The 55278-nt window shown below is 69.9% G+C and carries 57 protein-coding genes (2 of these 57 only partly in view); 37 read left to right on the top strand and 20 right to left on the bottom strand.

The features are described from left to right. The 5 genes from ACLJQZ_RS03295 to ACLJQZ_RS03275 form a co-directional block, all read left to right on the top strand. Positions 1–126 carry the 3' end of an ROK family protein gene (locus tag ACLJQZ_RS03295; RefSeq protein WP_410618472.1) on the top strand. The gene continues 1110 nt to the left of window position 1, outside the view, so only the last 126 of its 1236 coding nucleotides appear in the window; its start codon lies off the left edge, out of view; it ends in the stop codon at positions 124–126. A 923-nt stretch (positions 127–1049) separates the two neighbouring features. Then, positions 1050–2282: a family 16 glycosylhydrolase gene (locus tag ACLJQZ_RS03290; protein WP_410618471.1), complete on the top strand. Its 1233-nt coding sequence runs from the start codon at positions 1050–1052 to the stop codon at positions 2280–2282. Between the two features lie 81 nt (positions 2283–2363). Continuing rightward, positions 2364–3431 carry a ricin-type beta-trefoil lectin domain protein gene (locus ACLJQZ_RS03285; RefSeq protein WP_410618469.1) on the top strand — a complete coding sequence of 356 codons (1068 nt, stop codon included), beginning with the start codon at positions 2364–2366 and terminating at the stop codon, positions 3429–3431. After that, a complete protein-coding gene (locus tag ACLJQZ_RS03280; protein WP_410618468.1) occupies positions 3428–5293 on the top strand; it encodes a ricin-type beta-trefoil lectin domain protein in 1866 nt (621 codons plus the stop codon). The genes ACLJQZ_RS03285 and ACLJQZ_RS03280 overlap by 4 nt, the downstream gene beginning before the upstream one ends. Next, on the top strand, positions 5290–6654 hold the full coding sequence (locus ACLJQZ_RS03275; RefSeq protein ID WP_410618467.1) for a ricin-type beta-trefoil lectin domain protein: 1365 nt from the start codon (positions 5290–5292) through the stop codon (positions 6652–6654). The genes ACLJQZ_RS03280 and ACLJQZ_RS03275 overlap by 4 nt, the downstream gene beginning before the upstream one ends. Positions 6655–6889: 235 nt before the next feature. Here the strand turns inward: ACLJQZ_RS03275 and ACLJQZ_RS03270 are convergent, their stop codons facing one another. Then, positions 6890–7621, bottom strand: coding sequence for a GntR family transcriptional regulator (locus ACLJQZ_RS03270; RefSeq protein ID WP_410618466.1), 732 nt, complete (start codon positions 7619–7621; stop codon positions 6890–6892). Between the two features lie 117 nt (positions 7622–7738). On the opposite strand from ACLJQZ_RS03270, the gene ACLJQZ_RS03265 reads away from it, so the two are divergent. From ACLJQZ_RS03265 to ACLJQZ_RS03245, 5 genes are all read left to right on the top strand, one after another. Beyond that, complete coding sequence (locus ACLJQZ_RS03265; RefSeq protein WP_247058259.1) at positions 7739–8980, top strand: MFS transporter; 1242 nt, start codon at positions 7739–7741, stop codon at positions 8978–8980. A 76-nt stretch (positions 8981–9056) separates the two neighbouring features. Beyond that, a complete protein-coding gene (locus ACLJQZ_RS03260) occupies positions 9057–9851 on the top strand; it encodes a putative hydro-lyase (protein WP_410618465.1) in 795 nt (264 codons plus the stop codon). A 1-nt stretch (position 9852) separates the two neighbouring features. Then, entirely contained in the window at positions 9853–10605 is a 753-nt protein-coding gene (locus tag ACLJQZ_RS03255) for a LamB/YcsF family protein (protein ID WP_410618464.1), read from the top strand. Then, on the top strand, positions 10602–11210 hold the full coding sequence (locus ACLJQZ_RS03250; protein WP_410618463.1) for a 5-oxoprolinase subunit B family protein: 609 nt from the start codon (positions 10602–10604) through the stop codon (positions 11208–11210). Before ACLJQZ_RS03255 ends, ACLJQZ_RS03250 begins: the two co-directional genes overlap by 4 nt. Further along, complete coding sequence (locus ACLJQZ_RS03245) at positions 11207–12052, top strand: biotin-dependent carboxyltransferase family protein (RefSeq protein ID WP_410618462.1); 846 nt, start codon at positions 11207–11209, stop codon at positions 12050–12052. Before ACLJQZ_RS03250 ends, ACLJQZ_RS03245 begins: the two co-directional genes overlap by 4 nt. Positions 12053–12084: 32 nt before the next feature. Here ACLJQZ_RS03245 and ACLJQZ_RS03240 read toward each other — a convergent pair whose 3' ends face one another. Together ACLJQZ_RS03240 and ACLJQZ_RS03235 are read right to left on the bottom strand one after the other, a co-directional pair. Next, positions 12085–12315: a hypothetical protein gene (locus ACLJQZ_RS03240; protein ID WP_410618461.1), complete on the bottom strand. Its 231-nt coding sequence runs from the start codon at positions 12313–12315 to the stop codon at positions 12085–12087. Then, complete coding sequence (locus ACLJQZ_RS03235) at positions 12308–12664, bottom strand: hypothetical protein (protein ID WP_410618460.1); 357 nt, start codon at positions 12662–12664, stop codon at positions 12308–12310. The genes ACLJQZ_RS03240 and ACLJQZ_RS03235 overlap by 8 nt, the downstream gene beginning before the upstream one ends. Positions 12665–12752: 88 nt before the next feature. Between ACLJQZ_RS03235 and ACLJQZ_RS03230 the strand changes: the two genes are divergently transcribed. After that, positions 12753–13325 (top strand): ArsR/SmtB family transcription factor, encoded by a 573-nt coding sequence (locus ACLJQZ_RS03230; protein ID WP_410618459.1) that lies wholly within the window; start codon positions 12753–12755, stop codon positions 13323–13325. Between the two features lie 38 nt (positions 13326–13363). Here ACLJQZ_RS03230 and ACLJQZ_RS03225 read toward each other — a convergent pair whose 3' ends face one another. From ACLJQZ_RS03225 to ACLJQZ_RS03195, 7 genes are all read right to left on the bottom strand, one after another. Further along, positions 13364–14323 carry a hypothetical protein gene (locus ACLJQZ_RS03225; protein WP_410618458.1) on the bottom strand — a complete coding sequence of 320 codons (960 nt, stop codon included), beginning with the start codon at positions 14321–14323 and terminating at the stop codon, positions 13364–13366. 818 nt (positions 14324–15141) lie between these two features. Next, a complete protein-coding gene (locus ACLJQZ_RS03220) occupies positions 15142–15771 on the bottom strand; it encodes an alpha-ketoglutarate-dependent dioxygenase AlkB family protein (protein ID WP_410618456.1) in 630 nt (209 codons plus the stop codon). Positions 15772–15825: 54 nt separating this feature from the next. Then, positions 15826–16884 (bottom strand): zinc-binding dehydrogenase, encoded by a 1059-nt coding sequence (locus tag ACLJQZ_RS03215; protein ID WP_410618455.1) that lies wholly within the window; start codon positions 16882–16884, stop codon positions 15826–15828. A 51-nt stretch (positions 16885–16935) separates the two neighbouring features. Continuing rightward, a complete protein-coding gene (locus ACLJQZ_RS03210; RefSeq protein ID WP_326944623.1) occupies positions 16936–17280 on the bottom strand; it encodes a transcriptional regulator in 345 nt (114 codons plus the stop codon). A gap of 72 nt (positions 17281–17352) precedes the next feature. Next, positions 17353–18186 (bottom strand): LLM class flavin-dependent oxidoreductase, encoded by an 834-nt coding sequence (locus ACLJQZ_RS03205; protein ID WP_410618454.1) that lies wholly within the window; start codon positions 18184–18186, stop codon positions 17353–17355. 68 nt (positions 18187–18254) lie between these two features. Further along, positions 18255–18938, bottom strand: coding sequence for a metal-dependent transcriptional regulator (locus ACLJQZ_RS03200; RefSeq protein ID WP_247058286.1), 684 nt, complete (start codon positions 18936–18938; stop codon positions 18255–18257). Positions 18939–18977: 39 nt separating this feature from the next. Further along, on the bottom strand, positions 18978–19418 hold the full coding sequence (locus ACLJQZ_RS03195) for a GNAT family N-acetyltransferase (RefSeq protein ID WP_410618453.1): 441 nt from the start codon (positions 19416–19418) through the stop codon (positions 18978–18980). Positions 19419–19476: 58 nt separating this feature from the next. Here ACLJQZ_RS03195 and ACLJQZ_RS03190 point away from each other — a divergent pair, with 58 nt between their 5' ends. After that, positions 19477–19812, top strand: a complete 336-nt coding sequence (locus ACLJQZ_RS03190) for a hypothetical protein (RefSeq protein WP_410618452.1) — start codon at positions 19477–19479, stop codon at positions 19810–19812. A gap of 4 nt (positions 19813–19816) precedes the next feature. On the opposite strand, the gene ACLJQZ_RS03185 is transcribed toward ACLJQZ_RS03190, so the two are convergent. Continuing rightward, positions 19817–21400 carry an amidohydrolase gene (locus ACLJQZ_RS03185; RefSeq protein WP_410618451.1) on the bottom strand — a complete coding sequence of 528 codons (1584 nt, stop codon included), beginning with the start codon at positions 21398–21400 and terminating at the stop codon, positions 19817–19819. Positions 21401–21502: 102 nt separating this feature from the next. On the opposite strand from ACLJQZ_RS03185, the gene ACLJQZ_RS03180 reads away from it, so the two are divergent. The 4 genes from ACLJQZ_RS03180 to ACLJQZ_RS03165 are packed head-to-tail and all read left to right on the top strand — an operon-like array spanning position 21503 to position 24789. Continuing rightward, positions 21503–22240, top strand: a complete 738-nt coding sequence (locus ACLJQZ_RS03180; RefSeq protein WP_410618450.1) for an enoyl-CoA hydratase/isomerase family protein — start codon at positions 21503–21505, stop codon at positions 22238–22240. Further along, complete coding sequence (locus ACLJQZ_RS03175; protein WP_410618449.1) at positions 22237–23778, top strand: ATP-dependent acyl-CoA ligase; 1542 nt, start codon at positions 22237–22239, stop codon at positions 23776–23778. The genes ACLJQZ_RS03180 and ACLJQZ_RS03175 overlap by 4 nt, the downstream gene beginning before the upstream one ends. Beyond that, positions 23775–24410, top strand: coding sequence for a TetR/AcrR family transcriptional regulator (locus ACLJQZ_RS03170; RefSeq protein WP_328448452.1), 636 nt, complete (start codon positions 23775–23777; stop codon positions 24408–24410). The genes ACLJQZ_RS03175 and ACLJQZ_RS03170 overlap by 4 nt, the downstream gene beginning before the upstream one ends. A gap of 58 nt (positions 24411–24468) precedes the next feature. Further along, complete coding sequence (locus tag ACLJQZ_RS03165; RefSeq protein WP_247058300.1) at positions 24469–24789, top strand: hypothetical protein; 321 nt, start codon at positions 24469–24471, stop codon at positions 24787–24789. A 68-nt stretch (positions 24790–24857) separates the two neighbouring features. Here ACLJQZ_RS03165 and ACLJQZ_RS03160 read toward each other — a convergent pair whose 3' ends face one another. After that, entirely contained in the window at positions 24858–26027 is a 1170-nt protein-coding gene (locus ACLJQZ_RS03160; RefSeq protein ID WP_326957413.1) for an acyl-CoA dehydrogenase family protein, read from the bottom strand. 130 nt (positions 26028–26157) lie between these two features. Between ACLJQZ_RS03160 and ACLJQZ_RS03155 the strand changes: the two genes are divergently transcribed. Then, positions 26158–26844: a 4'-phosphopantetheinyl transferase family protein gene (locus ACLJQZ_RS03155; RefSeq protein WP_410618592.1), complete on the top strand. Its 687-nt coding sequence runs from the start codon at positions 26158–26160 to the stop codon at positions 26842–26844. Positions 26845–26955: 111 nt separating this feature from the next. On the opposite strand, the gene ACLJQZ_RS03150 is transcribed toward ACLJQZ_RS03155, so the two are convergent. Both ACLJQZ_RS03150 and mihF read right to left on the bottom strand, forming a co-directional pair. Beyond that, positions 26956–28095: an isochorismate synthase MenF gene (locus ACLJQZ_RS03150; RefSeq protein ID WP_410618448.1), complete on the bottom strand. Its 1140-nt coding sequence runs from the start codon at positions 28093–28095 to the stop codon at positions 26956–26958. 83 nt (positions 28096–28178) lie between these two features. Then, positions 28179–28490, bottom strand: a complete 312-nt coding sequence (gene mihF / locus ACLJQZ_RS03145; protein ID WP_026468624.1) for an integration host factor, actinobacterial type — start codon at positions 28488–28490, stop codon at positions 28179–28181. 444 nt (positions 28491–28934) lie between these two features. Here mihF and ACLJQZ_RS03140 point away from each other — a divergent pair, with 444 nt between their 5' ends. The 11 genes from ACLJQZ_RS03140 to ACLJQZ_RS03090 all read left to right on the top strand — a co-directional run bounded on the left by ACLJQZ_RS03140 (position 28935) and on the right by ACLJQZ_RS03090 (position 40414). After that, complete coding sequence (locus tag ACLJQZ_RS03140) at positions 28935–30563, top strand: long-chain fatty acid--CoA ligase (protein WP_410618446.1); 1629 nt, start codon at positions 28935–28937, stop codon at positions 30561–30563. Positions 30564–30665: 102 nt separating this feature from the next. Beyond that, positions 30666–31964, top strand: a complete 1299-nt coding sequence (locus tag ACLJQZ_RS03135) for an ABC transporter substrate-binding protein (RefSeq protein ID WP_410618445.1) — start codon at positions 30666–30668, stop codon at positions 31962–31964. Further along, on the top strand, positions 31961–32857 hold the full coding sequence (locus ACLJQZ_RS03130; protein WP_410618444.1) for a carbohydrate ABC transporter permease: 897 nt from the start codon (positions 31961–31963) through the stop codon (positions 32855–32857). Before ACLJQZ_RS03135 ends, ACLJQZ_RS03130 begins: the two co-directional genes overlap by 4 nt. Continuing rightward, positions 32854–33669, top strand: a complete 816-nt coding sequence (locus tag ACLJQZ_RS03125; protein ID WP_326944637.1) for a carbohydrate ABC transporter permease — start codon at positions 32854–32856, stop codon at positions 33667–33669. Before ACLJQZ_RS03130 ends, ACLJQZ_RS03125 begins: the two co-directional genes overlap by 4 nt. 55 nt (positions 33670–33724) lie before the next feature. Then, complete coding sequence (locus tag ACLJQZ_RS03120) at positions 33725–34207, top strand: DUF4190 domain-containing protein (RefSeq protein ID WP_410618443.1); 483 nt, start codon at positions 33725–33727, stop codon at positions 34205–34207. 169 nt (positions 34208–34376) lie between these two features. After that, positions 34377–36101, top strand: coding sequence for a TIGR03767 family metallophosphoesterase (locus ACLJQZ_RS03115; RefSeq protein WP_410618442.1), 1725 nt, complete (start codon positions 34377–34379; stop codon positions 36099–36101). 58 nt (positions 36102–36159) lie between these two features. Then, entirely contained in the window at positions 36160–36561 is a 402-nt protein-coding gene (locus ACLJQZ_RS03110; RefSeq protein WP_328612665.1) for a PaaI family thioesterase, read from the top strand. Positions 36562–36632: 71 nt separating this feature from the next. After that, complete coding sequence (locus tag ACLJQZ_RS03105) at positions 36633–37886, top strand: peptidase C39 family protein (RefSeq protein WP_410618441.1); 1254 nt, start codon at positions 36633–36635, stop codon at positions 37884–37886. Between the two features lie 228 nt (positions 37887–38114). Then, on the top strand, positions 38115–39212 hold the full coding sequence (locus tag ACLJQZ_RS03100; RefSeq protein WP_410618440.1) for an S-(hydroxymethyl)mycothiol dehydrogenase: 1098 nt from the start codon (positions 38115–38117) through the stop codon (positions 39210–39212). Positions 39213–39277: 65 nt separating this feature from the next. Beyond that, a complete protein-coding gene (locus ACLJQZ_RS03095) occupies positions 39278–39841 on the top strand; it encodes a gamma-glutamylcyclotransferase family protein (RefSeq protein ID WP_410618438.1) in 564 nt (187 codons plus the stop codon). A gap of 126 nt (positions 39842–39967) precedes the next feature. After that, positions 39968–40414 carry a hypothetical protein gene (locus ACLJQZ_RS03090; protein WP_410618437.1) on the top strand — a complete coding sequence of 149 codons (447 nt, stop codon included), beginning with the start codon at positions 39968–39970 and terminating at the stop codon, positions 40412–40414. A 39-nt stretch (positions 40415–40453) separates the two neighbouring features. Here ACLJQZ_RS03090 and ACLJQZ_RS03085 read toward each other — a convergent pair whose 3' ends face one another. Beyond that, on the bottom strand, positions 40454–42073 hold the full coding sequence (locus tag ACLJQZ_RS03085; RefSeq protein ID WP_410618435.1) for an FAD-binding oxidoreductase: 1620 nt from the start codon (positions 42071–42073) through the stop codon (positions 40454–40456). Between the two features lie 97 nt (positions 42074–42170). Here ACLJQZ_RS03085 and ACLJQZ_RS03080 point away from each other — a divergent pair, with 97 nt between their 5' ends. From ACLJQZ_RS03080 to ACLJQZ_RS03055, 6 genes are all read left to right on the top strand, one after another. Then, entirely contained in the window at positions 42171–42734 is a 564-nt protein-coding gene (locus ACLJQZ_RS03080) for a TetR/AcrR family transcriptional regulator (RefSeq protein WP_247063704.1), read from the top strand. Further along, entirely contained in the window at positions 42731–44272 is a 1542-nt protein-coding gene (locus tag ACLJQZ_RS03075) for a glycerol-3-phosphate dehydrogenase/oxidase (RefSeq protein WP_410618433.1), read from the top strand. The genes ACLJQZ_RS03080 and ACLJQZ_RS03075 overlap by 4 nt, the downstream gene beginning before the upstream one ends. A gap of 561 nt (positions 44273–44833) precedes the next feature. Next, positions 44834–45103 carry a helix-turn-helix transcriptional regulator gene (locus ACLJQZ_RS03070; RefSeq protein ID WP_247058337.1) on the top strand — a complete coding sequence of 90 codons (270 nt, stop codon included), beginning with the start codon at positions 44834–44836 and terminating at the stop codon, positions 45101–45103. After that, entirely contained in the window at positions 45100–45654 is a 555-nt protein-coding gene (locus ACLJQZ_RS03065; RefSeq protein ID WP_410618431.1) for a hypothetical protein, read from the top strand. Before ACLJQZ_RS03070 ends, ACLJQZ_RS03065 begins: the two co-directional genes overlap by 4 nt. Beyond that, entirely contained in the window at positions 45647–46576 is a 930-nt protein-coding gene (locus ACLJQZ_RS03060) for an ABC transporter ATP-binding protein (RefSeq protein ID WP_410618429.1), read from the top strand. Before ACLJQZ_RS03065 ends, ACLJQZ_RS03060 begins: the two co-directional genes overlap by 8 nt. Next, entirely contained in the window at positions 46573–47763 is a 1191-nt protein-coding gene (locus ACLJQZ_RS03055) for an ABC transporter permease (RefSeq protein WP_410618427.1), read from the top strand. Before ACLJQZ_RS03060 ends, ACLJQZ_RS03055 begins: the two co-directional genes overlap by 4 nt. Positions 47764–47805: 42 nt before the next feature. On the opposite strand, the gene ACLJQZ_RS03050 is transcribed toward ACLJQZ_RS03055, so the two are convergent. From ACLJQZ_RS03050 to ACLJQZ_RS03035, 4 genes are all read right to left on the bottom strand, one after another. Beyond that, a complete protein-coding gene (locus ACLJQZ_RS03050) occupies positions 47806–49152 on the bottom strand; it encodes a cryptochrome/photolyase family protein (RefSeq protein ID WP_410618426.1) in 1347 nt (448 codons plus the stop codon). A 65-nt stretch (positions 49153–49217) separates the two neighbouring features. Next, a complete protein-coding gene (locus ACLJQZ_RS03045) occupies positions 49218–50534 on the bottom strand; it encodes a citrate synthase (RefSeq protein WP_410618425.1) in 1317 nt (438 codons plus the stop codon). A gap of 197 nt (positions 50535–50731) precedes the next feature. After that, complete coding sequence (locus tag ACLJQZ_RS03040) at positions 50732–51673, bottom strand: carbohydrate kinase (protein ID WP_326957375.1); 942 nt, start codon at positions 51671–51673, stop codon at positions 50732–50734. Positions 51674–51714: 41 nt separating this feature from the next. Further along, positions 51715–52290 carry a TetR/AcrR family transcriptional regulator gene (locus tag ACLJQZ_RS03035; protein ID WP_247058349.1) on the bottom strand — a complete coding sequence of 192 codons (576 nt, stop codon included), beginning with the start codon at positions 52288–52290 and terminating at the stop codon, positions 51715–51717. Positions 52291–52455: 165 nt separating this feature from the next. On the opposite strand from ACLJQZ_RS03035, the gene ACLJQZ_RS03030 reads away from it, so the two are divergent. The 3 genes from ACLJQZ_RS03030 to ACLJQZ_RS03020 all read left to right on the top strand — a co-directional run bounded on the left by ACLJQZ_RS03030 (position 52456) and on the right by ACLJQZ_RS03020 (position 54895). Beyond that, the gene (locus ACLJQZ_RS03030; protein WP_410618423.1) at positions 52456–53595 is read left to right on the top strand and encodes an acyl-CoA dehydrogenase family protein; all 1140 of its coding nucleotides are present in this window, start codon (positions 52456–52458) and stop codon (positions 53593–53595) included. Between the two features lie 49 nt (positions 53596–53644). After that, positions 53645–54184 (top strand): Uma2 family endonuclease, encoded by a 540-nt coding sequence (locus ACLJQZ_RS03025; RefSeq protein ID WP_410618422.1) that lies wholly within the window; start codon positions 53645–53647, stop codon positions 54182–54184. Between the two features lie 105 nt (positions 54185–54289). Next, positions 54290–54895 carry a Uma2 family endonuclease gene (locus tag ACLJQZ_RS03020; RefSeq protein WP_410618421.1) on the top strand — a complete coding sequence of 202 codons (606 nt, stop codon included), beginning with the start codon at positions 54290–54292 and terminating at the stop codon, positions 54893–54895. Between the two features lie 71 nt (positions 54896–54966). On the opposite strand, the gene ACLJQZ_RS03015 is transcribed toward ACLJQZ_RS03020, so the two are convergent. Next, on the bottom strand, positions 54967–55278 hold the end of the coding sequence (locus ACLJQZ_RS03015; protein ID WP_410618420.1) for an amidohydrolase. The gene runs 906 nt beyond the window's last position; 312 of the gene's 1218 nt are visible here — the last part of the coding sequence; the start codon falls outside the window, past its right edge; its stop codon occupies positions 54967–54969.

The raw sequence follows: 55278 nt of genomic DNA, 5'->3' as shown, positions 1-55278 counted from the left end.
CTGGGGTCCCTGGGTCTGGACGCGGTCGCGACGGGCGCGGCGACGCTGCCGGTGGCGGACCTGCTGGAGCAGGGGGCGACGTCCCGGATAGCCAAGCCGGGAGCATCGAACTCCGACGCGGCCTGACCCGGACTCCCGCTCTCACCCTCACCGGAACGGCCAACACACCGCCCGGAGGGGCCAACACACTCACCGGAGCGGCCAACACGCCGGGCACCCCCGGTGCGCCGACCGCGCCGGGCACCGTGTTGGCCACTCCCGCCTGCGTGTTGGACCTTCGCGGCAGCGTGTTGGCAACTCCGGGCGCAGTGTTGGCCGCTCCCGTCGGCGTGTTGGCCGCGCCGGGCACCGTGTTGGCCACTCCCGTCAGCGTGTCGGCCACTCCCGCCGGCGTGTTGGCCACTCCCGTCACCGTGTTGGCCGCGCCGAGCACCGTGTTGGCCACTCCCGTCGGCGTGTTGGCCGCGCCGACCGCCGCGTTGGCCACTCCAGGCGCCATGTTGGCCACTCCGGGACCCGTGTTGGCCATTCCGGGCGCCGTGTCGGCCCTTCCCGGCAGCGTGTCGGCAACGTGGTGAGCCCTCGTGGCCCCAGAGCGGCGCCCACCCTCCCCAGGGGGTCCATCCCCGCTCCAGCGTATCGAGCCCACCCGACAAGTCCCGGGAAACGCCACCGCAGGAGCACCCCTCATCCACAACCCGGCGAGCCTGTGGACAACCGCGTGCCCCGCTGAGCGGGAACCCGGCTCCCGCAGGTCAGCGGTACCTCGAGCCATCCGGACCCGTCAGCAACCCACCCTTAATTCGGGTTGAAAAAAAATGACGGTCCGACTGTTGCCCGACTTGTCTGGACCATGCATACTTTGTTGCCAGGCACAACAAAGCCCTGTAGAACCCTTCGTCGCCCGCGATCCACCCGCCCCGGACCGCGGACGGCACCGCGATGCCCGGTCACGCCTGCCGCCGCCCCGGCATGCACGGCCACCTCCCCTCCCCGCGTTCCGTGCTGCGCGCGGAACGCCGGTCCCCACGGTGAGAGAGGCGACAAAGATGTCCACCTCGAAATTCCGCAAGTTGCGAAGAGCAGCGGCACTACTGGCCGTCGGCTCGCTGCTCGTCCTCGGGCAGCAGGCACTGACCGCACCCGCCGCCGAAGCCGCGGCCACCTTCACCGACGACTTCAACGGCCCCGCCGGGTCCGCCGTCGACGGCTCCAAGTGGCAGCTCGAAACCGGCGACAACGTCAACAACCACGAACGCCAGTACTACACCTCCGGCACGAACAACGCCCAGCTCGACGGCCAGGGCCACCTCGTGATCACGGCCAAGAAGGAAAACCCCGGCAACTACAACTGCTGGTACGGCCGCTGCGAGTACACCTCCGCGCGGATGAACACGTCCGGCAAGTTCAGCCAGGCCTACGGCCACTTCGAGACGCGCATGAAGCTGCCGCGCGGGCAGGGCATGTGGCCGGCGTTCTGGATGCTCGGCGGCGGCAACTGGCCGACCGACGGCGAGATCGACGTCATGGAGAACGTCGGCTTCGAGCCGAACACCGTGCACGGCACCATCCACGGCCCGGGTTACTCCGGCTCCGGCGGCATCGGCGCGGCCTACAACGGCCCCAACTTCTCCGACGACTTCCACACCTACGCCGTCGACTGGTCGCCCAACCAGATCAAGTGGTACGTCGACGGCAACCTGTACCAGACGCGCACGCCGTCCGACCTGAACGGCAACCGCTGGGTCTACGACCACAACTTCTTCATCATCCTCAACCTCGCCGTCGGCGGGTACTGGCCGGGTGACCCCAACAGCAGCACGACGTTCCCGCAGCAGCTGGTCGTCGACTACGTCCACGTCACCAACGACACCGGCGGCGGCACCACCCCGCCGTCCGGGCGCACCGGGCGGATCACCGGCATCGGCGGCAAGTGCGTCGACGTCGCGGGCGCCAGCACCGCCAACCTCACGCCGATCCAGATCACCGACTGCAACGGCAACGCCGCGCAGAACTGGACCATCGGCACCGACGGCACGATCCGCGCCCTCGGCAAGTGCATGGACGTCAACGCCGCCGGCACCGCCGACGGGACAGCGGTGCAGCTCTACGACTGCAACGGCACCGCCGCCCAGAAGTGGGCGATCAGCGGGGCCAAGGACATCGTGAACCCCAACGCGAACAAGTGCCTCGACGCCACCGGCAACAGCTCCGCGAACGGCACCCGCCTGCAGATCTGGACCTGCGGCGGCGGCGCGAACCAGAAGTGGACCACTCCCTGACCTCGGTCCCCGTCGTGAGTGCGTAACAGTGTTCTAACACTGTTACGCACTCACGACCCCTTATCCCACAGGAGAATCCAAGTGCGGCGATTCCTCGTCGCGCTAATGGGGTGTGCCCTGTTAGCGCTTTCTTTCCTGACGTCCACCTCCGCCCAAGCGGCGGTCGAGGCGGGTCCGTCCGCGAGCCAGCTGCTCGCGAAGACGACGTCCTGCCAGCAGATCTCGAACGGCAAGTACTCCTTCGACGAAGGCGGCGCGGCGACCGTGCCCGTCTGCCAGGCCAACGGCGCGGTGTTCTTCAAGGCCGACATGGACATCGACTGCGACGGCGTCCGTACCACGCAGTGCAACGAGCAGACCGACTGCTGCTTCTACCCGGACACCGCGTTCCACACCTCGACCGACCAGCCGCTCAACGCGGCCCAGCTGCCCTACATCGTACTGCCGCAGCCGACGTCCACATGGGACTACCGCAACTACGGCATCGACGGCGGTTCGGTCGTGGCGGTGATCTACAACAACCAGGTCACCTACGCCGTGGTCGGCGACACCGGGCCGACGAGCATCATCGGTGAGGCGTCCTACGCCACCGCCGTCAACCTCGGCATCAACCCCGACCCGAGCAACGGGGGCACAGAAGGTCCGGTGACGTACATCGTGTTCCCGAACACGCACGTCAACCCGATCGAGAACCACAACAACGCCACCAGTCTCGGCGAGCAGGTCGCGACGCAGTTCGCCGGCGGCACCACCACTCCGCCGCCCGCCGGTGGCGGGCAGATCACCGGCGTCGGCGGCAAGTGCGTCGACGTCAACGCGGCGAGCAGCGCCAACGGCACCGCCGTCCAGCTCTACGACTGCAACGGCACCACCGCGCAACAGTGGACAGTCGGTTCCGACGGCACGATCCGCGCGCTCGGCAAGTGCCTCGACGTCACCAGCGCGGGCACGGCGAACGGCACCACCGTCCAGCTGTGGGACTGCAACGGCAGCAACGCCCAGAAGTGGTCGGCGAACGGCTCGCAGAACCTCGTCAACGCGGGCTCCGGCAAGTGTCTCGACGCCACCGGCAACAGTTCGGCCAACGGCACCCGGCTCCAGATCTGGACCTGCGGGTCCGGTGCGAACCAGAAATGGACGCTCCCATGAGAAAACGCTCTCTCCTCTCCCTGCTGGGCGTGACCGCGCTCGCCGCGGCCACCTTCGCCGTGCCCGCGCAGGCCGCGGGCGAAGCCGTGAACGTCTGGCTCACCACGACCGACGACGCCAAGGGCGTCAACGTCACCCGCGGCCTGCAGCAGCAGACGCCGATCAGCTTCACCGCGGGCACCGGCACCGGCGGCCAGACCATCAACGTCAACGAGAACACCACCTACCAGCAGTTCGAGGGCGCCGGCGCGTCGTTCACCGACTCCGCCGCGTGGCTGCTCAACTCGAGCAACCTGCTCAGCGCCGGCACCCGAAACTCGGTGATGCAGAAGCTGTTCGACCCCAACGCGGGCATCGGCATCAGCTTCCTGCGCAACCCGATCGGCGCGTCGGACATCGCGCGCAACAGCTACACGTTCGACGATGTGCCCGCCGGGCAGACCGACCCGAACCTGGCGAAGTTCTCCATCGCGCACGACCAGGCGGACGTGCTGCCGCTGACCAAGCAGGCGCTGCAGCTCAACCCGCAGATCAAGGTCATGGCCTCGCCGTGGAGCGCGCCGCCGTGGATGAAGGACAACGACAGCTACCTGCTCGGCTGGGTCGAGTCGCAGTTCTACCCGGCCTACGCGCAGTACTTCGTCAAGTACGTCCAGGCCTACCAGGCCGCGGGCGTGCCGATCAACTACCTGACCGTCCAAAACGAACCGACGTGCTGCGCGAGTTACCCGTCGACCAACTGGAACGGCGCGGGTCTGGCGTACTTCACCAAGACCAACCTGCTTCCCGCACTGCACAGCGCCGGACTGTCCACAAAGGTCCTTGCGCTGGACTGGAACTGGGACCAGTACCAGTCCTTCGCGGCGCCCACAATGGACGACGCGGCCATCCGCAACGACCCGAACTTCGGCGGCATGGCGTGGCATGGCTACGGCGGCAACGTCTCGCAGCAGACGACCGTGCACAACCAGTACCCGAGCGTCAACGCGTACTCGACCGAGCACTCGGGCGGCACCTGGGTGTCGAACCAGCAGGCCGAGGACATGACGAACATCGTCGACTACACGCGCAACTGGAGCCGCACGGTCACCAAGTGGAGCCTGGCGATGGACCAGGCGCACAACCCGCACAACGGCGGCTGTGACACCTGCACCGGCCTGGTTACCGTCCACAATGGAGACGGCCGCAACGGCCAGGTCGACTACACCGTCGAGTACTACACGATGGGTCACCTGACGAAGTTCGTGAAACCCGGCGCGGTCCGGATCGACTCGAACGACAACTCGACCGTCCGCAACGTCGCCTGGAAGAACCCGGACGGCTCGAAGGCGCTGATCGCGTACAACACCAGCACCGGCACCCAGAGCGTCCGGGTGAACTGGGGCAACTCGTCGTTCACCTACAACCTGCCCGGCCACACGTCGGCGACGTTCACCTGGGCGGGCAACCAGGGCACCGGCGGCGGGGGCGGCACCGGCAAGACCGGGCCGATCACCGGCCTCGGCGGCAAGTGCCTGGACGTCGCGAGCGGCAGCAGCGCGAACGGCGCGGCCGTGCAGCTCTACGACTGCAACGGCTCGGCCGCGCAGCAGTGGACGGTCGGCACCGACGGCACGCTCCGCGCGCTGGGCAAGTGCCTCGACGTGACCGGACAGTCCACAGCGGACGGTGCGCAGCTGCAGCTATGGGACTGCGGTGGGACGGCCAACCAGAGATGGGCGGCGACGGCGGCGAAGGACCTCGTCGGGGCGGCGTCGAACAAGTGCGTCGACGCGACCGGCAATTCGAGTGCGAACGGCACCCGGCTGCAGATCTGGACGTGCACCGGCGCCGCCAACCAGAAGTGGAACGTGCCCGCATGAAGAAACTGGCAGCATTCGGCGCTCTAGTAGCAGCAGCGTCGGCGCTGGTGCTCACGCCGGGTGTCGCGCAGGCGGCGACCGGGCCGATCACCGGCATCGCCGGCAAGTGCGTCGACGTCAACGCGGCGAGCACCGCCAACGGCACGGCGATCCAGCTCTACGACTGCAACGGCTCGAACGCGCAACAGTGGACGGTCGGGTCCGACGGTTCCCTGCAGGCGCTGGGCAAGTGCCTCGACGTGACCAGCGCGGGCACGGCGAACGGCGCGTTGATCCAGCTGTGGGACTGCAACGGCTCCAACGCCCAGAAGTGGACGGCCAACGCGGCGAAGAACCTCGTCAACACCGGGTCGGGCAAGTGCCTCGACGCCACCGGCAACAGCTCGGCGAACGGCACCCGCCTGCAGATCTGGACCTGCGCGAGCAGCGCCAACCAGCAGTGGACGCTCCCGAGCGGCGGCACGACCCCGCCGCCGACCGGGCCGGGCGTGATGGCCGTCGCGCCGTACCTCTACAACGGCTGGGGCAACCCGCCGAGCCCGGCGACGATCCAGAACGCCACCGGCGTCAAGTGGTTCACGCTGGCGTTCGTGCTGTCCAACGGCTACTGCAACCCGCAGTGGGACGGCGGGCGCGCGCTGACCGGCGGCGTCGACCAGAACACCATCAACACCGTGCGGGCGGGCGGCGGCGACGTCATCCCGTCGTTCGGCGGCTACTCCGGCAACAAGCTGGAGTCGTCGTGCGGCAGCGCGGGTGAGCTGGCGGCGGCGTACCAGAAGGTGATCAGCGCCTACGGTCTCAAGGCGATCGACATCGACATCGAGGCCGACGCCTACAGCAACCCGACCGTGCAGCAGCGCACGGTCGACGCGCTGAAGACGATCCGGGCGAACAACGCGGGCATCAAGCTGTACGTCACGTTCGGCACCGGGCAGTCGGGGCCGGACAACAGCCTGGTCAACCGCGCGGCCCAGTCCGGGCTGACGGTCGACGGCTGGGTCATCATGCCGTTCGACTTCGGCGGCGCCGGCCAGAACATGGGCACCCTCACGCAGCGGGCGGCGGAGGGCCTCAAGAACGTCGTCAAGTCGGCTTACGGCTACGACGACGACACGGCCTACCGGCACATGGGCATCTCGTCGATGAACGGCATCACGGACAACAGCGAGACGGTCACCCTGGCCGACTTCACCACCATCCTGGCCTACGCGAACACGCACCACCTGGCCCGGTTGACGTTCTGGTCCGCGAACCGCGACCGCCCCTGCCCGGGCGCCTACCCGAACGACGACACGTGTTCGGGCGTTTCCCAGCAGGCGTGGGACTTCATGAGGATCTTCGCCCGCTACGCCGGCTGACGCACCTCCCCTGAAGTACGTGAAGGCCTCCTTACCGGCTCTTAGCGCCGGTAAGGAGGCCTTCACGGCGTTTCGGAACTGCCGGGGGTGACCCTGGGGGTAGTCACGCCCCGGCAGCCGGGTTTCGCGGGCCGCTGGGGGTATCCGGCGGCGAAACCGCGCTGAGGTTATCCAGTCCGCGGCCCGGAAAAGCCGGGCTCGGCCCGTCCGGACCGCAAGCGTGCCCGAAGACGCACTACTCGACGGCGATCGCCGCCCGGGCGGCGGCCGCGCGGTCGGCGTACGCCTCGACCAGCTGCTCCTCCGCGTCCTCCAGGTACTTCATCAGCAGCTGCTCCGCGCCCGCGCCGTAGCCCGCCTCGACGCGGTCCAGGATCTCGTGGTTGCGCGGCAGGTAGCGCTCGTGGAAGCGGCGTGGCTCGGCCATGATGTGGAAGACCAGCCGCAGCTCGGCGATGAGCCTGCTGACCAGCTCGTTGACGCGCTCGCTGCCCGACAGCGCGGCCAGCTCCTGGTGGAACCAGACGTTCGCGGTGCCGAGGTCCTTCCAGTTCCCGTTGCGGGCGGCCTCGTCGCCGATGTCGACCTTCTCCTTGATCCGCGGGAACGACGCCGGCTTCGCCGTCACGCCCCGGACCGCGGCGCATTCGATGATCTTGCGCACGCGGTAGATGTCGACGACGTCCTCGATGCTCGGGATCCGCACGAACACCCCGCGGTTGAGCTCGTGGGCGAGCAGCCGCTCGTGCGTGAGCAGCCGGAACGCCTCCCGCAGCGTGTTGCGCGAGACGCCGAGCGCGTTGCCGATGTCCTGCTCCGACAGCCGCCCGCCGGGCAGGAAGAAGCCCTCCGCGATGCGCTTGCGGAGGACGCCCGCCACCCGCTCGGCGGTGCTCTTGCGGCTGACCAGGCCGCGATCGGCCTCCAGGCCGGGCAGGTCCGGGACCACACTGTCTTCGATGACCACGGGGACGATGGTACCCGTCACACTGAGGACGATCCAATTGCAGTCTTGTGGAATTGTTGAACAATCCTTACTGTGTGAGGCACGCCACGATGAGACACTGGCCTGGAGGTGCCCGACATGACTGCCACAGCAACCGAGGCCCGGCCGTTCGACTGGTTCCGCACACTGGGGAAACGCGGCCGGCTCGCCTTCGCCGGCGCGTTCGGCGGGTACGGCCTGGACTCGTTCGACTACCAGACCCTGCCCCTCGGGCTCGCCGCGATCACCGCGTACTTCGGCATTTCGAGCGGCGAAGCCGGCCTGCTCGGCACGACGACGCTGGTCGTGTCGGCCGTCGGCGGCATCGGCGCCGGCATGCTGGCCGACCGCATCGGCCGCGTCCGCACGCTCCAGATCACCATCGCGATGTACACGGTGTTCACCGTGCTCTGCGGGTTCGCGCCCAACTTCGAGACGCTGCTGATCTTCCGCGCGCTGCAGGGCCTGGGCTTCGGCGGTGAGTGGGCGGCCGGCGCGGCGCTGGTCGCGGAGTACTCCTCGGCGCGCTACCGCGGCCGGACCGTGGCGTTCGTGCAGAGCGCGTGGGCGGTCGGCTGGGGCCTGTCGGTGATCGTCTACACCGTCGTGTTCAGCCTCGCGAGCCCCGACCTGGCCTGGCGCATCATGTTCTGGACCGGCGTCATCCCGGCGCTGCTCGTGCTCTGGGTCCGCAAGAGCGTCAAGGACGCGCCCCGCGCGGAGGAACGCCTCAAGGGCGAGCGCGTCAAGGGCACGCTGGTCAAGATCTTCCACCGCGACCTCCTGCGCACGACGTTCTTCGCCGCGCTGCTCGCGACCGGCGTCCAGGGCGGGTACTACACGATCTCGACGTGGCTGCCGTCGTACCTGAAGAAGACGCGCGAGCTGACCGTGATCGGCACCGGCGGCTACCTTGCCTTCCTGATCACCGGCGCGTTCGTCGGGTACGTCTGCGGCGGCTACCTGACGGACCTGATGGGGCGCAAGAAAACCTTCCTGACCTTCGCGATCCTGTCGGCCGGGCTGATCGTCGCGTACACCCAGATCCCCAAGGGCGCCAACGGGCTCGTGCTGGTGCTCGGCTTCCCGCTCGGCTTTTCGATGTCCGCGATCTTCAGCGGCTTCGGCGCGTACCTGGCCGAGCTGTACCCGACGACGGTGCGCGGCACCGGCCAGGGCTTCACGTACAACTTCGGCCGCGCGGTCGGCGCGATCTTCCCGACCGTCGTCGGCTTCCTCGGCGCGGGCGGCGCGATCGTGTTCGGCGCGATCGGCTACGCCATCGCCGCGCTCGCCCTGCTGGGGCTACCCGAAACCCGAGGGATCGAACTCGTTGACTGAATCTTGTGGGGGTGCGACCCCCACACCCCGCCCGGGGGCCCGCCCCCGGACCCGGAAGTTTCCGAAGGGGGAACTCATGACGACCTTCGACCAACCGGCCACCTTCACGCCGGAGCAAGCCCGCCAGGCGTTCCGGCGTGGCACGGCCCGCCCCACCACGGGCTGGGCCGGCGGCTTCACCCAGACGAACCTGATCGCCGTGCCGCAGGACTGGGCCTACGACGTCCTGCTGTTCTGCACCCGCAACCCGCAGGCGTGCCCGCTGCTCGACGTCACCGACCCCGGCGACCCGGCCACGCGCCTGGCCGACGGCGCGGACCTGCGCACCGACCTGCCGCGCTACCGGATCTGGCAGAACGGCGTGCTCGCCGGCGAGGTCTCCGACGCGACCGGGCTGTGGCGCAGCGACATGGTCGCCTTCTCGATCGGCTGCAGCTTCACGTTCGAGACGGCGCTGGCCGCGGAGGGCATCCCGCTGCGGCACGGCGAGCAGGGCCGCAACGTCTCGATGTACCTGACGAACCGGCCGTGCGAGCCGGCCGGGCGGCTCTTCGGCCCGATGGTCGTGTCGATGCGGTACCTCCCCGAGGACCGCGTCGACGACGCCATCCGGATCACCCGCGCGATGCCGGCCGTCCACGGCGCGCCGGTGCACATCGGCGACCCGCGTACCCTGGGCGTCGAAGATCTTTCGCGGCCGGACTTCGGTGATCCGGTGGACGCGGCCGACGGTGACGTCCCGGTGTTCTGGGCCTGCGGGGTCACCCCGCAGGCGGCGCTGATGGCGTCGCGGCCGCCGTACGCGATCACCCACGCGCCGGGGTACATGTTCATCACCGACCGCCACGACAGCGAATACCGGGTGGGCTGAAATGGACCTGAACAGCGACCTCGGCGAGGGTTTCGGCGCCTGGAAGATGGGCGACGACGAAGCCGTCCTCGACATCGTGACCAGTGCGAACGTCGCGTGCGGCTTCCACGCCGGCGACCCGTCGGTGATGCGGCACGTGTGCGAGCTGGCGGCCGATCGCGACGTCGCGATCGGCGCGCACGTCGGCTACCACGACCTGGCCGGGTTCGGCAGGCGCGCACTCGACATCGGCCCGGAGGACCTGGCCAACGAGGTGCTCTACCAGATCGGCGCGCTCGACGCGTTCGCCCGCGCGGCCGGCAGCCGCGTGACGTACGTGAAGCCGCACGGCGCGTTGTACAACACCGCGGCGGCCGACCCGGAGCAGGCCGCGGCGATCGTCGAGGGCCTGCGCCGGTACGACCCGGCGCTCGCGCTGCTCTGCCTGCCGGACTCGGAAATGCAGCGGGAGGCCGAAAAAGCCGGGGTGGTGGCGTACGCCGAGGCGTTCGCCGACCGGGCCTACACCGCGGAAGGCCGCCTGGTGTCGCGCAAGCAGCCCGGCGCCGTGCTGCACGAACCCGGCGCCGTCGCCGAGCGCGCGGTGGCCATGGCGACCGGCGGCGGGGTCGTCACGGCCGACGGCGCCAAGCTCGACCTGCGCCCGGACTCCCTGTGCGTGCACGGGGACACGCCGGGCGCGGTGGAGCTGGCCCGGCGGATCCGCGACGGGCTGACCGACGCGGGTGTGCCGCTCACCGCGTTCACCGGATGACCGTCCGGCTGCTGCCGTGCGGGCGGCGCGCGGTGCTCGTGGAGGTCGACGACGTACTGGGTTATCAGGCCGCGCTGGCGCAGGCGCCGCCTCTTGGTGTCGAAGAGCTGGTTCCGGCTGCACAGACGTTGCTGGTGCGCTTCGATCCGGCGGTGACCTCCGCTGACCGGCTGGGCGCCCTGCTGCGTCAAGTGTCCCCTGTGGACAGTCAGGTTGCCGACACGCGCGAAGTGGTGATCCCGGTCGTGTACGACGGCGAAGACCTGGCCGAGGTCGCGGCCGAGACCGGGTTGCCGGTCGCGGAGGTCGTGGCCCGGCACAGCGCGGGGTCGTACGTCTCGGCGTTCTGCGGGTTCGCGCCCGGGTTCGCCTACCTGTCCGGCGCGGACCCGGTGCTGCACGTGGCCCGCCGATCCTCGCCGCGGACGCGCATCCCGGCCGGCTCGGTGGCGATCGCGGGCGAGTACAGCGCGGTGTACCCGAGCGCGTCACCCGGTGGCTGGCGGCTGCTCGGGCGGACCGACGCGCCGGTGTGGGACGTCGAGCGCGACCCGCCGAACCTGCTGCCGCCGGGAACGCGCGTGCGCTTCCGGGAGGTCTCGTGAAGCTCGAGATCCTCCGGCCCGGGTTCACCACGACCGTGCAGGACCTCGGCCGCCCCGGCCACGCGGCCCTCGGCGTCGGCCGGTCCGGCGCCGCCGACCGCGGCTCGTTCCGGCTGGCCAACCGGCTCGTCGGCAACCCTTCGGGGGCCGCGGGCCTGGAGGTCACGCTCGGCGGCCTGGTGCTGCGCGCGACGGCGTCGACGACGATCGCCGTGACCGGCGCGGACTGCCCGCTCACGGTGGGCGGCCGCGCTTTCGGCCTCAACGCGCCGATCACGCTGCCCGCGGGCTCGGAGCTGTCCCTCGGCCTGGCTACGACCGGCTTGCGCTGTTACGTCGCGGTGCGCGGCGGCATCGACGTCCCACCGGTGCTGGGCTCGCGGTCGACGGACACGCTCGGGAAGCTCGGCCCGCCACCGATCGCGGCCGGAATGCTGCTGCCGGTCGGCGACGACGCGCTCGGGTTCCCCGCGGTCGATCTCGCGCCCCGCGCGGCCCTGCCGGTGTCGCCGGTGCTGCGCGTGACGCCAGGCCCGCGTCGCGACTGGTTCACCGACCCGGCACGGCTGCTGTCCACTGTGTACACGGTGTCCCCGGACTCCGACCGCGTCGGCATCCGGCTGGTCGGCCCTCCCCTTTCCCGCACCCGCCACGACGAACTGCCGTCGGAGCCGTGCGTGCCGGGATCACTGCAGGTGCCGCCGTCGGGCCGGCCGATCCTGTTCCACGCCGACCACCCCACGACGGGCGGCTACCCGGTCATCGCCGTCGTCGACGAGGAGGACCTGGACGTCGCCGCCCAGCTGCGCCCCGGCCAGACCCTCCGCTTCCAGCCCTCGTGAGTGTTTAGGGCGGTTAGAACCGCCCTAAACACTCACGACAAGCTGCGGCAGACCACCCAGGCCGTGACCGCGACCGCGAACCAGATCGCCCAGGCCGCGCCCGGGGCCAGGCCGGTCGCGATGACCCCCAGAGCCATCGCGACCAGCACCGGCCAGGCCCGCCGCCGTCGCCGCGCCAGGCCGGACTCCGCCAGGTAGGCGTCGAAGGCCTCCGCGACCTGGTCGTCGATCTCGTCGCGCAGCCGCGGGCTCAGCTCAGACATGCGCCGGGACCGCCGGGCGCGGCACCGCCACCAACAGGCACGCCAGCGCCAGCGGCACCTCCAACCCGGCCATGAGCAGCGAGAACACGACGTCGTCGCCGGCCGTGACGACGTCGAACCAGGCGTCGGTCAGCAGCAGCGTGGCCGTGCCGATCGCGGCGAACGGCATCCGCGGGTCGCCGCGGCCGAGCAGCCAGGCCGTCGCGAGCAGGCCGAGCGCCTCCGCCGCGTCGAAGCCCGTCCACGCCAGGCTCCAGTGCTGCGCCGGATAGACGTCCGGCAGGGTCATCCCCAGTACCGCGATCCACGGCAGCAGGCACAATCCCGCCGCCCAGAAGATCTTCCGCATCGAAACCCCCGAAGTCTCGTACCCCTGGAACCCAAGGTAGCCGAATGCAGAGATTCTTTGCAAACAGTCTCTGTAGTACGCTCCAGGCATGGTCGAACGTCCCGAGCGGCGGGTCCTCACCGGCGCGGATCTCAAGGCCTTCTCCAAGGCCCTCGCCAACCCCGTGCGCCGCGACATCCTGTCCTACCTGGGCGAACACGGCGAAGCGAACTCGACGAGCGTCGCGAAGGCCCTCGGCGAAAGCACCGGGACGACCAGCTACCACCTCCGCAAGCTCGCCGACCTGGACCTGATCGCGGAGATCGAGGAGCGCTCCACCGGCCGTGAGCGCTGGTGGAAGGCGCTGTCGAAGGACATCTTCACGCCACCCGGCCTGGAGATGACGCCCGACGAGCGCGAAGCCGCGTCGAAGCTGGGCGCGCTCAAGATGAGCCACGACATCGGCCTGGTCACGCGGGCGTACGCGGGGTACGACAGTGCCGAGGGCTGGAACCAGATCCACCGCTCCGGACTGCGCCTGACGAAGGACCAGATCGCGTCGTTCGTCGAGGAGTACCAGAACCTGATCTGGAAGTACGTCACCGCGCCGGGCGAGCACCCCGAAGGGGCCCGCGCGCTGGCCGTCCGGCTGGTCATGGTCCCGGAGACGGAGACCGCCTAGAACCCGCAGTGTGATGTTCAGCCGGACACGAACGACAATCAGTGCGTTTGAACCCCGTACGCGCCACTCGGGCTCCACCTGATCCCATAGGCGAAGCCGGGTGCCAGATGCCGAAACCGGACGTGCACCTCGCCGGAGTCGTCAGCCTTAAGCGTCGTTCCTCGCGGCGCCGTGTCGCGTGCGTCCTCCTGGAAAGCCTTTTCCAGGAGGACGATGTGCTCCGGCACCCGGGCGCCGAACTTGACGTGCAGGTCGAACAGATCGCACGGGTGCCGCGGCACGCACACGTAGTGCGGTTCCCGGATGCTCGCCCGGAACCGCAACGCGATTTCGTGCTGCTCCCCGCGCCGCAACGGTTCCGGCAACCGCAACGCCAGCCCGATCCGGTCGCTCGACTCCATCGCCCGGCTGGTCAGCACACCACCGTGGAAGACGTCCACTTCCAGATCCGACTCGTGCACGGATTCGCCCGACTTCGCGGCCGCGCTCAGCGTCAACGCCAGATCCAGCTCGGTGATTTCGTCGGCATCCGCGACCACCCGCCGGAATTCGAACGCCTCGGCCGACGGGTCGCCCAACGTCAGCGCGACCCGCAGTTCTTCGGTGTGCCAACTGCGGCTCGGATACCGCGGCCCGGGATCCGGCTCGGCCACCTTGACCGCCATTGCCGCGATCTGTTCGATGCCTTCGTCGATACGCCGGCGCACCGTCCGGTCGTCACGCTGCAGCGTGGTCGCCGCCCACCGCACCCGTTCCTGGTAGAAGGGCTTGCGGGCGCTCTCGTGCAGCGCGAACGCGGCGAGCAGGACGATCTTCAGGTCCTCCGGCAGCGCCTCGACCAGCGGCACCAATCGGCCGGACAGTTTACGCTGCAGCACGGCCTGGTCGTCATCTTCGAAAATGCCGCATATCTCACGCAGCGCCGGCCCGACCCGTTCCCCCAGCGGTGTGGTGAAAATTCCCCTCCCCTTGCGGAGAATCTTCAGCTCGCCGACCACCTCCACGGCTTTGACACGCACAGAGGAGTGGGCCGCACGGAAGCTTGCTCCGCTGGAACCTTTAGCCGGAACAACCGGAGATTGCTTCCGCACGGCCGCGATCAAGCAATCCAACGAGGCCGGAGCCCGCCCAGTCCAAGCTGGTTCGCGAGCACACAGGTCGCGGTAGACGCGGCGACTGCCGCCTCCAACGTGTAGCCACGAGTGATCAAGAACCCGATGAAGGTCTGGATCGTGAGGACGAGAACGATGACGATCGTCCGACGTGACTGCCGACCGAGGCCCGGCGAGTCAGGATCCGGCGTGCAGGGCTCTCCCCTGCGAAACGGTGACACTAGAATGCAATCCCTTCTACTCTGCGGTCCAGGCGTGTTCGCCAGCAGCGACCGGAGTTGCAGCCCCGAGCGCGCGAACCCCGTGATTCTTACGCAAAGCAACAGCAAAAGGGAAGGATATCTACGGAGAGTAGTTAACTAGTGACAGATTTGAGGGGGTCACCGGCTGCAACCGGAGACCCCCTCGGCGAGACCGCCTAGACCAACAGACAGATCGCAGGATCCAGACTCGCCGATCGCCTGGCGATACGCAGCCAATGCCCAGCTACTGTCCAGTATATGTCCACTATTTGTCCAGTTTTAGGCTGCTGCCTACGGTCCGCAGCCTGGACTACTACCGGTCAGCACCCTGCTGGTCAGCACCTTGATGCCTCCAGGACTTCTTCCGCTGAAGTGTATTCCCTCATTGAGTCGCTACCCAGAAAGACAGAAGAATTCGACTACTGAACTGGCAGCGTCACTGCGAAAGTGGACGTATTCGCGCTAGCTGAACCCGGACACCCGCAGCGTGATGTTCAGCCGGCCGGTCAGGCCGAGCGCGGGGTCCGCCGTGCCCGGCAACGTCCGCGGGACGCCGTGGTAGGCGAACCGGGACGCCCCGCCGAAGACGAACAAGTCGCCCGAGTGCAGCTCGACGTCGGTGTACGGCCTGTTGCGCGACTCCGTGTTGCCGAAGCGGAAGACGCACGTGTCGCCGAGGCTGAGCGACACCACCGGGGCGGCGCTCTGCTCGTCCTTGTCCTGGTGCTGCCCCATCTTCGTCTTCGCGGCGTAGAAGTTGACCAAGGCGGTGTCGGGCTCGTAGCCCTCGGCCGGTTCGCCGTACGCGTCCGCCAGCGCGCGGCGGCCGAGGTCGCCGAGCCAGTCCGGGAACGGCAGCACCGGCCGGCCGTCGTCGGTCGTGCGCGAGTAGCCGTACGGGTACCAGTGCCAGCCGAGGCAGACGGTCTTGACCGACATCACGCCGCCGTTGGGGTAGGTGGTGTTGCGGTAGCCGGGCCAGCCGCGGCAGGCGGCGACGAGGTCGCGCTGCGCGTCGAAATCGAGCCAGTCGGGCAGGTGCACCGCACCCGGCGCCAGTTCGGCGCGGGGTCTCGGCAGAAGAGCGTCCACTACTTCGATTGTGCCAGCGACTGCCGCCGCCGACGTCCGGCAACGTGCCGTGGATCACGCACCGAACGTCACCACGGTGACGCCCGCTCGCGCCGGCACCGGGTCGTTCATCTCGGCCAGCGCGGCCGGGACGTCGTCGAGCCCGATCCGGCGGCCGATCAGCGCGGCCAGGTCGATGCCCGACGTCTCGACGACGCGCAGCAGCTCCGGGTACTCGTGGGCCTGCAGGCCGTGGATCCCGACCAGCTCCAGCTCGCCGCCGATGACCCGGTGCATCGGGATCGGCGCGACGCCCTGCGCCGGCGGCATCAGCCCGGCCTGGACGTGCCGCCCCCGCTTGCGGAGGCTGCCCACCGACGCCGCGCAGGTCGACGGCGAGCCGAGGCAGTCGAGCGAGACGTGCGTGCCGCCTTCGGTCAGCTCGCGCACGTGCGCGGCGACGGCTTCGTGGCCGTCGAACGCCGACGCGTCGACCGTCAGCGCCGCCCCCGACTTCGCCGCCAGCTCGAGCGCGGCCGGCGAGACGTCGACCGCGACCACCTTCGCCCCGGCCGCGACGGCGAGCAGCACGGCGGAGATCCCGACGCCGCCGCAGCCGTACACCGACACCCACTGCCCGGCGGTGACCCGGCCCTGCCGCAGCACCCCGCGGAACGCCGTGCCGAACCGGCAGCCCAGCGCCGCCGCCTCGGCCGCGCCGAGCGAGTCCGGCAGCGCCACCAGGTTCACCTCGGCGTGCCCGATCGCGACGCGCTCGGCGAACGACCCCCAGTGCGTCGCGCCCGGCTGGAACTCGCGGTCGCAGATCTGCTGGTCGCCGCGGGCGCACTGGGCGCACGTGCCGCAGGCGCAGACGAACGGCACGGTGACGCGCGCGCCGAGCGCCCAGCCGCGCACGCCGTCGCCGAGCGCGACGACGCGACCGGCGAGCTCGTGGCCGGCGACGTGCGGCAGTGTCACCGCGCTGTCATGTCCCTGCCACGTGTGCCAGTCGCTGCGGCACACGCCGGTGGCGTCGACCTCGATGACGGCCCCGCCGGGCGGCGCGACCGGTTCCGGCACGTCCCGGACCAGGGGCGGGACGCCGAACTCCGCCATCACCACTGCTCGCATGCCGCGAGCCTAACCGAGCCGCTCAGGTGAGCGGGTTTCCGTTGGCGCCGCTCAGTTGAGCGGCGGCGGCTGCGGGTGGAAGCGGGTCCGCGGCCGCGGAGGCCCGAGCAGTTTGCTGAGCGAACCATCGGGCACGTTGAGAATGTCCTCGAGGTTTCTCAGCGCCTCCAACGATTCCACCCGCTCGGGCCGGCACCGCCCGGACTGCCAGTGGCTGAGGGTGGCCAGGCTGACCGTGGTTCCCCTGCCGCGCAAGCGATAGCGGATCCGGTCGAGGCCGAGGCCGCGATGCCGGATCGCCGTCCGCAGTGCCACGGCGAAGGGCCCGACGGCCAGCAGCCGGTCGAGTTCCGCCTGTTCCCCCCGGTCGATCGTGTGTGTTCGCTGACCGGTCATCACATCGCTCCGAAGCACTCCCGAATACGAAAATTGGAGCGTAGGCCTGCTTCGGCGAGATCGGAAGACCACTCACCCACCTGCGAACGCCCCGGAAGTCCTGACGTGGTCCGCGATCGCGGCGAAGGGTGCCATGTGGCCGGAGTTGACCGTGACGTAGGAAATCCCCCACCGCTCCCGCCACCGGCGGAGGTTTTCCGTGGCACGGCCCGGATCCGACGGCAGCACGGTGACCGCACCCATCGCCGCCAGCTCGGGGAGGTCGACCCCGGCGAAGCGGACCACCTGCTGGGACGGCTCGTCACCGACGGCGATCAGGTTCAGCCCGAGCTCGATCTCCGGCAGCCGCGGCCCGGCGAGCGTTCGGAATCGATCCACAATGGACTGGGCCTGGTCTTCCGTGGTCGTGGGCGCCCACGAGAAGGTGACGATGTCGGCTTCTTGCGCGGCGAGCGCCAGCATTTTCGGCGCACTTGCGGCGAGCAGCAGCCGCGGCCGGTCGATCGATCGCTTGAGGAGCGCGATCGTTTCGGCCATCCGTGTGACGCGCTCACCCGGCGAGCCGAACTCCCGCCCGAGCACCGCGGCGTGCGCGTCGGCACCGGGCCGCCCGGCGCCCAGCCCGAGCTCGAATCGGCCCCCGGTCTGCTGGTGGAGGGTTTGCGCCTGCCAGTCGAGCACCCGCGCGTCCCGGAAGGGATCGGCGAGCACGAAGGTACCGAGGGTGATCCGCTCGGTGACCGCGGCGGCGGCCCCGAGCAGCACGAACGGGTCACCCCCGGAGACAGGATCGGTGGCGAGCAGGGTGTCGAAGCCAAGTGCCTCGGCCCGCCTCGCCTGAGCGGTCCAGGTACCGAGGTCAGGGGCATAACCGGCGACGATGCCGAAGCGGAACGGAGTGGTCATGCCGCCATGATCGGCGGCGCGGCGGTGTCACCACATCCGCTCCAGGACGTCACCCGGGCGTACGTCGGCTAGCGCAGCGTGACCGACAGGGCCTGCGCGATCTCCTTGCCGATCGCGTGGGTCGCCACCTCCGGCGGGGAGCCGACCTTGACCACCATCGGCCCGCCGAACGGCTGGCGCTCCACCACCTCGATGCGTTCGCCCAGGTTGATCGCGTGTTCGGTCAGGTAGCGCAGCAGCTCCGGGTCGGTGTCCCAGACCCGGACGATCTCGCCGACCGCGCCCGGCTCCAGGTCATCCAGGATGCGGACCGACAGCTCCTCAACGCTGCCGTCCGCGGCCGGGATCGGGTCGCCGTGCGGGTCGCGGACCGGGTTGCCGAGCTTGGCCGCGATGCGCTCGACCAGCCGGTCCGACACCGCGTGCTCCAGCGCGTCGGCCTCCGCGTGGACCTCGTCCCAGGTGTAGCCGAGCTCGGAGACCAGGTACGTCTCGATCAGCCGGTGCCGGCGCAGCACCGACCGCGCGAGCAGCCGGCCGTCGGCCGTGAGCTCGATGCCGCGGTAGGGCACGTGGGTGACCAGGCCGAGCTGGGACAGCTTCGTGACCATCCCCGACGCCGAGGACGGGCTGACCTCGAGCCGGCCGGCGAGCGAGGTGTTGGTGACGGGCTCACCGCGCTCGACCAGGCCGTAGATCACCCGGACGTAGTCCTCGACCGACGAGGATCTCCGGACCGAACCATCTCCCATGCCGCATACGATACGGGCCGCGTACTTTCGCCGTGCGCCTCACGGCCGCCAGCGGTAGCGGATCCAGCCGGGGACCGGTTCCGCGCCGAGCTGGGCGTAGAACGCCTCGCCTTTCTCGTTGCCCGCCTGCATGTCCCACTCGACGCGCCCGTCGGTGCGGGCGGCCAGCTCGGCGAGCAGCGCGCCCCCGAGGCCGTGGCGCCGCTGCGCGGGACGCACGAACAGGTCGTCCAGCCAGATCCCCGGCTTGGCCTCCCAGGTGGAGAAGTTCCAGCTGCAGAAGGCGAAGCCGGCGACCGTGCCGGGCTCGTCGGGCGGGGTCGCGATCAGCACCCAGGCCTTCGGTGCCGGCCCGAACAGGTGACCGCCCATCTCGGCGCGGTCCAGCTTGAGGTCGTGCTTGTCCTCGTAGACGGCGTGCTCCTCGATGAGCGCGCAGATCTCCTCGATGTCTTCGACGACGGCGTCGCGGACGGGCATTTCGCCTCCCGTTTCTGTCGGTGGTGGTCGTTAGGGTCGAGCGCGAAGGAGGTGGTCGATGGCACCCGAGGCGGCGTCATCCGAAAAGCGGTTCGAGGACCTGGTCGACGAGTTCACCGGACAACCGGGCATCACGCCACCCGGCGCGACCGGCGGGTTCGGGCGTGGCGCCCTGCGCGTCGGCGGCCGGATCTTCGTGATGTTCGTCCGCGGGCAGCTGGTGCTGAAGCTGCCGAAAGCGCGGGTGGACGAGCTGGTCGAGGGCGGGCACGGCGTCCGGTTCGACGCGAACAAGGGCACCCCGATGAAGGAATGGCTGGCCCTGGCGGCGGACTCACCGCAGCCGTGGCCCGCCCTGGCGAAGGAGGCACTCGAGTTCGTGGGAGGCGGGTGAGACATCAGGCCTGGTAACGCAGTTCGCCGCCGACGGCGGTGGCCAGCACGCTCAAGTCGTCCAAAGCGGACTCGTCCAGCGGCGAGCCGGAGAGCACGGCGAAGTCGGCGAGCTTCCCGGGCTCCAGCGTGCCCAGGTCCTGCTCGGCGAAACTCGCGTAGGCCGAGCCGTACGTGTACGCGCGCAGCGCCTGCTCCGGCGTCAGCGCCTCTTCCGGGGAGAAGGGCGCGCCGGATGCCGTCCGCCGGCGCACCATGTCCGCCAGGGCGAGCAGGGGCGCGCCGTCGACCACCGGGCGGTCCGACGACGCCGGGAGCACGCAGCCCGCGTCGAGCACGCTGCGCAGGCGGTAGCACCACGGCACGCGGGCCTCGCCGAGCGCGGCGCGCATCCCGTCGCCGAGCTCGTTGACGAACCGGCCCTGTGGTGACGGGATCAGGCCGAGCGAGGCGAGCCGGGTCAGCTCCGCGGGCTGAAGCACGGCGCAGTGCTCGATGCGGTGCCGGTGGTCCGCGCGTGGCGAAGCGGCCAACGCGGCTTCGTACGCGTCGAGGACGACGGTGATCGCGCGGTCGCCGATCGCGTGCGTCGCGATCTGCCAGCCGGCGTCGTGCGCCTTCCGGATCGTGCGGGCGATCTCGTCCTCGGGCACCTGGAAGTAGCCGCGGTTTTCGGGCTCGCCGTCGAACGGTTCGTGCATCGCGCAGGTGCGTCCGACCAGGGAACCGTCGGCGAACAGCTTCATCGGGCCGACGCGCAGCCACTCGTCGCCGAGGCCGGTGCGCAGGCCGAGGTCGAGCCCGAACCCGGCGCCGTCCGGCAGGTCGTGGAGCACGCTCGCGGCGACCATCACCGTGCTGCGCACGCGCAGCACGCCGCGGTCGCGCGCGACCTGGTAAGCGGCCAGTTCGGCGGGTGTCTCGCCGACCAGCCCGCCGCCGATCCCGGCCTCCTGGACGCTCGTGATGCCCTCGGAGAGGTACCGCTCCGACGCCCGGTCGAGGCCCCGGACGACCTGCTCCACCGGCGTCGGGTAGGTCAGCGGCCGCAGCAGCAGCTGGGCCTGCTCGCGCAACAGCCCGGTCGGCGAGCCGTCGGCGTGCACGACGTCGCCGCCGACCGGAACGTGCGCCAGGTCCAGCTGGTCCAGCACCGCCGAGTTGACCACCGTCATGTGCCCGGACGTGTGCTTGAGCCGGACCAGCATCCCGGGCGCCGCGCGGTCGAGGCCGCGCCGGTCCGGGTGCCCGCCGGCGAGCTTGTTCTGGTCGTACCCGCTCCCGATCACCCAGCTGCCGGGCGGCAGCGTCGCGGCCCGCGCGGCGACGGCGTCGTAGACCTCCTCGACGCTGCGGCAGCCGCCGAGCGGGACGTCGTCGAGGGCCATCCCGAACCAGGCCATGTGGTTGTGCGCGTCGTGGAACCCTGGCACGACGAACCCGCCGCCGAGGTCGACGCGGCGGCGCGCGGACACCCCGAGAGCGTCCTCCCCCAGCGCGACGACCCGGCCGTGCAGCACAGCGAGTGCGCTGGTCAAGCCCGTACCCGTCCACACCAGGGCGTTCTCGTAGACCGCATCGACCCGCATCCTCCGCCTTCCTCCCCACCGCCACCCTCAACGGAGGCGCTTCGCGCCGCGGCTTCATTCGAAGGCTATCGATCGATCGATCGAACGTCTAGCATCGCCCTCATGCCCACCGTGGACTTCGCCGTCGAAGACGGCATCGCGCACATCCGGCTCAACCGGCCCGAGCGGCTGAACGCGGTCGCCGCCGTGCTGGTCGACGACTTCCTCGCCGCCCTCGACGCCGCCGCCCGCAGTGACGCGCGCGTCGTCGTGCTGTCCGGCAACGGCCGGGCCTTCTGCGCCGGCCATGACCTCAAGGAGCCCACCCCTGACGGTGATTCGCGGGCGCGCCTGGACCGGCTCCAGGACGTCACGCGGCGGCTGCGCGCGCTACGCCAGCCGGTGATCGCCGCGGTGCACGGCTACGCGATCGGCGCGGGCGCCGAGTTCGCGCTCGGCTGCGACCTGATCCTGGCGGCCGAGGACGCGGTGTTCGCGTTCCCCGAGGTCTCGCTGGGCCTGAGCGTCACCGGCGCGGCGTCGCGGCTGCTGCCGCTGCTCGTCGGCCCGCTCAAGGCGAAGGAGCTGCTGCTGCTCGGCGAGCGCTTCGACGGCCGGAAAGCGGCGGAGCTGGGCATGGTCAACACGGCCGTGCCCGCCGATCAGCTCCAGTCCGAGGCGCGGAGCTGGGCGAAGCGGATCGCCGAGCACCCACCGGCCGCCGCCGCGATGGCGAAGCGCGTCCTCGACACCCCGATCGACGTCGAGCCCGCGCTGGAGCTGGAAGTCAGCCACGCGCTGATCACCGAGCACTCGGCCGCGGTCGCCGCGTCCACGGAGGCCTTCCGGAGCCGGACGTGACGCCCCTGGCCGAGATCGGGACGCTCGCCCAGCTCGTCACGCGGGCCGCCGAACTGTGGCCGGAACGGACGGCGTGGATCTTCGACCAAGGAGACCAGCGCTTCACCTTCGCCGAGGTCGACGCCGAAACTTCGCGCATCGCCGCCGCGCTGACCGAACGCGGCGTCGGCCCGGGCGACCGGGTCGCCGTGATGCTGCGCAACGTGCCCGCGTTCCCGCTGATCTGGCTCGGCCTGGCCAAGATCGGCGCGCTGCTGGTGCCGATCAACACGAACTACCGCGAGTTCGACGGCGCCCACGTGCTCCGCCACTCCGGCGCCCGGCTCGCGATCGCCGCCGAGGAGTTCGTGGACCTGCTCACGCGCATCGCCCCGGAAACCAGCCTCGCCGAAGTCGTCACCCCGGACGCTCTCCAAACGGCACTTTCCCGTGAAAGTGCCGCCTTCACGCCGGTGCCGGAAACGCCGGTGAACCTCCAGTACACCTCGGGCACGACCGGCGCCCCCAAGGGCTGCGTGCTGCCGAACCGGTACTGGACCACCCTCGCGATCAGCCTCGCCACCGACTTCCCGGCCGTCGGCGCGGACGACGTCATCCTGACCGCACAGCCGTTCCACTACATCGATCCACAGTGGAACGTCGCGCTGGGCCTGGCCGGCGGCGCCACGCTCGTGGTGCTGGACCGGTTCCACCCCAGCACGTTCTGGGCGAAGGTCCGCGAGCACGGCGTCACGTGGTTCTACTGCCTGGGCCTGATGCCGGCGCTGCTGCTGCGCCAGGAACCGGCCGACGCCGATCGCGACCACAAGGTCCGCGCGATCCACGCGTCCGCGATCCCGCTCGACCTGCACGCCGAGCTGGAGCGGCGCTGGGGCGTGCCGTGGTTCGAGGCGTTCGGGATGACCGAGACGGGCAGCGACATCCGGGTGGGCGCCGCCGACCACGACGAGACCGTCGGCACCGGCTGCATCGGCCGGCCGAGCCGCGACCGCGAGGTGATGATCGCCGGGCCCGGCGGGGAACCGTTGCCGCGCGGAGAAACCGGGCAGCTGCTGATCCGCGGGATCGGCCTGATGCACGGCTACCACGCGGACGCGGTGGCGACCGCGAAGGCGTTCGAGAACGGCTGGTTCCACACCGGCGACCTGGCCCGGATGGACGACGCGGGCCGCGTCTACTACGTCGGCCGCACGAAGGACATGATCCGCCGCAGCGGTGAGAACGTCTCCGCCGACGAGGTCGAACGCGCGCTGCTGCTGCACCCGGCGGTGCGCGTGGCGGCCGTCATAGCGGTGCCGGACGAGCTGCGCGGCGAGGAGATCAAGGCGTACGTCGTGTGCGACGGCGAGCGTCCCGAACCGGCCGCGCTGACGGCGTTCTGCGCGGAAAAGCTGGCCTACTTCAAGGTTCCCCGGTTCTGGGCGTTCGCGGACGAGCTGCCGCTGACGCCGTCGGAGCGCGTCGCCAAGGGCGAGCTGCGGAAGGTGGCCGACCTGCGCGCCGGCGCCTGGGACGCGAAGGTGGAGAGATGGCTGTGAGCAGTCGCGACCGGGTGCGCGCGGCGGCCGTGAAACTGTTCGCCACCAAGGGTTTCCACGGCACCGGCATCCGGGACCTGGCCCAGGAGGCGGAGCTTTCGTCGGCGAGCCTGTACCACTACATGGGCACCAAGGAGGATCTGCTCGCGGAAATCATGCACACCGCGCTGAACCGCCTCCTCGACGCCGCCCGCGAAGCGACCGCCGGCAGCCCCGACCCGGTGCACCGGCTGCGCACGCTGGTGGCCCTGCACGTGCTCGCGCACGCGGTCGGCCCGGCGGAAACCCGGGTGGTGGACAACGAAGTCGACGTCCTGTCCCCGGCGGCGCGCGAGCCGGTCGTGGCACTGCGCGACGGTTACGAGCGGCTTTGGGCCGCGGCCATCGACGAAGGCGTCGCGGCCGGGGTGTTCCACACCGAACACCCGGCGGTGACCCGGCTGGCGCTGCTGGAGATGTGCAGTGGTGTCGCGCGGTGGTATTCCCCGCGCGGCCCGCTCGCGCTGGACCAGCTCGCCGAGCACTACGCGGAGCTGGCGTCACGGGCGCTGGGCTGCACGTCGGCGCCCGGCGTGAGCAACCTGGCACGGTGCCGTGAAATCATCGCCAAAGAGTGGGGGCTGTCCGTTTAGCGCCGGTTTTACCTGAGTACGCCTTGCTCAGACGGCGCGCGTGGGGGACGCTCGAAGGGTGACTGAGGAAACGATCCAACTGGAACTGGACGACTCGGGTCTCGCGCCGGGCCTCCCGACGCCGGCAAACCCCCGCGATCAGGTGCAGGACGTGCCCTACCGCCCCGTCGAGTTCCGCGATGACGATCTCCCCACCGCCCTGGAGCGGTGCTCCAAGTGGCTACGGCAGGCGCAGGAGTGGCTGGGCGAGCCCCTCGACGTCCTGGCCATCCACCTCGACTACGACGACCGCCAGGGTTCGCCGTACTACGACGTGAAGCTGCTGTGCAACGAAGAGGACCTGGCCGGCGTACCGATCGCCATCCGCAACAAGAAGTAGCTCCAACCGCCGTCAAGGCCACTTCCCGGAGGTTCGGGAGGTGGCCTTGACCGCGTTCCGGGGGGGCCTCAGCCGAGGACGCCGCCGACCTTCACGTGCCCCTTGAGCAGGTTGCGCGCGATCGTGCGGCGCTGGATCTCGTCCGTGCCCTCGTAGATGCGCAGCAGCCGCAGCTCGCGGTACCAGCGCTCGACCGGCAGTTCCCGCGTGTAGCCCATGCCGCCGTGGATCTGCATGACGCGGTCGACGATTTCGTTGGCCTTCTGGCCGCCGTACAGCTTCGCCATCGACTGCGCGTGCCGCGAGTCGACGCCCTGGTCGACCTGCCAGGCGGCGCTGAGCACCAGCCAGCGCAGGGCTTCCAGTTCGACGCCGGAGTCGGCGATCATCCACTGGATGGCCTGCCGCTCGGCGATCTTCTGCCCGAACGTCTCCCGGGTGTTGGCGTACTCGATGGCCATCGAGATCAGCCGCTCGCACGAACCGATCGCGCGCGCCGGCAGCAGGTAGCGGCCCTGGCCGATCCACTGCATGGCCAGCTCGAAACCGCGGCCCTCCTCACCGAGGATCTGCGTCTCGGGGACGCGGACGTCCTGGAAGATGAGCGACGCCGGGCCCCACTCGCCCATCGTGTCGATGTACTCGGACTTCCAGCCGGCCTCGCGGTCGACCAGGAAGCACGTGACACCGCCGTTCGCGCCCTTCTCGGGGTCGGTGATGGCGAAGACCATGGTGAAGTCGGCTTCGTTGCCGCCGGTGATGAAGGTCTTCTCGCCGTTGATGACCCAGTCCGTGCCGTCCTTGCGCGCGGTCGCCCGGATGGCCTTCGCGTCGGATCCGGCGCCCGGCTCGGTGATCGCGAAGCAGGACTTGCGCTCGCCCGAGATGGTCGGCAGCAGGTAGGCCTGCTTCTGCTCCTCGTTGGCGTGGAACAGGATGTTGTCCGCGGCGCCGCCGAAGCGGAACGGCACGAAGGTGCGGCCGAGCTCGGCTTCGAGCAGCGCGGCCATCACGGCGGACATGCCCATGCCGCCGTACTCCTCCGGCGTCAGGATGCCCCAGAAGCCGGACTCCTTGGCCTTCAGCTGGAGGTCCTTCAGCTCCTCGCCGGTGAGGCCGGGCTGGTGCGCGCGCTCGCGCCGCAGGACCTCCTGCTCGAGCGGAACCAGCTCGCGCTGGACGAACGTGCGGACCCAGTCGCGCACTTCCCGTTCTTCGGTGCTGAGAGAAAAGTCCATGGGTGAGCTGCTCCTCCGACACTGGCTAAGCGCTTGCTTAGTCAAGAGTACCCGCTGAGTGTGGCATTACCCCAGTCCTGCACCCGAATTCGTGACAACCGGCGTGGCACCGGGAAGAATCGGGGGTGTGATGGAGATCGTGGTCCGCTGGTCAGCGCCGTTGCCCGCCGAGCCGCGCTTCCTGCGCCTGCTGGACGACGTCGAGCAGGACCGGTTCGGGGCGTACCGGCAGGACGCGGACAAACGCCGGTTCCTCACCGGCCGCGTCCTGGCGAAGACGGTCACGGCCGAGCGCCTGGGCATCCCGCTGGAGTCGGTGAAGTTCGACGCGACCTGCGACGACTGCGGCAAGCCGCACGGCAGGCCACGCGTCCCGGGCGCGGACCTGACGTTGTCCATCTCACACTCGGGCGACCTGATCGGCCTCGCGGCCACCCCGGCGGTCCCGGTCGGCCTCGACGTCGAGACGGCGACGCGCAAGGCCGACGAGGGCCTCATCGACTACGCGCTGAGCCCCGCCGAGGCCCAGCACCTGACCGGGCTGTCGGGGGAAGAGAAGGCGCGCGCGTTCTTCGTCTACTGGACGCGCAAGGAGGCCGTGATGAAGGCCACGGGCAAGGGCCTGAAGATCCCGCTGCAGAGCATCACGTTCTCCCGCTACGACGAGCCGGCCCGCCTGATCACCTCGGGCGACCCGGCCCTGGACCCGGCCCGCACGAGCCTGTCGGACCTGAAGGCCGCGGACGGCTACCGCGCGGCGATCGCCGTCCTGACCACCGAAGAGCTGTCGGTGACCGAGGAACACTGGGTCCCCTGACGCAGGCCCCGAACGCCCCAATGTGGCGTTGGGTGCGCTCAACGCACCCAATGTGGCGTTCGGTGCGTCCAACGCACCCAACGCCACATTGGGGCGATTGGGGTGCTCGGGTCAGAGGCTGTCTTCCAGGCCCATCGCCGTCAGCAGGGTCCGGAACTTCGCCGTCGTCTCGTCCAGTTCCGCCCTCGGGTCCGATGCCGGGACGATGCCGCCGCCCGCGTACAGCCGCATCGACGTCGACGCGATCTCGGCGCAGCGGATCGCCACCGCCCACTCGCCGTCGCCCGTGGCGTCCACCCAGCCGACCGCGCCCGCGTAGTAGTCGCGGTCGAACGGCTCCAGCTCCTGGACCAGGTCGCGGGCGCCCTCGGTCGGGGTGCCGCAGATCGCCGGGGTCGGGTGGAGTGCCGCCGCGAGGTCGAGGGCCGTGACGTCCGGGTCGGCCAGCTCGCCGGTAATCGGCGTGCGCAGGTGCCAGATGGCCGGCGTCGTCACCAGCTCCGGCTCGGCCGGGACCTCCAGCGTCCGGCAGAACGGCCGCAGTGCCTCGACGACGTAGTCGATGACCACGGCGTGCTCGAGCTGGTCCTTGCGGGACGTCCGCAGCGCCTCGCCGTGGGCCCGGTCGGTCGCCGGGTCGGCTGAGCGCGGCATCGAGCCGGCGTGCGGGCTGGAGAACACCGTCGACCCGGTGCGGCGCAGCAGCAGCTCGGGCGTCGCGCCGACGAGCGTCCGGCCGCCGGGCAGCTCGGCCGCGTAGGTGAAGTGCCGGGGGTTGCCGACCGCCAGGTTGCGCACGATGCTCTCGGCGACCAAGGGGGCGGCGAACTCGAGGTCGAGCGCGCGGGCCAGGACGGCTTTCCGCAGGTCACGCTCACGAAGAGCGTCGACGGCGGCGCGCACCGAAGCCATGTGCTGCTCGGGTGAGGGCACCGCACGCACGCGCGACGGCGCCGGCAGGACCTCACGGGGCAGCGAAGGAGCGCCTTCGGACCGGTGGACGGTCCGCGGCACGACCAGGTGACCCGGCACCTTCGTGTCAGGCCCGGTGTCGAACGGCAGGACGCCTACCGCGAGCGGAGCACCGGTCTCGGCGAGGACGCCGGGAAGCGCCGAGGCGAGCCGGCGGGGGTCCGTCTCGGTGACGGTCCGGAGGGTGCCCTGCGCCAGGAGTGCGCGCCGGGCGGTCGTGAACAGGAAGTCGCCGCGCTGGTAGCGGGCGGCCAAATCGGCAACCGGGAGTTCGTCCACCACTCCAGAGTCCCAGGATCCGGGAGATCCGCGAGGGAAGTGTCACGAGCGACACTCCCCCCACGGTCAGCTCCTGGTGACGGCTACTTGAGCGCGTCGATGAGCGCCTCGCGCTGGCGCTCGCCCAGGCCGGCGGCGCGCCGGTCCGGGTCGATGCCGGCCTGCTCGAGCAGGGCGGCGACCTTCACCGCGCCGAGGCCGGGAACGGCCTTCAGCAGCTGGGTGACCTTCGTCTTCCCGATCGTCTTGTTCTCCTTGGCCTGCTTGAGCACCTTTTCGATGCTCTCCTTGCCGGACTTGATCGACGCGAGCAGCTCCGAACGCGCCTTGCGAGCCTCGGCCGCCTTGGCGAGTGCATCGGCGCGCTGCTCCGGAGTCAACGTAGGCAGAGCCAACGTAGTAGTCCTTTCCTCTCAGGTCTCCGCTTTCGCGGCCGACGGCTTTTTGCTGTGCTTGCTGCTGCAAGCGCTGGCCAGCCGTCCCTTACCACGGCCCCAGTAAACGCCACCGGGATCGCGGCCGTGCAACCGACACGCACTTATTACCCCTGGAGGTGATGCCGGGCAACCCGCTCCGGCCTGCGGAAACGCTCCCAATCCGCGTCCCGAGTGGCCTGACTCACCCGGAAGTGAAGCCTCCACTACGCCCCGAATTCGCGCTTATTTCCTTACATACAAGGAAAAGGGCCAGATCCGATGATCATGATCACCGTTCGGTCGTCCCGCGATCGGGCGACGACCGTGACCGAACGGAGCCATTGTTGACCATGCCCGCTTCACCCGATCCGCACTAGAGTCGGCTCAACCCCAGTTCACCGGCGAACACCCCCGGGAGTGACCATGTTGAGCACCATGCAGGAGGGCCAGCTGTCGCTGGCGAACCTGCTCCGCCACGGCACGTCGGTGCACTCGGCGAGCGAAGTCGTCACCTGGACCGGTTCAGAAGCCCGGCGCGAGACCTACGGCGAGCTGGGCCGCAACGCCGCCCGCCTCGCGAACGCGCTCCGGAGCCTCGGCATCACCGGCGACCAGCGCGTCGGCACGTTCATGTGGAACAACGCCGAGCACCTGGCCGCCTACCTGGCCGTCCCGGCCATGGGCGCCGTGCTGCACACCCTGAACATCCGCCTGTTCCCCGAGCAGCTGGTCTTCGTGGCCAACCACGCCGAGGACCAGGTCGTCATCGTCGACGGCACGCTGGTCCCGCTGCTGGCCAAGCAGCTGCCGGAGTTCAAGACCGTCCGGCACGTCATCGTGGCCAACGGCGACGCGTCGGCGCTCGAAGCCCCGGCCGGCGTCGAGGTGCACTCCTACGCCGAGCTGCTCGCCGGTCAACCGGACACCTTCGACTGGCCGGAGATCGACGAGCGCTCCGCGGCCGCGATGTGTTACACGTCGGGCACAACGGGTGACCCCAAGGGCGTCGTCTACTCGCACCGGTCGATCTGGCTGCACTCGATGCAGGTCTGCATGAGCGACAGCATGAACCTCGCCCAGCACGACAAGGCGCTGGCCATCGTGCCGATGTTCCACGCGATGGCGTGGGGCCTGCCGTACGCGGCGCTGATGGTCGGCGCGACGCTGGTCATGCCGGACCGGTTCCTCCAGCCCGCCCCGATCGCCGCGCTGCTGGCCGAGGTCAAGCCGACGTTCGCCGGCGCGGTCCCGACCGTCTGGCAGGGCCTGCTCGCCCACCTCGAAGCGCACCCCCAGGACATCTCGCACCTGCGTGAGGTCGTGGTCGGCGGCTCGGCCGTGCCGCCGTCGCTGATGCACGCGTTCCAGGAGCGCCACAACGTGCCGATCCTGCACGCCTGGGGCATGACCGAGACGTCGCCGCTGGGCAGCGTCGCGCGGCCGCCGGCGTCGGCGACCGGCGACGAGGCCTGGCGCTACCGCTACACGCAGGGCCGCTTCCCGGCGTCCGTGCGCGCCCGGCTCATCGGCGACTCGGGCGAGGTGCTGCCCTGGGACAACGAGGCCGTCGGCGAGCTGGAAGTCCAGGGCCCGTGGATCGCCGGCGCCTACTACGGCGGAGACGACATCGACCCGGAGAAGTTCCACGACGGCTGGCTGCGCACCGGTGACGTCGGCAAGGTGAGCTCGGACGGCTTCCTGACGCTGACCGACCGCGCCAAGGACGTCATCAAGTCCGGCGGCGAGTGGATCTCGTCGGTCGACCTGGAGAACCAGGTCATGGGCCACCCGGCGGTGGCCGAGGCCGCGGTCGTCGGCATCCCGGACGAGAAGTGGGACGAGCGGCCGCTGGTCGCCGTCGTGCTCAAGGAAGGCCAGACGGCCACACCCGAGGAGCTGCGCGAGTTCCTCAGCGACAAGGTCGCGAAGTGGCAGCTGCCGGAAAACTGGACCTTCGTGGACGAAGTGCCCAAGACGAGCGTCGGCAAGTTCGACAAGAAGCGGATCCGCGCGTCCTACTCCGAGGGAAAGCTCGACATCTCACAGCTCTAACGGGTAAATCTCCGGCGTGGCTTCAGTTCCGTGAATGGCACATTGAGGGACTCTGAGTCCCTCAATGTGCCATTCACGGCCATACACGGAGGAGTGCTGGGGATGCAGCGGAACAGGCGGGGTTTCCTCGCGCTCGCGGGAGCGGGTGCGGTGGGCGCGCTGGCGGCGGCCTGCGGGTCCAACACCGGGCGGCAGGGTGAACCGCCGCCGTCGACGGCCTACTCGGCGGGACCGCCGCCGTCCGACGCGCCGAAGGTCGGCCTGCAGCAGTGGTACCACGCGTACGGCGAGGACGGCGTCCAGGAAGCCGTCAAGCGGTACGCCGCGACCTACCCCGGCGCCGCCGTCACGGTGCAGTGGAACCCCGGCGACTACGACTCGAAGATCGTCACCGCGCTGCAGAACAGCAAGGTGCCGGACGTCTTCGAGGCGCAGGTGAAGATCGACTGGGTGCGGCAGAACCAGGTCGTCGCGCTCGACGACGTCATCGGGCCGGTGAAGGGCGACTTCAGCCCGGCCGTGCTGGCCGCGCAGACCGTCGAGGGCAAGGTCTACGGCATCCCGCAGGCCACCGACACGCAGGTGCTCTTCTACCGCAAGAGCCTGCTGCAGGCGGCCGGCGTGCAGCCGCCGCAGACCGTCGACGAGCTGATCGACGCGGCGTCGAAGCTCACGAAGGACGGCGTGAAGGGCTTCTTCGCGGGCAACGACGGCGGCGTCGGCGTGCTCACCGGCCCGCTGCTGTGGTCGGCCGGCCTCGACTACCTGAAGAACGGCAACCGCGAGGTCGGCTTCGACGACCCGCGCGCGGCGACCGCGCTCGCGAAGCTGCACACGCTCAACACCAACGGCTCGCTGCTGCTCGGCGCGCCCGCCGACTGGTCGGACCCGGGCGCGTTCATCGACGGGCTGACCGCGATGCAGTGGACCGGGCTGTGGAACGTGCCGAAGATCCGCGACGCGTTCGACGACGACTTCGGCGTGCTGCCGTTCCCCAAGCTCGACGGCAGCGGCGCGCCGTCGGTGCCGGTCGGCGCGTACGGCGCGATGATCAACGCCAAGAGCGCGCACGTCGCCGAGGCGAAGGCGTTCGTCAAGTGGCTGTGGGTCGACCAGACGCAGGACCAGCTGGAGTTCGCGACGAAGTTCGGCTTCCACGTCCCGGCACGGCAGAGCCTGATCGACCGCGCGGACAGCCTCAAGTCCGGCCCGGCCGCCGACGCCGCTCGCTTCGTCAAGGAAAACAGCCACCTGGTCGGCGGTCCGGTGTGGACTCAGCAGGCGAACACGGCGCTGTCCGACGCGGTCGCGAAGATCGCGAAGGAGGGGGCGGACCCGGCCGCGCAGGTCAAGACGGCGGTCGGGGTCGCGCAGGCCGAGCTCAAGCGCCTCTTCGGATGAGGGGGCGGGACACCCGCGCGTTCTGGCTGTTCGTCGGGCCGTTCCTGCTGGGGCTGGCGGTGTTCGCGTACCTGCCGATCGGCTGGAGCGCGTACCTGTCGTTCTTCGACGCGCGCAACACCGTCACGCCGACGCGGTTCGTCGGGCTGGACAACTACGGGCACATGCTCACCGACGAGCCGTTCCTGTCCAGCCTCGGCACGTTCAGCGTGTTCGCGCTGTTCATCGTGCCACTGACGTTCGTGCTGTCGCTGGCGCTCGCGCTGGGCGTCAACCAGCTGCGGTTCGCGCGCGCGTTCTTCCGGTCGGTGTTCTTCCTGCCGTTCGCGTGCTCGTACGTCGTGGCGTCGCTGATCTGGAAGACGTCGCTGTTCTCCGGTGTCCGGTACGGCCTGGCGAACACGGTGCTGTCGTTGTTCGGCGCCGACCCGGTGGCCTGGACGGGCACGGTCCACCCGCCGCTGTACTGGATCGTGCTGGTGACGGCGCGGCTGTGGCTGCAGCTCGGGTTCTACATGATCCTGTTCATCGCGGCGCTGCAGCGGATCCCGGTCCACCTGTACGAAGCGGCGTGGCTCGACGGCGCGAAGCCGGGCTGGCAGGTGTTCCGGTACGTCACGCTGCCCCAGCTGCGCGCGACGGCGGTGGCGGTGCTGCTGCTGAACCTGATCAACGCGTACCAGGCGTTCGACGAGTTCTACAACATCATGGGCGACGCCCGCGGCTACCCGCCGTTCGCGCGGCCACCGTTGGTCTACCTGTATTACACCTCTCTGGGCTCGGGCGGCCAGGACCTGGGCCGCGGCAGCGCGGGCGCGGTGATCCTGGCGCTGATCATCGCCATGGTGACGCTGCTGCAGGGCCGCGTCCTGCGGTTCGGACGTGCGACATGAGGGCGTTCCTCCGCTGGACGGCGCTCATCATCGCGGCCGTGCTGTTCCTGCTGCCGTTCTACCTGCTGCTGCGCAACGGCCTGGCCTCGCGCGCGGAGATCACCGCTCCACAGTGGACGTTCTTTCCGTCCACAGTGCACTGGGAGAACTTCGCCAAGCTCTTCGCCTCGGACGACGTCCCCTTCGCGAGGAGCTTGCTGAACTCGGCGATCGTGGCGGTGCTGCAGACAGTCGGCCTGCTCGTGCTGTGTTCCCTGGCGGGCTACGGCCTGGCGCGCATCCCGTACCGGCACTCCGGGATCGTGTTCTACGCGGTGCTGGCGACGCTGATGATCCCGACGTCGGTGACGTTCGTGCCGAGCTTCGTGGTGGTCTCGACGCTGGGCTGGCTGTCGGACTTCCGCGGCCTGGTGATCCCGGGCTTGTTCAGCGCGTTCAGCGTCTTCCTGTTCCGGCAGTACTTCCTGGACTTCCCCCGCGAGCTGGAGGAGGCGGGCCGGGTGGACGGCCTCACCCGCTGGGGCGTGTTCTGGCGCATCGTGGTCCCGAACTCCCGCGGCTTCTTCGCGGCGATCGCGGTGATCACGGTCATCGGCAGCTGGAACGCGTTCCTGTGGCCGCTGATCATCGCCCAGTCCCCGGATTCGTGGACGGTCCAGGTAGCGCTGTCGGGCCTGCTGACGGCCCAGAACCCGCAATTGAACCTGCTGTTCCTGGCGGCGGCGGTGTCGATCCTGCCGATCGTGCTGCTGTTCGCGTTCCTGCAGCGGTACCTGGTGCAGGGGGTGACGGAGTCGGGCCTGAAGGGCTGAGTAACAACCGGGGTCACCGGAACGACTTCGGGTTACTGACAGAAGTGGGTGCGGCGTGACCAATTTCGACTCCTACCAGCAGCCCGACCCGGCCGAGCCGACGTGGCAGCAGTACCCGCCCTCCATGCCGACGCCGGCCCCGCCGGCGGCGATGCAGCCTTATTACGGGACGCAGCCGTACCCGGTCCAGCCCTACGCGGCGCAGGCCTACCCGTCGCAGCCCTACCCCGCCCAGCCCTACGCGATGGCGGCGTACCCGATGCTGCGCACGAGCGGCATGGCGGTGGCGGGCATGGTCGTCGGCATCCTGGCGCTGATCGGCTTCTGGGTCCCGTTCGCGGACCTGCTGCTCGGTTTCCTGGCGATCGGCCTGTCCTGGGCCGGCATCGTCCAGGGTGGCCGGCCCGGCTACACCGGCAAGGGCATGGCGATCGCGGGCCTGATCTGCGGAATCATCGGCGTGATCCCGGCACTGATCGTGATGCTGTTCTTCTTCGGCCTGTTCGCGGCCGCCGGAGCGTGTGGCATCGCCTGCTGAGCGGCAGGGCCAGCGGCGGAAATGACCACGACCTTCGGCGGTACACCCCACCCAGCCGCCGTGACATGGTGAACCCAAGTGTCACGGTGAATGTTTTTCATGTTCACCGTGTGGTCAACGTCGTCCGGCACGGTGCTGGGCAACCGAGATACCTGGGGAGCGAGACACCATGGCCGAACTCACGCGGCGCACCTTCGCCACCGCCGGCGCCGCCGGTCTCGGGCTGCTGCTCTGCACGCCCACCGCGAACGCGCTCGACCGCGCGCTGCGGCTCACCTCCACCCGCTCCGTCAGCACCGCCGGGACGACCCTCGAGCAGGTCGCGACCGGCGGCGGCACCGCGACCTACTCCCGGCTGAGCGCCGGCCCCGGCTGGCCGCTGGTCGTCCGCGGTGATCTCGCCGCCCCGCAGGCCGGGCGCGACGATCGGCGCCGCGCGCTCAGCGCGTTCGTGCAGTTCACCGACCTGCACATCACCGACACCGAAAGCCCCGCGCGCTTCGAGTACCTGCACCCCTACATCGGCTCCGCGCACCGGCCGCAGGAAGCGCTCGGCACCGTCGCGACGAGCGCGCTCGTCGAACGCGTCAACAGCGTGCGGCAAGGCCCGTTCACCGGACGGCCGTTCGACCTCATGGTCACCACCGGCGACAACACCGACAACCACGAGCTGATCGAGCTCGACTGGTTCCTCAAGGTCCTCAACGGCGGCAGCGTGACGCCGAACTCCGGCGCCACGAACGCCTACGAAGGCGTCCAGAACTCGGGCAACAGCACGTTCTGGAACCCGGCCATCCCGGGCGGCGACGCCTACTCCGCCAAGGGCTTCCCGCAGCTGCCCGGCCTGCTCGAAGCGGGCATCGGGACGTTCACCGCGCCGGGCCTCGACGTCCCGTGGTTCTGCACCTTCGGCAACCACGACGACAGCATCGTCGGGTCGCTGCCGGCCCAGATCCCCGGCATCGACGCCTGGTACACCGGCAAGTACAAGGTGATCGGCAAGGACGAGAGCACCGCGAAGAAGCTCGCCGCGGCCATCAAGAAGCCCGGCTCGAGCGTGCCCGTCGCCGAACTGTTCGGCGGCGGCGGCACGATCCGCGAGATCACGCCGGACGCGCGTCGCCGCCCGTTCACCACCGGCGAGTTCGTGCGCGCGCACCTGGACACCGCCAACACCGGCCCCGGCCCGGCCGGGCACGGCTTCGGCGGCGACAACGCCGACGGCAAGGCCGTCTACTACACGTTCCGGATCGCGCCGGGCATCACCGGCATCAGCCTCGACACGACGACCGACGCCGGGTTCGCCGACGGCTCGATCGGCCTCGCGCAGTACAGCTGGGTCGAGTCGACGCTCAAGCGCGGCAGCTCGGCGTACTACGACTTCTTCGGCCGCAAGGTCACCCACAGCGTCACCGACGAGCTGTTCCTGCTGTTCAGCCACCACACCAGCGGCTCGATGGGCAACCTGCTGCCGGACTCGCGCCACCTGCTCGACCCGCGCCTCGACGGCAACGCGTTCGTCGCGCTGCTCAAGCGCTTCCCGAACGTGCTGGCCTGGGTCAACGGCCACACGCACCGCAACAAGATCACCGCGCACGCCGGCGGCACCCCGAAGCAGAGCTTCTGGGAGATCAACACCGCGTCGCACGTCGACTTCCCGCAGCAGGCCCGCATCGTCGAGGTCGCGGACAACGCCGACGGCACGTTGTCGCTGTTCACGACGCTGATCGAGGCGGAAGCACCGTACGCCGTCGACTACGACGCCCGGACCCCGCAAGCGCTTGCGTCCCTGTACCGCGAGCTGTCGTACAACGACATCCACGTCGACCTCGGCCGCGTCGGCTCGGATGCGGATCACAACACGGAACTGCTGCTCGTCCACCCGCTGAGCTGACGCGCGTTACCCGAGAGGTAATCGACCAGTGGCGCCGGCGTCCGGCAAGCTGCGGGGCATGACCGATCCCGAGGGCACGCAGCTCTTCCACCGCTCCATGCCGTTCTCCGAACGCCTCGGCGTCGAGGTCCTGGAGCACGGGCCCGCGCTCGTGCGCAGCCGGCTGAAGTGGGACGAGAGCCTCTGCACGCTCGGCGGCGCGCTGCACGGCGGCGCGCTCATGGCGCTGGCCGACTCGACCGGCGCCGTGTGCGCGTTCCTCAACCTGCCCGAGGGCGCGCAGGGCACGACGACCGTCGAGTCGAAGACGAACTTCCTGCGCGCGGTGCGTTCGGGCTACGCGACTGCGTCGTCCAGACCACTGCACGCGGGCCGCAAGTTCGTCGTGGTGGAGACGGAGATCCACGACGACGACGGCAAGTTGGTCGCGAAAGTGACACAGACCCAGGCCGTCCTCTAGGTACCTGTTTACATACCCGGCCGGACCGGCGAAAATCCCTGGCTACTGGGTGGGTCGAGCAAGGAGCCGGGATGCGGGTACGCAGTTTGTTCGCCATATTGTCCGCCGTGATGGTGACGGCGCAGGTCGCCGAGGCCGCGCCCGGCCGGCCGGGCGACGACGAGTCGATCGACTACCACGAGTGGGCCGGCGGCCGCCTGCACGAGGGCAGCTTCGCCGGGCTCGCGCTGACCCGCGACGGCCTGCGCATCACGCGTCCGATCGGCACGATCGAGCACACCGAGCCGGAGCTGGGCACGACGAAGACGTACGAATACGGCCAGTGGACGTCCCCGTCGTACCGCCAGGGCTTCGGCGCGACGCAGCTGGTCTCGTCCTGGAACGCGCAGACGCCGGCGAAGACCTGGCTGCAGGTCGAGGCGCAGGGCAAGACGACGGCGGGCGCGGAGACCGGCTGGTACGTGATGGGCCGCTGGGCCAGCGGCGACGCCGACATCCTGCGCACCAGCGTCGACGGCCAGGACGACGCGAACGCCCTGGTCGACGTCGACACGCTGGTCACGAAGGCCGGCGTCACGCTCAAGTCGTACAAGCTGCGGATCAGCCTCTACCGCGAGGCGGGCTCGCACGCGACGCCGTCGGTGACGTCGCTGGGCGCGATGACCTCGGCGGTGCCGAGCCGCTTCGACGTCCAGACGACGAAGCCGGGCCGCGCGAGCGGGATCGAGCTGAAGGTGCCGGCGTACGCGCAGAACCTCCACAAGGGACAGTTCCCGCAGTACGGCGGGGGCGGCGAGGCGTGGTGCAGCCCGACGTCGACGGAGATGGTGGCCGAGTACTGGGGCAAGAAGCCGTCGGCGGCGGAGATGTCGTGGATCCCGTCGGACTACGTCGACCCGTCGGTGGCGTTCGCGGCGCGCTACACCTACGACCACGCGTACGACGGCACGGGCAACTGGCCGTTCAACACGGCGTACGCGGCGTCGCGCGGGCTGCGCGGGCACATCACCCGGCTGCACTCGCTGAACGAGCTGGAGAACTACATCGTCCGCGGCATCCCGGTGATCACGTCCCAGTCGTTCCTGGCCTCCGAGCTGGACGGCGCGGGTTACGGCACGTCGGGCCACATCATGGTGGTGGTCGGCTTCACCAAGGACGGCGACGTGATCGTCAACGACCCGGCGTCGAGCAGCAACGACCGGGTGCGCAACGTGTACAAGCGGGACCAGTTCGAGAAGATCTGGCAGCGCACGCAGCGCTACCGCGCGGACGGAACCGTAGCGGGCGGCCCGGGCGGGATCGCGTACATCATCACGCCCGCCTGAACCCCGACGTGTCGTGAGGGGCACCCTCAGGGACGTTATGTCCCTCAGGGTGCCCCTCACGACTTTCCGTGCCGACCTGGCCGGACCGGCGTTGGGTGGCGTCGCTGTTGCGTAGGGTGCAACATTGTGCGTCCTCCGCACCGACTCTCACTCATGCGGATGTCGCCATCTGCGCATGATCCGTGGCAAGCTGCGGACGAACCAGCAGTGCAGCCGGAAGGTGGATACATGCCGTACGAGGTCCAGGGGGTCGTTTCGCGGGCGAAGGGCGAGCCGGTCTCGCTGGAGACGGTTCTGGTGCCCGATCCCGGGCCCGGCGAGGCCGTCGTCAACGTCCAGGCCTGCGGGGTCTGCCACACCGACCTGCACTACCGCGAAGGCGGGATCAACGACGACTTCCCGTTCCTGCTCGGCCACGAAGCCGCGGGCGTCGTCGAGGCCGTCGGGGACGGCGTCACCGACCTCGAACCCGGCGACTACGTCATCCTCAACTGGCGCGCGGTCTGCGGCACCTGCCGGGCCTGCAAGCGCGGCAAGCCGTGGTACTGCTTCTCGACGTTCAACGCCACCCAGCCGATGACGCTCGCCGACGGCACCAAGCTGTCGGCCGCGCTCGGCGTCGGCGCGTTCCTCGAGAAGACGCTCGTCCACAGCGGACAGTGCACGAAGGTCAGCCGCGACGCCGAACCGGCCGTGGCCGGGCTGCTCGGCTGCGGGGTGATGGCCGGGCTCGGCGCGGCGATCAACACCGGCGCCGTCACCCGGGGTGACTCGGTCGCGGTCATCGGCTGCGGCGGCGTCGGCGACGCGGCCATCGCGGGCGCGAAGCTGGCCGGTGCCACCACGATCGTCGCGATCGACATGGACGACCGGAAGCTGGAGTGGGCCAAGGACTTCGGCGCCACCCACACCGTCAACAGCCGCGGGCTGAGCGAAGAAGCCGTCGTCGAAGCCATGCAGGACGCCACCAACAGCTTCGGCCCGGACGTCGTGATCGACGCCGTCGGCCGGCCGGAGACCTGGCGCCAGGCGTTCTACGGCCGCGACCTCGCGGGCACCGTCGTGCTCGTCGGCGTGCCGACGCCGGAGATGCGTCTCGACGACCTGCCGCTGATCGACTTCTTCTCGCGCGGCGGCTCGCTCAAGTCGTCCTGGTACGGCGACTGCCTGCCGAGCCGCGACTTCCCGATGCTGGTGGACCTCTACCTGCAGGGCCGGCTGCCGCTGGACAAGTTCGTCACCGAGCGGATCGGCGTCGACGGTGTGGAGCAGGCCTTCGAGCGCATGCACCACGGCGACGTCCTGCGTAGCGTGGTGACGTTCTGACGCTCTTCGTCGACGAGGACTACCCGGCCGACCCCTACCCGGGGACCCGGCCGGGCTTCTCCTTCGTGCACACCGACGGCGCCGGCTACCCGCTGGACACGGCGCCGGACGGCTGGCGGGAACGCCAGGCCGTGCTGGCGTACGGCTCCAACGCGAACCCGTCGAAGATCAGCTGGATGCGCGCCGAGCTGGGCCTGCGAGGCCCGGTCGTCGTCGCGCACGCCCGGTGCGACGGCCTCGCCGCGGTCTGGGCGTCCGGCCTGCGCTACCGCGACGGCCAGCGCCCGGCGACGCTCACCGCGCTGCCGGGCATCGAGGAGCACGCCGTCTGGTTCGTGACACCGGACCAGCTCGCGGTGCTGGACGTCTGCGAGGGCCGCGGCAACCGCTACCACCTGGTCCGGCTGACCGACCCGGACATCACGCTCGAGGACGGCAGCAAGGTCACCGACGTCCTGGCCTACATCGGCGCGATGCCGATCCGCTTCCCGTTGCTGGTCGACGGCAAGCCCGTCCGCACCGCCGACGTCCCGCAGGCGCAGGCCGTCGAGCTGCGGGGTGAGGAAGCGGCCGGCCCGGGCGTCGCGTGCGAGGTCGTCGAGCCGCCGGACGGGCGCACCTTCCCCTAATTAGGGCGGATGCTCCCGAAACCGACGGGACGACCGGGCCGGAAGGGAATGGCCCGCGACGTACAATCACGGTGAGGGCGAAGCGCCCGGCCGAGATTCCGGCACCGGTGTGAGGGAGGGGCCAGGATGTTCGGTCGGAAGAAGAAGCTCAACGGTCTGAACGATCTGATGGCGCAGCTCAGGCCCGACCTGAGTCGGGAATCGCTCGGCGTCGGGCCCGACTTCCCGGGCGTCGCACCGAACCCATTCCTGAGCGGTGATGCGGGGAAGCGCAATGCGGAACTGCGGATGGGGGCGCTCGCGCTCGGCGTTCTCGTCGACTGGCGGGAGGTCAACAGCAATCCACGCGTGGTCCTGATGTTCGACGTGGAGACCGCCGACGGCCTCTCGTTCCGCGGTATCGCAGACGAAGTCCTCACGATCACCGAGCTCACCCGGCTCACCCCGGGGCAGACGTTGCCCGTGCGCTACCGGCCGGCCGTCATGGACCACTACGTCGCCCTGGCCCGGGACGCGGACCCCGCCCGTGTGCGGCAGCTCTCCGACGAGATCGCGAGCCGCAAGCGGACTTGACACCTGCACGAGTGCGGCATCAACGCTTTCAGCCACGTCCTAGATCAGCTTCCCGGGGTTCAGGATCCCGGTCGGGTCCACCGCGGACTTCGCCGCGCGCAGCACCTCGACGCCGAGCTTGCCGATCTCCGCGCTCAGGTACGGCGCGTGGTCGACGCCGACGGCGTGGTGGTGCGAAATCGTGCCCAGGCCACTGATCGCCTCGCACGCAGCGGCTTTCGCGCGCTGCCACTGCCCGACCGGGTCGGCCTGGTCGCGCGCGGTCAGCACCGTGAAGTACAGCGACGCGCCCGTCTCGTACGCGTGCGAGATGTGGCACATGACGATCGCGCGGCCCAGCGACGCCGTGAGCGCCGCGCGGACGTCGTCGCGCAGTTCGTCCACAGTGGACCAGTACGTCGCCGTCTCCAGCGTCTCGACGCACACGCCGCGGTCCATCAGGACGTCGCGCTGGCGCGGGCCGCCGAACCGGCCGTGCCGCCAGGACTCGCCGAGCGCCTTGCCGACGCGCTCCGCGCCGAGCGCCTTCAGCCGGCGCGTGGTCTCGCGGCGCCGGACCGCGACGTCGTGCGCGGTGCCTTCCCAGCCGACGATGAGGAAGCACGGCCGCCGCACCCCGCGCGCGGCCAGGTACTTGCGCAGCGCCGTCGTCTTGAGCCCGGCGTTCAGCGCGAGCGAGACCTCGGTCTCGTCCACATCGGACAGCCGGGTGACGTCGGCGAGCACGTGGTTCTGGGCGAGGTCGCGGACCGCCGCCGCGCCGGCTTCCCAGCCGGGCAGCGCGTAACCCTCGTACCGCTTGACCGGCGGCGCCGGCCGGACGCGCAGCGAGACCTCCGTGATGACGCCGAGCGCGCCTTCGCTGCCGACGGCGAGCTGGCGCAGGTCCGGCCCGGCCGCGGACGCCGGGGCGACGCCGAGCTTCCACTCGCCGCGCGGGGTGGCCAGCCGGACGCCCGTGACCATGTCTTCGAACCGGCCGTAGCCGGACGACGCCTGGCCGGCCGAGCGCGTCGCCGCGAAGCCGCCGATCGTGGCGCGCTCGAACGACTGCGGGATGTGCCCGAGCGTCAGGCCGCGCTCGCCGAGCAGCCGCTCGGCTTCCGGCCCGCGGACGCCGGCCTGCAGCACGGCGATGCGCGATTCGGTGTCGACCGACACCAGCGCGTCGAGCCGCACGAGGTCGAGCGCGATCACGGACGTCTTCTCGCCACTGAGCGCCGCGACCCCACCGACCACAGAGGTCCCGCCGCCGAACGGGACAACTCCGACATCGTGCCGCACGCAGACCTCGAGCACCGCCTGGACCTCGTCCGGCCCGGCAGGCAGCACGACCGCGTCCGGCACCGGGAAGTCCGCTGCGGACGACCGCCGGCGCAAGAGATCCAGGTAGGACAGCCCGGTGGCCCGCGCGAGCCGCGCCGCGTCGTCGACCAGCACGTTCGCGGTTCCGACGGCCTCCGACAGCGCTTCCACTACAGACTCGGCCAAACTTGACGACGGTATTTTCACCGTCAATTCGGCCACCGGTGCAGCGCCGGGAGCCACTTGGCCTATACGCTGTTCAAGCCACTTCGCCGCCCGCGCGGGCAGCTGGGCGGCGTCGGCGGCTTCCGCGGTCCAGGACTGACGGAGACGGTGGTCAATCAGCTCGTTCACGACTACAGTGTGACATATGGACGTGAAACGTCACACCACGCAGACCGCGGGATCTTCCGCGCTCGCGGACACCCGTAACCGGCAGACGGCGACGCGAGTGGCCGATGACGTGCTGCTCGACGCCGCGCGCACGTGCGTGCTGGCCGTCGGTGTGCGCCGCACCACACTCGCCGAAATCGCCCGCACCGCCCGCGTCAGCCGGATGACGGTCTACCGCCGCTTTCCGGACGTGCGCAGCGTGCTCGCCGCGTTGATGACGCGCGAGTTCAGCGGCTTGCTGCGCACGGCGAGCGAACGCGGCGCCGAGGCGGCGGACAGCCGTGAGCGGCTCGTGCTCATCGCCTCGGCCGGCATCCGCGCGCTGTCGAACGACCCGCTGTTCCGCACGCTGCTCGACGTCGACCCCGAGCTGGTGCTGCCGTACATCGTGGAGCGGCTCGGCGCGACCCAGCGGTTCGCCGAGCAGGTGCTGCACCAGCTGCTGGAAGCCGGCCACCAGGACGGCTCGGTCCGGCGCGCGCCGGTCGCGGCACAGGCCCGGTCGGTGCTGCTGCTGGTCCAGTCCTTCGCGTTCTCGCTGCGGCCGGCCACGATGGACCTCGACCCGGCCGCGCTGATGGCGGAGTTCACCCACGTGCTCGACGCGGCCTTGAAACCATGACGTCCGGTTCGCTCAACGCGCGGCGCCGCGAACGCGAGCTCGCGGAACTGGCGTCGGGCGAGCGCGTCGACGTCATCGTGGTCGGCGGCGGCGTCACGGGCGCCGGGATCGCGCTCGACGCCGCGTCCCGTGGTTTGTCGGTGGCACTCGTCGAGGCGCACGACCTCGCCTTCGGGACGTCACGCTGGTCGTCGAAGCTCGTCCACGGCGGGCTGCGGTACCTGGCGCACGGCGAACTGGGCTTGGCGCACGAGAGCGCGGTCGAGCGCGGCGTCATGATGACGCGCACGGCGCCGCACCTCACACGTGCGATGCCGCAGCTGTTCCCGTTGTACCCCAGCACATCCCGGGCGCAGCAGGCGCTGGTCTCGGCGGGCTTGCGCGCGGGCGCCGGCCTCCGCCGAGCCGCGCGCACGCCGTCGTCGGTGCTGCCGCGCCCACGCACGATCCCGGCCGCCGAAGCCTTGGCCCTGGCGCCTGGGTTGTCCCCTTCCGGCTTGCGCGGAGCCTTGCTGGCCTACGACGGCGCGTTGGTCGACGACGCCCGCCTGGTGGTTTCCCTGGCCCGAACAGCCGCGACGTTCGGCGCCCGCATCCTCACCCGCCTGTCGGCGCTCTCGGTGACGGCCGACCGCGTCCGCGTCCGCGACGGCGTTTCGGGCGACGAGCTGGACCTGGTCGCCCGCCAGGTGATCAACGCGACGGGCGTCTGGGCCGGGACGTTGACCGGCTCGGTCCGCCTGCGGCCGTCGCGCGGTTCGCACCTGGTGCTCGCGCCGGGGACGGTCCCGATGGGCACGACGTCGATCAACATCGGCGTGCCGGGCGAGACCAACCGGTTCGTTTTCCTGCTCCCCCAACCGGACGGCCGCGTCTACTTGGGACTGACGGACGAGCCCGTTTCGGGCCCGTTACCTGACGTACCAGTGGTTCCCGAGTCCGATGTGGACTTCCTGCTGTCGCTGGCGTCGTCGGTCCTGTCGCGCCCGCTGACCCGCGACGACATCGCGGGCTCGTACGCCGGCCTGCGCCCGCTGATCGAGGGCACGGGCGGCCGATCGGCGGACCTGTCCCGGAAACACGCGGTGCTGGCTGGTTCCGACGGCCTGCTGACGGTGGTGGGCGGCAAGCTCACGACCTACCGGCGCATGGCGGAAGACGCGGTCGACGCCGCGGTGCGGCTGGCCGGGCTTTCGGCGTCCCCTTGCCGGACGGCTCGACTTCCGTTGCTGGGCGCGACCTGCCGCGAGGATCTGTCCCTTGTGGACGCCCCGGCCCGCCTGGTGGCCAAGTACGGCACGGAGGCCCCCCGGGTGGCGGCGCTGGGCGAGCTGGACGCGGAGTTCGCGGCACCGGTGTCCCCGGGCACGGAGATCACGGCGGCGGAGATCGTCTGGGCGGTCCGCAACGAGGGCGCTTTGGACATCGAGGACGTCTTGGAACGCCGGACGCGCTTGGCCTTGGTCCCGGCGGATGCCGCCGCGGCGACCCCGAGAGTGGCCGAGCTGGTCGACAAAGCACTGGCCGGCCTGGCCTGAGTCCGAGGCGGCACTTTCACGTGAAAGTGCCGCCTGGTGGGCGGAGAGCACTCGACCCGACGCCCGCCGGACTCCGGCTGCCAGCTGCTGATGGCGGTTTCAGGACGTTGAACGTCCCAAAACCTCCATCGTCAGAAGCAGCCATCCGCGAACGATCGCACCGACCCTCCGACGCGCCCATGACAACACCGCGGCCGCGGACCAGGTCGACAAGCCCCCGCCAGCCTTGCCCCAAGCGGCACTTTCACGTGAAAGCACCGCTCGAATCCAGCCGGATCCCGGCAAGAACGTGCCAGCAAAGCGCCCACCACCTGACCTTGACCCCCGCCCCAGGAATCCGACAGCCACGCCGCCGTTGAATCTCGCGGCCACGCCCGCCCAAAAGCAGCCCCCGCCCTCTCGGGGATCGGCCCCGCTTCCAGCGTATCGGTACCCCCGGACAAACCCCGCGAAAAGCCGTGGTCGAGGCCGAGCTGTCCACATCACGAACGGGCTGTGGACAAGCGGGCTTGATGTTCTCTTAGGTTGACGAGTCGTTGGGTTTTTGCAACAGTACGTTCCATGAGTCCGGTCAGACGCGGCAAGGAGCTGCCGATCCACAACCGGCTTCCCGTGCTCCGTGCGGAGCGGGGGATGAGCCGGGCCGCGCTGGCGAATGCCGTCGAAGTGAACCCGCAGACCATCGGGGCGCTCGAGCGCGGCGATCACTATCCGAGCCTGGACCTGGCCTTCCGGATCTGCGCGGTGTTCGACCTGCCGGTCGAAGCGGTGTTCAGCCGTGAGCCGTTCCTGCCACTGTCCACCCAGGTTTACCGCGAGGGGGGAGCATGACCATGATCGAACAGCAGGGTCGGCTGGCGGCCTACTGGGAACGTCAGCTCGACAAGATGGACGAACGCGAACTGCGGCACGCCCAGCGGCTGCCGGGCTGGCGCGACCGGCGGCACCGGCGTGCGCTGGCCGGGGTGCTGGCCGGCGCCGACCTGGTGCTCGTCGGCAGCGCCGCCGTCTTCACCGTGGTCTCGCCGTGGCTGTACTTCGGCCTCTGGATGGGTGCGCTGCTGACCGGCGGAGCCGCCTTCACGCTGCTGAAGATCCTGACCGGCCGGATGAGCGGGAGCTTCTCCCGGCTGCTGGACGAGCGCGAACGCGAGTGGCGCCACCGCGTCACCTACATCGGCTACCTGGCGCTCGTCGCGCTGATGCTGGTCGCGATGTTCTACACCCTGGTCGTCGCCGGGCAGGCCGAAGGCGCGTTCCGCGGTGTGATGATGATGTCCGCGCTGCTGGTCACCGGCACCACCGTCCCGCCCATCGTGCTGGGCTGGTCGCTGCCGGACGACGACCCCGAGGATTTCGAAGAGGGGGACACGCATGAGTGAGGGGAACCTGGAGATCGACGCGATCTCCAAGCGCTACGGCGCGAAAGTGGCGCTCGACGGCGTCACGTTCGACGTCCGCGCCGGCGAGCTGTTCGGCTTCGTCGGCAGCAACGGCGCGGGCAAGACGACGACGATGCGGATCGCGCTGGGGGTGCTGGCCGCGGACGGCGGCGAGGTCCGCTTCGACGGCAAGCCGATCACGCACGAAACCCGCACGCACATCGGCTACATGCCGGAAGAACGCGGGCTGTACCCGAAGATGAAGGTGCTGGACCAGCTCGTCTACCTCGCCGAGCTGCACGGCCTGACCACGAACGAAGCCCATCGCAACGCCGAAGCCTGGATCACCCGGCTCGGCCTGGCCGAGCGCCGCAAGGACGAGGTGCAGAAGCTCAGCCTCGGCAACCAGCAGCGCGTCCAGCTGGCCGCGGCGCTGGTGCACGACCCGGCCGTGCTGGTGCTCGACGAGCCGTTCTCCGACCTCGACCCGCTGGCCGTCGACGTGATGAGCGCGGTGCTGCGCGATAAGGCCGCGGCCGGTGTGCCGGTCGTGTTCTCCAGCCACCAGCTCGACCTCGTCGAACGGCTCTGCGACCGGGTCGGGATCATCCGCAACGGCCGGATGGTCGCCGTCGGCACGGTCGGTGAGCTGACCGCCGAAGCCGGCAGCAAGCTCGTGGTGACGGCGCCGGGTGCGCGTCCCGGCTGGGCCGCGAGCCTGCCCGGCGTGCGTGTGCTGGAGGAACGCGACACGACCACCGTGCTCGGCCTCGATGCGAGCGCCGACGACCAGGCCGTGCTCGCCGCCGCGCTGTCGACCGGGCCGGTCACCGAGTTCAGCCACCGCCGCCGGACACTGACGGAGCTGTTCCGCGACGCCGTCTCTCAGAACGACACAGCGGAGAAGGGGGAGCCACGATGAGGACGCTGAGTGGCCGGCGGGCCGTCTGGCTCGTGATGAAGCGCGAGCTGAACACGCGGCTGCGCACCCGCTCGTTCGTGATCGGCACCGTCGTGATGCTGGTGCTGCTGCTGGGTTACGTCGGGTTCCAGACGGCGCTGGCCGGGGCGGCGGACAAGCGCACGGTCGGGCTGACCGGGCAGGCCATCGGGATCGCCCAGCAGCTGCAGACCAAGGCGGCGCAGTCGGGCCAGCAGATCTCGACGGTCATCGTCACCGATCCCGCCGAGGGCAAGCAGAAGGTCGAGGACGGCGACTTCGACGCGCTCGTCTCGGGCAGCGCGGCGAAGCTGACCGCCACCTACCAGTCCTCTTTGGACAGTAGCCTGCGCACGGTGCTCGACCAGGTCGCGCAGCAGCAGGTGCTCGACGGCGTCCTCTCGGCCGCGCAGCTCGAACCCGCCGACGTAATGGCGCAGGTCAACGGCACCCACGTGCAGGACGACGCACTGTCGCCGGAGCCCGCCGACCACACCGAACGGCTCATCCTCGGCGTGATCGTCGCGTTCCTGCTTTACATCAGCATCATCACCTACGGCATGATGGTCGCCCAGGGCGTCGTCGAGGAGAAGTCGAGCCGGGTCGTGGAGATCCTGCTCGCCAGCGTGCGGCCGTGGCAGCTGTTGCTGGGCAAGGTGATCGGGCTCGGCCTGGTCGGCCTGACGCAGCTGGTCATCCTCGCCGCGGCCGGGCTCGTCGCGGCGACGGCGACCGGGGTGCTGTCTTTGACCGGCTTCGCGACCGGCGCGTTGCTGTGGGGCCTGCTCTGGTACCTGCTCGGTTTCCTGTTGTACGCCACGATCTACGGCGCGCTCGGCTCGCTCGTGTCGCGGCAGGAGGACACGCAGTCCGTGGTCGGGCCGATCAACATCGTGTTGATCATCGGGTTCGTCTCCGGGTTCAACCTGCTCCTGCAGGACCCGTCCGGCACGGCGACCAAGGTCGTCTCGCTGATCCCGCTGCTCTCGCCGATCCTGATGCCGGCCCGGATCGCGACCGGCGCCGCGACCGGCTGGGAGATCGGGCTATCGCTCGGCCTGACCGTCGCGCTGGTCGCACTGCTCACCTGGCTGGGCGGCAAGATCTACGGCAACAGCGTGCTGCGCATCGGCAGCCGCATCAAGCTGTCGGAGGCCCTGCGCGGCTGACCGGTCGTGAGTGTTTAGGGCGGTTCTAACCGCCCTAAACACTCACGAGGTGATCTTGCCGTACCGCTCCAAGGACACCTGGCGCTCGTGGGCGTGGTCGACCATCGGCTCCGGGTAGTCCGCGGGGCGGTCCTTCAGCTTGTGGACCGCTTTCCCCTGCACCGGACGCAGTTCCGGCACGTACTTGCGGACATAGTCGCCGTTCGGGTCGAACTTCTCCCCCTGCGTCGTCGGGTTGAAGATCCGGAAGTACGGCGCCGCGTCGGTGCCGCTGCCCGCCACCCACTGCCAGTTCAGCTGGTTCGACGCGAGATCGCCGTCCACGAGGTGGTTCATGAAGTGCCGCGCGCCCTGCCACCACGGCAGGTGCAGGTCCTTCACCAGGAAGCTCGCGACGACCATCCGGACGCGGTTGTGCATCCAGCCTTCGGCCAGCAGCTGCCGCATCCCGGCGTCGACGATCGGGTAGCCCGTCTTCCCGGCGCACCACCGGTCGAAGGCCTCGCGGTCGTCGTCGTGGCTCATCTTGTCGAAGCGCTTGTCGTAGTTCTTGCGCGCGGTTTCCGGGCGGTGCCACAGGACGTCGGCGTGGAACTCGCGCCAGCACAGCTCGCTGCGCAGCGACTTCGCGCCGACGCGGTCGTCACCGGCGAGGTCCGCCAGCAGCGTTCGCGGGTGGACGCACCCCCAGCGCAGGTACGGCGAAATCCGCGTGGTGCCTTCACGATCCGGCCGGTCGCGGTCCTCGTCGTAGGTGTCGACGCCGCCGTCGAGGAAGGCGTGCCAGACGTCCAGCGCGGCCCGCTCCCCCGGTTCGGGCAGCACCGCGGACACGCGCGGCGGCTTGGGGATCTTCAACGACTTCGGCGGCTCGACCCAGTCCACAAGGGACGGTCCGGTGTCCGCGGGCGCGCGCCAGCCGTGCGCGGTCCAGGCGCGGAAGAACGGCGTGAAGACGCGGTACGGGTCGCCGTCCGGCTTGGTGACGCGCCCGGGCGCCACCGCGTACGGCGAGCCCGTCTCGACCCAGTCGATGTTGATCTCCGCCAAGGCCTTCGCGACCTCGGCGTCCCGGCGACGGCCGTACGGGCCGGTGTCGGCGCTGACGTGCACCGCGCTCGCGCCGATCTTCCGCGCGGCCCGGACCACTTCGGCCGCCGGGTCGCCGCGCACCAGCATCAACCGGCCGCCGAGCTGCTCGTCGAGCTTCTCCAGGCAGCCGTAGAGGAACGCCGTCCGCGCATCGCCGGACGGCTTGAGCAGCGCCTCGTCGAGGACGTACAACGCGAGGACGTGCTTGCTGTGCTTCGACGCTTCCAGCAGGGCAGCGTGGTCGCCCAGCCGCAGGTCGCGGCGGAACCACAGGACAACCGGCGCTTCTTTGGTCACGCCGGACAACGATAAACGCCCCGCCGTGCCAGTGCACGACGGGGCGGTTATCCGGGTTAAAACGCTCAGCGCTCCGACATCGGGGTGTAGTCCCGCGACGCGTGGCCGGTGTAGATCTGCCGCGGACGGCCGATCTTGGTGGCCGGGTCGTTGATCATCTCGCGCCAGTGCGCGATCCAGCCCGGCAGGCGGCCGAGCGCGAACAGCACCGTGAAGAACTTCGTCGGGAAGCCCAGCGCCCGGTAGATCAGGCCGGTGTAGAAGTCCACGTTCGGGTACAGCTTGCGCGAAACGAAGTAATCGTCCGAAAGCGCGGTTTCCTCGAGCTTCTTGGCGATGTCGAGCAGCTGGTCGCCGCCCTTCAGCTTGCCGAGGATCTCGTCGGCGGTGTTCTTGATGATCTTCGCGCGCGGGTCGTAGTTCTTGTAGACCCGGTGCCCGAAGCCCATCAGCTTCACGCCCTTTTCCTTGTTCTTCACCCGCTCGACGAACTTGGCGACGTCGCCGCCGTCGCGCTGGATGCCCTCGAGCATGTCGAGCACCGCGGCGTTCGCGCCGCCGTGCAGCGGGCCGAACAGCGCGTTGATGCCGGCCGAGATCGAGGCGAACAGGTTCGCCTCGGACGAGCCGACCAGGCGCACGGTCGAGGTCGAGCAGTTCTGCTCGTGGTCGGCGTGCAGGATGAACAGCAGGTCGAGCGCCTTCGCGACGTCCGGGTCGACCTCGTACGGCTCGGCCGGGAAGCCGAACGTCATGCGGAGGAAGTTCTCGACCAGGCCGAGCGAGTTGTCCGGGTACAGCAGCGGCTGGCCCACGGACTTCTTGTACGCGTACGCGGCCAGGGTCGGGACCTTGGCGAGCAAGCGGATGGTGGACAGCTCGACGTTCGGTTCGTCGAACGGGTTGAGCGAGTCCTGGTAGAACGTCGACAGCGCGGACACGGCGCTGGACAGCACCGGCATCGGGTGCGCGTCGCGAGGGAAGCCGCTGAAGAACGCCTTGAGGTCTTCGTGCAGCAGCGTGTGGCGCTGTATCTTCTGGGTGAAGTCGGAGAGCTGGGCTTCGGTCGGCAGTTCACCGTAGATCAGCAGGTAGGAGACCTCGATGAAGGTCGACTTCTCGGCCAGCTGCTCGATCGGGTAACCCCGGTAGCGGAGGATGCCGGCGTCGCCGTCGATGTAGGCGATGGCCGACGACGCGGCGCCGGTGTTGACGAAACCGGGGTCGTAGGTGATGTACCCCGTCTGCGCCAGCAGCTTCCCCAGTTCGATCCCGGGCGCGCCCTCGACCGGGTGGACGATCTTGAATTCGTGCTCGCCACTCGGAAGGCTCAGCTTCGCGGTTTCGCCGCCGGACTGCCCCGCAGTCGTCGCGTCGGACATGCAAGTCCCTCTCACGTTGGGCACGGGACGGCGGCGCCTGTAGGTTCCACAGGTAGCCACGTGTTCACGCGAGGAAACACTGGCGCCTCGCTGCACACCGCCCCGCTGGGGTATGAAGAATGCCCCTCTACGCTAGTCGAGAACCCCGGCACCGCGCAGCGGTGACGTTGCCCCTGGTGCCCGCTTTGGGACCAGGTTCACACGGTGGATGCCATATCGGCCGATGTGGGCGGCTCCGCGCCACTGCGTGACACGGTGATCGAGGCCGCTTTCGCCGCGAAGGTGAGGGCTTCGCGCCACGCGTCCGCGTCGAGGGAGGCCAGGTCCGAGACCTCGCGGGTGGTCAGCCAGGCCAGCAGCGCCCCCTGGACGGTGTCGCCGGCGCCGATGGTGTCGACCACCGTGACCTTGCGCGACGGCACGTGGGCCACCTCACCTGCGGCGGTGATCACCGCGACGCCGTCGGCGCCCCGGGTGAGCACGACCGCGTCCACACCGGACTCGACCCACGTCTTCGCGGCGGCGACCGGGTCGGCGCCTTCGGTGAGCCACGCGGTGTCGTCGTCGGAGATCTTCAGCAACCGGACGTCCGGCAACCACGACGCGAACCGGGCGCGGTAGGCGGCCGGATCGGTGATCAGCGCTTCGCGGATGTTCGGGTCGAGCACGGTCAGCACCCCACGGGCGGCCTCGCGCCGCAGCATCGCCTCGTACGCCGACGCGCCGGGCTCGAGGACCATGCCGAGAGTGCCGAGCGAAAGCGCGGTGACCTGCTCCGGCAGCGCGCCGGGGTCGGCGACGAGCCGATCCGCCGTGCCTTCGACGTAGAACGTGTAGTGCGCGGCGCCCTTCGCGTCGAGCGCGACGACGGCCAGCGTCGTCGGCTCGTCCCCGCGCTGCAGCAGCGACGTGTCGACGTCGGACGCGTGCAGCCGCTCGACCATCGCCTCGCCGAAGCGGTCGGTGGACACCCGCGACAGGAACGCCGTCGGCACGCCGAGCCGGCCCGCGGCCAGCGCGACGTTGTACGGCCCGCCGCCCAGGCGCGGCAGCAGCGCACGCAGCCCACCGTCCACAGTGGAGTCCAGGGGGTCACCCGGGACGAGGTCTACGAGCGCTTCTCCGCCTACGACGATCACGCCGCGAGTTTAAGGGAGAAGCGGGTGACAATTCCTGTCCGCTATTTGTTCAGCCCACCGAGCAACAGCTCACCCAGTGCGGTGAACGCTTCGGCGTCCGACACCTCGGTGCGCTGGGCGAGCACGCCGGTCTGGATGCCCTCGACGATCAGCCCGGTCATCTCGGCGATGAGCCGGGCGTGGACGTCGCGGAAGACGCCGTCGGCGACGCCCTTGTCGATGAACGCGTGGATCCGCTGCGCCGCGAACCGGCTGTTGACCTGGTAGGTCTCGCGCGCCGGGGCGAACTCGGCGATGTCGCGCATGAAGGTCGCCGACGCGCGGTTCAGGTGCTCGGCGACGCCGGCCAGGTACTCGCCGATGAGCTTGGGCGCGTCGTCGATCCCGGCGATCCGCTCCTCGATGCGCGCCGCGGCGCCGCGGAAGAACTGCGCGACGACCTTGACGGCGAGCTGCTCCTTGCTGGGCGCGAGCGCGTAGAGCGTCGACTTCGAGCAGCGCAGGCGGGCGGCGATGTCGTCCAGGGTGAAGGCGGCGAAACCCTCCGCGAGGAAGAGGGCCTCGAGGTCGGCGAGCAGGGCGCGCTGCCTCGCGGTGGGCCTGCGACTGGCTTCCATCGGACCACTATCTCCTACGTCTCACGGCCACCCCAGGCTCGTCGTACTGTACTCTCAACAGACCCACAGTACTGTTTTCAGTACCGTGACATCCGGTGCTTCGCCCCGGGCCGGGGGCTCCGCCACCCGGACCCCCTTAAGACACGGTTATCCGGGAGGACCACGATGCCCGCCGAACGCCTGCTGCCCGATTCGGACGCCGAAGACCTGGTCGCGCTGGCGACCGAGATCGCCCGCGACGAGCTGGCACCCCGCGCGGCCGAGGCCGAGGAGGCCGAGCGGTTCCCGCGCGAGCAGTTCCGGCTGCTCGGCAAGTCCGGCCTGCTGGGGCTGCCGTACGCGGAGCGCTGGGGCGGCGGCGACGTGCCGTACGAGGTGTACCTGCAGGTCCTGGAGGAGATCGCGGCCGCGTGGATGACGGTCGGCGTCGGGCTCTCGGTGCACACGATGTCCTGCTACGGCCTGGCGAACTGGGGCACGGACGAGCAGCGTGACGAGTGGCTGCCGGACATGCTCGAAGGGGGCTTGCTCGGCGCCTACGCGCTGTCGGAGACGCAGGCGGGCTCGGACGCGGCCGCGTTGACGACGCGAGCGCGTCTCGACGGCACGGACTACGTCGTCAACGGCACCAAGGCGTGGATCACCCACGCCGGCGTCGCGGACTTCTACACGACGATGGTCCGCACGAGCGAGCAGGACATCTCCTGTCTGCTGGTCGACGGTTCGACGCCCGGCCTCTCGGCGGCGGCGCGCGAACGGAAGATGGGCCTCACGGGCTCCCCGACGGCCCAGCTGATCTTCGACAACGCCGTGGTGCCCGCTTCGCGGCTCATCGGCGCGGAGGGGCAGGGGCTCCGGATCGCCTTGTCGTCCTTGAGTTCGGGACGCCTGGGCATCGCGGCGTGCGCGGTGGGCCTGGCGCAGGCGGCGCTGGACGAGGCGGTTTCCTACGCGAAGGGCCGGTCGCAGTTCGGCCGTCCGATCATCGACTTCCAGGGCGTCGAGTTCCTGCTCGCCGACATGGCGGCCACGGTCGAGTCGTCCCGCGCGACGTACCTCGACGCGGCCCGGCGGCGCGACCGCGGGATGCCGTTCCAGCGGCAGGCGTCGATCGCGAAGCTGGTCGCGACGGACGGCGCGATGAAGGTGACGACGGACGCCGTCCAGGTCCTCGGTGGGGCCGGCTACACGCGCGACTTCCCGGTGGAGCGGTACATGCGCGAGGCGAAGGTGCCGCAGATCTTCGAGGGCACGAACCAGATCCAGCGGATGGTCATCGCCCGCGAACTGAAGGCCTCGGTGTAGCCCGGTCCAGCGAAGGCTGTCGCACGGCCGGCACGGATACCGTTACCCCATGTCCGGCCGTCTGCTGTCCGTCGAGGAGTACCGAGCGCTCGGGGAAACCGACCGCGGTTTCACCGAACTGGTGGAAGGCCGGGTGGTGCCGTCGCCCGGCGCCGGCCGGAGGCACAACATGGCCGCGTGCCGGCTGGCCGGACAGCTCGAACGGCAGTTGCCACGCGGTCTCGCCTTCGCCCTCGGCACCGACCTGGACCTGCAGCTGGCACCGCACGGCGAGCCCGGCTTCTCCCGCCGCCCGGACCTGCTGGTCTTCGACCGAGCCGCGGTCGCCCGCGTCGGCGACCTGATCCGCGCCGACGAGGTGGCCGTGGTCATCGAAATCGTGTCGGCGGGCTCCCGGCGCACCGACTACCGGGTGAAGCACGACGAGTACGCCGACGCCGGGATCCCGCACTACTGGATCATCGACATCACCGAGCCGGTCTCGCTCGCCGCCTGCCGCGGGTACCAAGACGCGCCCGCGGTCACCGGCACCTTCGCGACCGACGTCCCGTTCCCGGTCGAGCTCGACCTCGACGCCCTGCTGTCATGAATCTTCGCTCGATCGAGGGAGAAGTGTTCCCACACAGAGTACGGATACGGTTACTCATGGTTGCACTTGAGCCGTGAGACAATTCCGGCGACGTGAGGAGAAGCTGTGATTGCACTTTCCCAGCCGGAACCTGCTCGCCGGTGGGAGATCCCCGATCACCTGCTGACGATCGAGGAGTACGCGGCGCTCGGTGAAACCAAGTCAGGTTTCACCGAACTCGTGGAAGGCCGCGTCGTGATGTCACCCAGCCCCAAGCCGAGACACAACCGCGCGATCTACCGGCTGGTGGCACAACTCGAAGCGCAGCTTCCGGACCATCTCGACTTCGTTCCCGACACCGACGTGGATCTCGGTCTGGCGCCTTCCGACAAGCCCGGCTTTTCTCGTCGACCTGACCTGCTGATCGTTGACAAGACCGCGGTCGCTCGCGTCGACAAAGACGACAACATGCTCCGGGCCGAAGAGGTGGCCATCGTCGTCGAAATCGTGTCGCCGGGTTCGAGACGCACTGACTACCAGGTGAAGCACGACGAGTACGCCGATGCCGGCATCCCGCACTACTGGATCGTCGACATCACCGAGCCGGTCTCGCTCGTCGCCTGTCACCAGGCCGGCGAATTCGGTTACATGGACGCCGCCGCGGTCACCGGGACCTTCGCGACCGACGTCCCGTTCCCGGTCGAGCTCGACCTCGACGCCCTGCTGTCATGAACGGTGAATAGGCGGACGACACGCCGGAACCGCCCGGTAACCGACGTGTCGTCCGCCCGCTTGAGGGACGGTCAGCGGGACTCGCGGTACCGGCGATCCGCCGATACGCCTTCGCCCAGCTGCTCGTCGAAGTGGTACACCTCGGCGCCGCGGACGAAGACCCGCAGGGCGCGGTTCATCACGTCCAGCGGGTCGCCGGACCAGAGGACGACGTCCGCGTCCAGGCCCGGCTTCAGCGAGCCGATCTGACTGTCCAGCCCCAGCATCTCAGCCGGGTTGACGGTCAGCGACTTCAGGGCCGTGTGCGGGTCGAGGCCGTCCTTGACCGCGAGCGCCGCCTGGTAGACCAGGAAGTTGATCGGGATCACCGGGTGGTCCGTGGT

This window comes from Amycolatopsis sp. cmx-8-4 (assembly GCF_046548675.1).
In the GTDB taxonomy this organism is placed as follows: Bacteria; Actinomycetota; Actinomycetes; order Mycobacteriales; family Pseudonocardiaceae; genus Amycolatopsis.
The sequence above is the reverse complement of the archived record's forward strand: the minus strand, read 5'-3'. Positions and strand labels throughout refer to the sequence as shown.

Coding starts and splice junctions, on each gene's coding strand:
- ACLJQZ_RS03160 (WP_326957413.1), bottom strand. CDS start 26,027: ATGGACTTTTCTCTCAGCACCGAAGAACGGGAAGTGCGCGACTGGGTC.
- ACLJQZ_RS03035 (WP_247058349.1), bottom strand. CDS start 52,290: ATGGAAGCCAGTCGCAGGCCCACCGCGAGGCAGCGCGCCCTGCTCGCC.
- ACLJQZ_RS03265 (WP_247058259.1), top strand. CDS start 7,739: ATGACTGCCACAGCAACCGAGGCCCGGCCGTTCGACTGGTTCCGCACA.
- ACLJQZ_RS03130 (WP_410618444.1), top strand. CDS start 31,961: ATGAGGGGGCGGGACACCCGCGCGTTCTGGCTGTTCGTCGGGCCGTTC.
- ACLJQZ_RS03210 (WP_326944623.1), bottom strand. CDS start 17,280: ATGACCGGTCAGCGAACACACACGATCGACCGGGGGGAACAGGCGGAA.
- ACLJQZ_RS03230 (WP_410618459.1), top strand. CDS start 12,753: ATGGTCGAACGTCCCGAGCGGCGGGTCCTCACCGGCGCGGATCTCAAG.
- ACLJQZ_RS03140 (WP_410618446.1), top strand. CDS start 28,935: ATGTTGAGCACCATGCAGGAGGGCCAGCTGTCGCTGGCGAACCTGCTC.
- ACLJQZ_RS03135 (WP_410618445.1), top strand. CDS start 30,666: ATGCAGCGGAACAGGCGGGGTTTCCTCGCGCTCGCGGGAGCGGGTGCG.
- ACLJQZ_RS03055 (WP_410618427.1), top strand. CDS start 46,573: ATGAGGACGCTGAGTGGCCGGCGGGCCGTCTGGCTCGTGATGAAGCGC.
- ACLJQZ_RS03100 (WP_410618440.1), top strand. CDS start 38,115: ATGCCGTACGAGGTCCAGGGGGTCGTTTCGCGGGCGAAGGGCGAGCCG.
- ACLJQZ_RS03240 (WP_410618461.1), bottom strand. CDS start 12,315: ATGTCTGAGCTGAGCCCGCGGCTGCGCGACGAGATCGACGACCAGGTC.
- ACLJQZ_RS03205 (WP_410618454.1), bottom strand. CDS start 18,186: ATGACCACTCCGTTCCGCTTCGGCATCGTCGCCGGTTATGCCCCTGAC.
- ACLJQZ_RS03180 (WP_410618450.1), top strand. CDS start 21,503: ATGCCCACCGTGGACTTCGCCGTCGAAGACGGCATCGCGCACATCCGG.
- ACLJQZ_RS03105 (WP_410618441.1), top strand. CDS start 36,633: ATGCGGGTACGCAGTTTGTTCGCCATATTGTCCGCCGTGATGGTGACG.
- ACLJQZ_RS03060 (WP_410618429.1), top strand. CDS start 45,647: ATGAGTGAGGGGAACCTGGAGATCGACGCGATCTCCAAGCGCTACGGC.
- ACLJQZ_RS03110 (WP_328612665.1), top strand. CDS start 36,160: ATGACCGATCCCGAGGGCACGCAGCTCTTCCACCGCTCCATGCCGTTC.
- ACLJQZ_RS03260 (WP_410618465.1), top strand. CDS start 9,057: ATGACGACCTTCGACCAACCGGCCACCTTCACGCCGGAGCAAGCCCGC.
- ACLJQZ_RS03275 (WP_410618467.1), top strand. CDS start 5,290: ATGAAGAAACTGGCAGCATTCGGCGCTCTAGTAGCAGCAGCGTCGGCG.
- ACLJQZ_RS03255 (WP_410618464.1), top strand. CDS start 9,853: ATGGACCTGAACAGCGACCTCGGCGAGGGTTTCGGCGCCTGGAAGATG.
- ACLJQZ_RS03200 (WP_247058286.1), bottom strand. CDS start 18,938: ATGGGAGATGGTTCGGTCCGGAGATCCTCGTCGGTCGAGGACTACGTC.
- ACLJQZ_RS03250 (WP_410618463.1), top strand. CDS start 10,602: ATGACCGTCCGGCTGCTGCCGTGCGGGCGGCGCGCGGTGCTCGTGGAG.
- ACLJQZ_RS03215 (WP_410618455.1), bottom strand. CDS start 16,884: ATGCGAGCAGTGGTGATGGCGGAGTTCGGCGTCCCGCCCCTGGTCCGG.
- ACLJQZ_RS03090 (WP_410618437.1), top strand. CDS start 39,968: ATGTTCGGTCGGAAGAAGAAGCTCAACGGTCTGAACGATCTGATGGCG.
- ACLJQZ_RS03025 (WP_410618422.1), top strand. CDS start 53,645: ATGTCCGGCCGTCTGCTGTCCGTCGAGGAGTACCGAGCGCTCGGGGAA.
- ACLJQZ_RS03280 (WP_410618468.1), top strand. CDS start 3,428: ATGAGAAAACGCTCTCTCCTCTCCCTGCTGGGCGTGACCGCGCTCGCC.
- ACLJQZ_RS03030 (WP_410618423.1), top strand. CDS start 52,456: ATGCCCGCCGAACGCCTGCTGCCCGATTCGGACGCCGAAGACCTGGTC.
- ACLJQZ_RS03190 (WP_410618452.1), top strand. CDS start 19,477: ATGGCACCCGAGGCGGCGTCATCCGAAAAGCGGTTCGAGGACCTGGTC.
- ACLJQZ_RS03115 (WP_410618442.1), top strand. CDS start 34,377: ATGGCCGAACTCACGCGGCGCACCTTCGCCACCGCCGGCGCCGCCGGT.
- ACLJQZ_RS03045 (WP_410618425.1), bottom strand. CDS start 50,534: ATGTCCGACGCGACGACTGCGGGGCAGTCCGGCGGCGAAACCGCGAAG.
- ACLJQZ_RS03185 (WP_410618451.1), bottom strand. CDS start 21,400: ATGCGGGTCGATGCGGTCTACGAGAACGCCCTGGTGTGGACGGGTACG.
- ACLJQZ_RS03125 (WP_326944637.1), top strand. CDS start 32,854: ATGAGGGCGTTCCTCCGCTGGACGGCGCTCATCATCGCGGCCGTGCTG.
- ACLJQZ_RS03070 (WP_247058337.1), top strand. CDS start 44,834: ATGAGTCCGGTCAGACGCGGCAAGGAGCTGCCGATCCACAACCGGCTT.
- ACLJQZ_RS03065 (WP_410618431.1), top strand. CDS start 45,100: ATGACCATGATCGAACAGCAGGGTCGGCTGGCGGCCTACTGGGAACGT.
- ACLJQZ_RS03155 (WP_410618592.1), top strand. CDS start 26,158: ATGGAGATCGTGGTCCGCTGGTCAGCGCCGTTGCCCGCCGAGCCGCGC.
- ACLJQZ_RS03075 (WP_410618433.1), top strand. CDS start 42,731: ATGACGTCCGGTTCGCTCAACGCGCGGCGCCGCGAACGCGAGCTCGCG.
- ACLJQZ_RS03290 (WP_410618471.1), top strand. CDS start 1,050: ATGTCCACCTCGAAATTCCGCAAGTTGCGAAGAGCAGCGGCACTACTG.
- ACLJQZ_RS03195 (WP_410618453.1), bottom strand. CDS start 19,418: ATGCCCGTCCGCGACGCCGTCGTCGAAGACATCGAGGAGATCTGCGCG.
- ACLJQZ_RS03235 (WP_410618460.1), bottom strand. CDS start 12,664: ATGCGGAAGATCTTCTGGGCGGCGGGATTGTGCCTGCTGCCGTGGATC.